The sequence below is a fragment of the Xanthobacter autotrophicus genome (genome assembly GCF_030015065.1).
Lineage (GTDB): Bacteria > Pseudomonadota > Alphaproteobacteria > Rhizobiales > Xanthobacteraceae > Xanthobacter > Xanthobacter autotrophicus_D.
On sequence record NZ_JAIVFN010000013.1, the window covers coordinates 1 to 53,045 of the forward strand.

54 protein-coding genes and 1 tRNA gene are annotated in these 53,045 nt (G+C 65.4%); 27 read left to right on the forward strand and 28 right to left on the reverse strand.

Annotation, left to right across the window (positions count from 1 at the left end):
• Positions 1–488: flagellar biosynthetic protein FliO (locus K9U40_RS04750; protein ID WP_282889065.1), on the reverse strand; the 488-nt coding region annotated here is incomplete at its 3' end.
• A gap of 392 nt (positions 489–880) precedes the next feature.
• Between K9U40_RS04750 and K9U40_RS04755 the strand changes: the two genes are divergently transcribed.
• From K9U40_RS04755 to K9U40_RS04850, 20 genes are all read left to right on the forward strand, one after another.
• Positions 881–3,427, forward strand: a complete 2,547-nt coding sequence (locus K9U40_RS04755; RefSeq protein ID WP_282889066.1) for a hybrid sensor histidine kinase/response regulator — start codon at positions 881–883, stop codon at positions 3,425–3,427.
• 150 nt (positions 3,428–3,577) lie between these two features.
• Positions 3,578–5,236 (forward strand): DUF3300 domain-containing protein, encoded by a 1,659-nt coding sequence (locus tag K9U40_RS04760; RefSeq protein WP_282889067.1) that lies wholly within the window; start codon positions 3,578–3,580, stop codon positions 5,234–5,236.
• Positions 5,237–5,849: 613 nt separating this feature from the next.
• On the forward strand, positions 5,850–6,215 hold the full coding sequence (locus tag K9U40_RS04765; protein ID WP_282889068.1) for an NADH-quinone oxidoreductase subunit A: 366 nt from the start codon (positions 5,850–5,852) through the stop codon (positions 6,213–6,215).
• Positions 6,206–6,790, forward strand: coding sequence for a NuoB/complex I 20 kDa subunit family protein (locus K9U40_RS04770; RefSeq protein WP_282889069.1), 585 nt, complete (start codon positions 6,206–6,208; stop codon positions 6,788–6,790). Before K9U40_RS04765 ends, K9U40_RS04770 begins: the two co-directional genes overlap by 10 nt.
• 15 nt (positions 6,791–6,805) lie before the next feature.
• The gene (locus K9U40_RS04775; RefSeq protein WP_282889070.1) at positions 6,806–7,435 is read left to right on the forward strand and encodes an NADH-quinone oxidoreductase subunit C; all 630 of its coding nucleotides are present in this window, start codon (positions 6,806–6,808) and stop codon (positions 7,433–7,435) included.
• A gap of 32 nt (positions 7,436–7,467) precedes the next feature.
• Complete coding sequence (locus K9U40_RS04780) at positions 7,468–8,655, forward strand: NADH-quinone oxidoreductase subunit D (protein ID WP_282889114.1); 1,188 nt, start codon at positions 7,468–7,470, stop codon at positions 8,653–8,655.
• A gap of 75 nt (positions 8,656–8,730) precedes the next feature.
• Positions 8,731–9,552, forward strand: a complete 822-nt coding sequence (gene nuoE, locus K9U40_RS04785) for an NADH-quinone oxidoreductase subunit NuoE (RefSeq protein ID WP_349239409.1) — start codon at positions 8,731–8,733, stop codon at positions 9,550–9,552.
• Between the two features lie 5 nt (positions 9,553–9,557).
• Positions 9,558–10,859, forward strand: a complete 1,302-nt coding sequence (gene nuoF / locus K9U40_RS04790) for an NADH-quinone oxidoreductase subunit NuoF (RefSeq protein WP_282889071.1) — start codon at positions 9,558–9,560, stop codon at positions 10,857–10,859.
• Between the two features lie 118 nt (positions 10,860–10,977).
• Positions 10,978–13,056, forward strand: coding sequence for an NADH-quinone oxidoreductase subunit NuoG (gene nuoG, locus K9U40_RS04795; protein ID WP_282889115.1), 2,079 nt, complete (start codon positions 10,978–10,980; stop codon positions 13,054–13,056).
• Between the two features lie 55 nt (positions 13,057–13,111).
• On the forward strand, positions 13,112–14,131 hold the full coding sequence (nuoH, locus tag K9U40_RS04800) for an NADH-quinone oxidoreductase subunit NuoH (protein WP_282889072.1): 1,020 nt from the start codon (positions 13,112–13,114) through the stop codon (positions 14,129–14,131).
• A gap of 43 nt (positions 14,132–14,174) precedes the next feature.
• Complete coding sequence (nuoI, locus tag K9U40_RS04805) at positions 14,175–14,663, forward strand: NADH-quinone oxidoreductase subunit NuoI (protein ID WP_282889073.1); 489 nt, start codon at positions 14,175–14,177, stop codon at positions 14,661–14,663.
• 196 nt (positions 14,664–14,859) lie between these two features.
• Entirely contained in the window at positions 14,860–15,474 is a 615-nt protein-coding gene (locus K9U40_RS04810; protein WP_282889074.1) for an NADH-quinone oxidoreductase subunit J, read from the forward strand.
• An 11-nt stretch (positions 15,475–15,485) separates the two neighbouring features.
• A complete protein-coding gene (gene nuoK, locus K9U40_RS04815; RefSeq protein WP_282889075.1) occupies positions 15,486–15,794 on the forward strand; it encodes an NADH-quinone oxidoreductase subunit NuoK in 309 nt (102 codons plus the stop codon).
• Positions 15,795–15,798: 4 nt separating this feature from the next.
• A complete protein-coding gene (gene nuoL, locus K9U40_RS04820) occupies positions 15,799–17,724 on the forward strand; it encodes an NADH-quinone oxidoreductase subunit L (protein WP_282889076.1) in 1,926 nt (641 codons plus the stop codon).
• Between the two features lie 2 nt (positions 17,725–17,726).
• A complete protein-coding gene (locus K9U40_RS04825) occupies positions 17,727–19,238 on the forward strand; it encodes an NADH-quinone oxidoreductase subunit M (protein WP_282889077.1) in 1,512 nt (503 codons plus the stop codon).
• Between the two features lie 17 nt (positions 19,239–19,255).
• Entirely contained in the window at positions 19,256–20,686 is a 1,431-nt protein-coding gene (gene nuoN, locus K9U40_RS04830) for an NADH-quinone oxidoreductase subunit NuoN (RefSeq protein WP_282889078.1), read from the forward strand.
• Between the two features lie 3 nt (positions 20,687–20,689).
• Positions 20,690–21,457 (forward strand): biotin--[acetyl-CoA-carboxylase] ligase, encoded by a 768-nt coding sequence (locus tag K9U40_RS04835; protein WP_282889079.1) that lies wholly within the window; start codon positions 20,690–20,692, stop codon positions 21,455–21,457.
• 212 nt (positions 21,458–21,669) lie between these two features.
• Positions 21,670–23,340, forward strand: a complete 1,671-nt coding sequence (locus K9U40_RS04840) for a ribonuclease J (protein ID WP_282889080.1) — start codon at positions 21,670–21,672, stop codon at positions 23,338–23,340.
• Between the two features lie 90 nt (positions 23,341–23,430).
• The gene (gene mce / locus K9U40_RS04845) at positions 23,431–23,835 is read left to right on the forward strand and encodes a methylmalonyl-CoA epimerase (RefSeq protein ID WP_282889081.1); all 405 of its coding nucleotides are present in this window, start codon (positions 23,431–23,433) and stop codon (positions 23,833–23,835) included.
• Between the two features lie 187 nt (positions 23,836–24,022).
• On the forward strand, positions 24,023–24,295 hold the full coding sequence (locus K9U40_RS04850; RefSeq protein WP_282889082.1) for a DUF1467 family protein: 273 nt from the start codon (positions 24,023–24,025) through the stop codon (positions 24,293–24,295).
• 338 nt (positions 24,296–24,633) lie between these two features.
• Here the strand turns inward: K9U40_RS04850 and K9U40_RS04855 are convergent, their stop codons facing one another.
• Positions 24,634–26,970 carry a putative bifunctional diguanylate cyclase/phosphodiesterase gene (locus K9U40_RS04855; RefSeq protein ID WP_282889083.1) on the reverse strand — a complete coding sequence of 779 codons (2,337 nt, stop codon included), beginning with the start codon at positions 26,968–26,970 and terminating at the stop codon, positions 24,634–24,636.
• A gap of 326 nt (positions 26,971–27,296) precedes the next feature.
• On the opposite strand from K9U40_RS04855, the gene K9U40_RS04860 reads away from it, so the two are divergent.
• From K9U40_RS04860 to K9U40_RS04870, 3 genes are all read left to right on the forward strand, one after another.
• Positions 27,297–27,722 (forward strand): HesB/IscA family protein, encoded by a 426-nt coding sequence (locus K9U40_RS04860; RefSeq protein WP_282889084.1) that lies wholly within the window; start codon positions 27,297–27,299, stop codon positions 27,720–27,722.
• A gap of 126 nt (positions 27,723–27,848) precedes the next feature.
• Positions 27,849–28,310 (forward strand): DoxX family protein, encoded by a 462-nt coding sequence (locus tag K9U40_RS04865; protein ID WP_282889085.1) that lies wholly within the window; start codon positions 27,849–27,851, stop codon positions 28,308–28,310.
• Positions 28,311–28,389: 79 nt separating this feature from the next.
• Positions 28,390–28,474: transfer RNA gene (locus K9U40_RS04870), tRNA-Leu, on the forward strand.
• 772 nt (positions 28,475–29,246) lie between these two features.
• On the opposite strand, the gene K9U40_RS04875 is transcribed toward K9U40_RS04870, so the two are convergent.
• The 23 genes from K9U40_RS04875 to K9U40_RS04985 form a co-directional block, all read right to left on the reverse strand.
• Positions 29,247–29,807: a hypothetical protein gene (locus tag K9U40_RS04875; RefSeq protein ID WP_282889086.1), complete on the reverse strand. Its 561-nt coding sequence runs from the start codon at positions 29,805–29,807 to the stop codon at positions 29,247–29,249.
• Between the two features lie 63 nt (positions 29,808–29,870).
• A complete protein-coding gene (locus tag K9U40_RS04880; RefSeq protein ID WP_282889087.1) occupies positions 29,871–30,251 on the reverse strand; it encodes a hypothetical protein in 381 nt (126 codons plus the stop codon).
• A gap of 112 nt (positions 30,252–30,363) precedes the next feature.
• On the reverse strand, positions 30,364–30,861 hold the full coding sequence (locus K9U40_RS04885) for a hypothetical protein (RefSeq protein WP_282889088.1): 498 nt from the start codon (positions 30,859–30,861) through the stop codon (positions 30,364–30,366).
• 72 nt (positions 30,862–30,933) lie between these two features.
• Complete coding sequence (locus tag K9U40_RS04890; RefSeq protein ID WP_282889089.1) at positions 30,934–31,275, reverse strand: hypothetical protein; 342 nt, start codon at positions 31,273–31,275, stop codon at positions 30,934–30,936.
• A gap of 134 nt (positions 31,276–31,409) precedes the next feature.
• Positions 31,410–31,628 (reverse strand): hypothetical protein, encoded by a 219-nt coding sequence (locus K9U40_RS04895; RefSeq protein WP_282889090.1) that lies wholly within the window; start codon positions 31,626–31,628, stop codon positions 31,410–31,412.
• 330 nt (positions 31,629–31,958) lie between these two features.
• On the reverse strand, positions 31,959–32,528 hold the full coding sequence (locus K9U40_RS04900; protein WP_282889091.1) for a hypothetical protein: 570 nt from the start codon (positions 32,526–32,528) through the stop codon (positions 31,959–31,961).
• 212 nt (positions 32,529–32,740) lie between these two features.
• On the reverse strand, positions 32,741–34,600 hold the full coding sequence (locus K9U40_RS04905) for a hypothetical protein (protein WP_282889092.1): 1,860 nt from the start codon (positions 34,598–34,600) through the stop codon (positions 32,741–32,743).
• A gap of 7 nt (positions 34,601–34,607) precedes the next feature.
• Positions 34,608–36,203 carry a terminase large subunit gene (locus K9U40_RS04910; protein WP_282889093.1) on the reverse strand — a complete coding sequence of 532 codons (1,596 nt, stop codon included), beginning with the start codon at positions 36,201–36,203 and terminating at the stop codon, positions 34,608–34,610.
• The gene (locus K9U40_RS04915) at positions 36,169–36,540 is read right to left on the reverse strand and encodes a P27 family phage terminase small subunit (RefSeq protein ID WP_282889094.1); all 372 of its coding nucleotides are present in this window, start codon (positions 36,538–36,540) and stop codon (positions 36,169–36,171) included. The genes K9U40_RS04910 and K9U40_RS04915 overlap by 35 nt, the downstream gene beginning before the upstream one ends.
• Positions 36,537–36,869 (reverse strand): head-tail adaptor protein, encoded by a 333-nt coding sequence (locus K9U40_RS04920; RefSeq protein WP_282889095.1) that lies wholly within the window; start codon positions 36,867–36,869, stop codon positions 36,537–36,539. The genes K9U40_RS04915 and K9U40_RS04920 overlap by 4 nt, the downstream gene beginning before the upstream one ends.
• The gene (gene gp17, locus K9U40_RS04925; RefSeq protein ID WP_282889096.1) at positions 36,866–37,294 is read right to left on the reverse strand and encodes a tail completion protein gp17; all 429 of its coding nucleotides are present in this window, start codon (positions 37,292–37,294) and stop codon (positions 36,866–36,868) included. The genes K9U40_RS04920 and gp17 overlap by 4 nt, the downstream gene beginning before the upstream one ends.
• Complete coding sequence (locus K9U40_RS04930) at positions 37,291–37,683, reverse strand: HK97 gp10 family phage protein (protein WP_282889097.1); 393 nt, start codon at positions 37,681–37,683, stop codon at positions 37,291–37,293. Before K9U40_RS04930 ends, gp17 begins: the two co-directional genes overlap by 4 nt.
• Position 37,684: 1 nt before the next feature.
• Positions 37,685–37,975 carry a head-tail connector protein gene (locus tag K9U40_RS04935; protein ID WP_170218708.1) on the reverse strand — a complete coding sequence of 97 codons (291 nt, stop codon included), beginning with the start codon at positions 37,973–37,975 and terminating at the stop codon, positions 37,685–37,687.
• Between the two features lie 135 nt (positions 37,976–38,110).
• Entirely contained in the window at positions 38,111–39,145 is a 1,035-nt protein-coding gene (locus K9U40_RS24680) for an HNH endonuclease (protein WP_349239410.1), read from the reverse strand.
• A gap of 124 nt (positions 39,146–39,269) precedes the next feature.
• Positions 39,270–39,839: a phage tail assembly chaperone gene (locus K9U40_RS04945; protein WP_282889098.1), complete on the reverse strand. Its 570-nt coding sequence runs from the start codon at positions 39,837–39,839 to the stop codon at positions 39,270–39,272.
• Entirely contained in the window at positions 39,839–40,225 is a 387-nt protein-coding gene (locus K9U40_RS04950) for a hypothetical protein (protein WP_282889099.1), read from the reverse strand. The genes K9U40_RS04945 and K9U40_RS04950 overlap by 1 nt, the downstream gene beginning before the upstream one ends.
• A gap of 13 nt (positions 40,226–40,238) precedes the next feature.
• Entirely contained in the window at positions 40,239–41,825 is a 1,587-nt protein-coding gene (locus K9U40_RS04955) for a phage major capsid protein (protein WP_282889100.1), read from the reverse strand.
• Positions 41,822–42,136 (reverse strand): hypothetical protein, encoded by a 315-nt coding sequence (locus K9U40_RS04960; RefSeq protein ID WP_282889101.1) that lies wholly within the window; start codon positions 42,134–42,136, stop codon positions 41,822–41,824. The genes K9U40_RS04955 and K9U40_RS04960 overlap by 4 nt, the downstream gene beginning before the upstream one ends.
• 5 nt (positions 42,137–42,141) lie before the next feature.
• Complete coding sequence (locus K9U40_RS04965; RefSeq protein WP_282889102.1) at positions 42,142–42,489, reverse strand: gene transfer agent family protein; 348 nt, start codon at positions 42,487–42,489, stop codon at positions 42,142–42,144.
• Positions 42,486–42,698: a hypothetical protein gene (locus tag K9U40_RS04970; RefSeq protein ID WP_282889103.1), complete on the reverse strand. Its 213-nt coding sequence runs from the start codon at positions 42,696–42,698 to the stop codon at positions 42,486–42,488. The genes K9U40_RS04965 and K9U40_RS04970 overlap by 4 nt, the downstream gene beginning before the upstream one ends.
• Entirely contained in the window at positions 42,679–43,944 is a 1,266-nt protein-coding gene (locus K9U40_RS04975) for a phage portal protein (RefSeq protein WP_282889104.1), read from the reverse strand. The genes K9U40_RS04970 and K9U40_RS04975 overlap by 20 nt, the downstream gene beginning before the upstream one ends.
• Positions 43,945–44,124: 180 nt before the next feature.
• On the reverse strand, positions 44,125–46,005 hold the full coding sequence (locus K9U40_RS04980) for a site-specific integrase (protein WP_282889105.1): 1,881 nt from the start codon (positions 46,003–46,005) through the stop codon (positions 44,125–44,127).
• Between the two features lie 73 nt (positions 46,006–46,078).
• On the reverse strand, positions 46,079–46,438 hold the full coding sequence (locus K9U40_RS04985) for a hypothetical protein (RefSeq protein ID WP_282889106.1): 360 nt from the start codon (positions 46,436–46,438) through the stop codon (positions 46,079–46,081).
• 325 nt (positions 46,439–46,763) lie between these two features.
• Between K9U40_RS04985 and K9U40_RS04990 the strand changes: the two genes are divergently transcribed.
• Complete coding sequence (locus K9U40_RS04990; protein ID WP_282889107.1) at positions 46,764–47,144, forward strand: hypothetical protein; 381 nt, start codon at positions 46,764–46,766, stop codon at positions 47,142–47,144.
• Positions 47,145–47,288: 144 nt separating this feature from the next.
• On the opposite strand, the gene eutC is transcribed toward K9U40_RS04990, so the two are convergent.
• From eutC to K9U40_RS05005, 3 genes are all read right to left on the reverse strand, one after another.
• Positions 47,289–48,065, reverse strand: coding sequence for an ethanolamine ammonia-lyase subunit EutC (gene eutC / locus K9U40_RS04995; protein ID WP_282889108.1), 777 nt, complete (start codon positions 48,063–48,065; stop codon positions 47,289–47,291).
• Entirely contained in the window at positions 48,062–49,450 is a 1,389-nt protein-coding gene (locus K9U40_RS05000) for an ethanolamine ammonia-lyase subunit EutB (RefSeq protein ID WP_282889109.1), read from the reverse strand. Before K9U40_RS05000 ends, eutC begins: the two co-directional genes overlap by 4 nt.
• Before the next feature lie 84 nt (positions 49,451–49,534).
• Positions 49,535–50,419 carry an amino acid ABC transporter substrate-binding protein gene (locus K9U40_RS05005; RefSeq protein ID WP_282889110.1) on the reverse strand — a complete coding sequence of 295 codons (885 nt, stop codon included), beginning with the start codon at positions 50,417–50,419 and terminating at the stop codon, positions 49,535–49,537.
• Positions 50,420–50,671: 252 nt separating this feature from the next.
• Here K9U40_RS05005 and K9U40_RS05010 point away from each other — a divergent pair, with 252 nt between their 5' ends.
• The 3 genes from K9U40_RS05010 to K9U40_RS05020 all read left to right on the forward strand — a co-directional run.
• On the forward strand, positions 50,672–51,667 hold the full coding sequence (locus K9U40_RS05010) for an ABC transporter substrate-binding protein (RefSeq protein ID WP_282889111.1): 996 nt from the start codon (positions 50,672–50,674) through the stop codon (positions 51,665–51,667).
• A gap of 7 nt (positions 51,668–51,674) precedes the next feature.
• On the forward strand, positions 51,675–52,523 hold the full coding sequence (locus K9U40_RS05015; protein WP_282889112.1) for an ABC transporter permease: 849 nt from the start codon (positions 51,675–51,677) through the stop codon (positions 52,521–52,523).
• A gap of 2 nt (positions 52,524–52,525) precedes the next feature.
• Positions 52,526–53,045: ABC transporter ATP-binding protein (locus tag K9U40_RS05020; protein ID WP_282889113.1), on the forward strand; the 520-nt coding region annotated here is incomplete at its 3' end.

Genomic DNA, 53,045 nt, shown 5'->3' on the forward strand with positions numbered 1-53,045 from the left:
GCGGGGGCGGGCTCGGGCGCCGGCAGGGGTGCGGCGGCTTCCGCAGCGAGAGCCGCGGCAACCGGAGTTGTGGGCGCAAGGGCGGCCGGTGCCGCGGGGGCCTGAAGGCCCCGCCGTCCGGCGGGCCGCTGGAGACCGGGCGCCTCGCGGGTGGCCGCAAGCGCCGGCGCTGCTGCAACGGCAGCTTCTTCCGCCTCGGCGGCGATTTGGTGCTCCACCACGATGTCGCTGTTGCCGCCCACGAGAAGCAGGTGCTCCACCTCGTCGCGGCGCACCAGCACGAGCCTGCGGCGCTGGTCCACCGCGACGCTGTCGAGGACCGCGAGCCGGGGGCCGGACCTGCCGTTTCTGAGCGGTGAACGCGACCGGCCGGTGAGGCGCCGCATCACCAGCACTGTCACGGCCAACAGCGCCCCGATCACAATGACGGCGATCGCGACGCGGATCGGAAGCGCGAGCTGGGAACCGAACAATTGCTGTAGCATCATGCCTCCGCTCTGCTGTAGGGCGTTTCGTGTGCCTGTGGACCACGAGACTTTGCCAGGGGGAAATCCCCATGCCGACGACGACGGCCTCCGGCCCTTTGTCGTCCGCCCGATATGTTCGCCAGCCTCGGTACCCGCACGCGCAGATCGGCGCGCAGGCAGTGATCCTGAGGCTCAAGGCCTAAGGTTTTGTTGATAATCATGGCAGGAATGAAGTCGCCGGCGATTTTGGCGGCACAATGCCGGTCCGGCCCGGCGGGTCGGGCAGGTGGGACGGCCCGGACGCCAGGTGGATAACGCATTATTTCGTCATGCCTTTAGGGACGGATTCACCAAAAGAGCCGAATCAACCGGCTTGGGTCGGTTTTGAGGGCGCGCGGAGCAGGATGGCTGCAATGAGCGGTGAGCGACGGACCGAAAAGGGCGCCGGAGGGCAGGCCGGGCGCGGCCGCGGCGGCCGCGGCGGCGTGCAGGCCGCCGGCCGCATCACGCCTCTGGCGCTGGCCCTCCTGGCCGCGCTGGCCGGGGGCTTCGCCGCCGGGGTGGTGCTCGGCGAGGGGACGAATGCCCTGCTTTCGGCGCTCGTGGCGGCGCTCGCCGTGGTGGGCGCCTTCGAGCTGGTGCTCGCCGTGCGGCGGGCCCTGGCCGGCGGCGCACCGGAGGATCCCCTCGCCAGGGCGGCGCTGGCGGCGTCCGGCGACGCCATGGCGGTGGTGGAGGACGGCGAGCGGGTGGTGGAGTCGAACCCCGCTTATCTGCGCATGTGCCGCAGCGGCATCGACGCCCCGCCGGTGCCCGAGCGTTTCCTGGCCCGCATTCCCGGCAGCCAGCCCATGGTGGGCGAGCTCCTGAACGCCGTCGCCGGCGCCACGGCGGCCACCAGCGCCGTCGCCTTCGCTACCGGGCCGGGCGGACGCAGGCTGGAAGTGTCGGTGCATCCGCTCGGGTCCCCGCGCCGGGTATTGTGGACGCTGCGCATGGCCGAGGACCTGGCCGCCGCCGGGGCCGCGCCGGCCGTCGTCCCGACGATCGACAGCGCGCCCGCGCCGGCGGCCGGGCCGGTGCCGGGGGCGGACCTTGTCGCGGTGTGGGAGCGGGTTCCCGCCGGCCTGCTGCAGTTCTGCGGCGGGCGGGTGCTGGCGCCCAACCTCACCTTCTGCCGCATGCTCGGCTATGCGCTGGCCGATTGGGGGCCGGAGGGCCGCGACATCCGCGAGGTGGTCGCGCCGGCCGATCTGGCCCGGCTGGATCTTGCGCTGGCCTCGGGTGCGGAAGCGACCCTCAGCATCGCGCTCACCCGAAAGGATGGTGGGCACCTGCCGGCGCTGGTGCGCCTCGCACCGGCGCAGCCGCCCGCCGAGGGCATGGTGGCGGCGGCCCTGCCGCTCGATGCACTCGCTGCTTTCATGCCCGCGCGCGAGGGCGGCTCCGGGCCGACGGCGGCGACCGGGGCCATGGCGGCCTCCCCGGACCTGTTCTTCCTCAACGCGCCGCTGGCGCTGGCGCTGGTGGACCCGGCGGGGCGCATCCGCGCCGCCAATGCCGCTTTCGACCGCCTGTTCGGCCGCGATGCGGCGGGCCGGCCCCTGGCGTCCCTGGTGGCGGACGCGGCCGGGGCGGAAGTCCTCCTCGCCGGGGCGCTGCAGCCGGGCGAGCCGCCGGCGCCGTGCGAGGTGACCCTCGCCGGGCCGGCCGGCCGCTCGGCGCGGCTCTATGCGGCGGCGCTCGGGGCCGGCGGCGCGGGCGACATCGCCCTCGCCGCCATCGACACCACCGAGCAGAAGCAGCTGGAGGTGCAGTTCGCCGAATCGCAGAAGCTGCAGGCGGTGGGCCATCTCGCCGGTGGGGTGGCGCACGATTTCAACAACATGCTCACCGCCATCATCGGCTATTGCGACCTGCTGCTGGTGAAGCACCGCCAGAGCGACCCGTCCTTCCCGGACATCATGCAGATCAAGCAGAACGCCAACCGCGCCGCCGGCCTGGTGCGGCAGCTGCTGGCCTTCTCGCGCCGGCAGACCCTGCGCCCGCAGGTGATCGAGCTGGCCGACGTGATCTCGGACGTCTCGGCCCTGCTGCGCCGCCTCATCGGCGAGCGCATCACGCTGGAGGTGCAGCACGCCCGCGAGCTGTGGCCGGTGAAGGTGGACGTCAACCAGTTCGAGCAGGTGATCATCAACCTCGCGGTGAATGCCCGCGACGCCATGCCCGACGGCGGCACGCTGACGGTGCGCACCGCCAACGTCCCGGCGGCGGCCTCCGCCTCCTACGGGCAGCGCCTGCCGGAAGGCGACTATGTGCTGGTGGAGGTGGCGGACACCGGCACCGGCATCCCGCCCGAGATCATGGGCAAGATCTTCGAGCCCTTCTTCTCCACCAAGGAGGTGGGAAAGGGCACCGGCCTCGGCCTTTCCACGGTCTACGGCATCGTCGAGCAGACCGGCGGCACCATCCTCGCGGAGAGCGAGCTGGGCCGCGGCACCACATTCCGCGTGTTCCTGCCGCGCCACACCGGCGCGCCGGAGGAAGAGGCCCCGCGCCCCGCCGAGCCGGAGCCCAAGGTGGCCGACCTCACCGGGCAGGGGCGGGTGCTGCTGGTGGAGGACGAGGACGCGGTGCGCGCCTTCGCCAGCCGCGCGCTGGCCAATCGCGGCTATGAGGTGCTGTCGGCGGCGAGCGGCGTCGAGGCCCTCGAGGTGATGGAGCAGGCGGGGAGCGTGGATCTCGTCATTTCCGACGTGGTCATGCCGGAGATGGACGGCCCGACCCTGCTGCGGGAGCTGCGCGCGCGCGATCCCGCGCTCAAGGTCATCTTCATCTCGGGCTATGCCGAGGAAGCCTTCGCCCGCAACCTGCCGCCGAGCGAGCGCTTTTCGTTCCTGCCCAAGCCCTTTTCCCTCAAGCAGTTGGTGGCGGCGGTGAGCGAGACCTTACGCGCTTGACCTAAGTAGACGGGCGGTTGGGAATTGCGCATTGTCTTGGCCGTGCGGGCCTGCGCGGCGACCTAACCGGCCGCACCGCGGCTTATGCACCAACCCGCCCCGGCTCCTGACCGTATGGTCTTCAGGTGTCCGGGAACAAGGGAGGTCGTCATGGCACTGTCCGGTCGTCGCCGGGAGCTCGCGGGGTGGTCGCGCCTCGCCGTGGCACTGGCATTCGGGTGGACCACGAGCATCTATCCGGCACTGGCGCAATCACCGCCTCCGGCGGATGCGGGTCCGCCGGCTGTCGTCGCTCCGCCACCGCCGAATACGCCGCCGCCCGTCGCGCCGCCCGTGGTGCCGCCGGACCCCGCGGCCGTCGCCCCGGATGCGGGCGCCGCCGTGCCGCCGCCGCCTCCGGCTGCGGCACAGGACGCGCAGCAGCGCTACACCCTCGCCGAGCTGGAGGCGCTGCTTGCGCCCTATGCGCTCTATCCCGACCCGCTGCTGGCGCAGATGCTGCCGGCGACGGTCTATCCGCTGGAGCTGGTGCAGGCCCAGCGCTGGATCGAGCGCAACAGGAAGGCCGTGGGCAAGGGCGACTTCACCGGTGCCGACGCGCAGAAGTGGGACCCCTCGGTCAAGGCCATGGTCCGGTTTCCCTCGGTGGTCGCCAAGCTGAACGAGGACCTGGAATCGACCCAGGCCATCGGCTTCGCCTTCGTGACCCAGCCCGAGGACGTGGCGGCGGCCATCCAGGCCCTGCGCGCGAAGGCCGAGGCGACCGGCTCGTTGCAAAGCAACGACAAGCAGGTGGTGTCGCGGCGTGAGGAGAACGGGCGCAGCATCGTCTACATCACTCCGGCCGACCCGACCGTGATCTACGTTCCCCAGTACGACTATTCCACCATCTATACCGTCGCGGGGGTGGGGCTGCTGGCTTTCGGCGCGGGCATTCTGGTGGGCAATGCCTGGAACAATTCGTGGAACTGGGGCCGTGGCTGGGTCTATCCGCCGGTTTGGCCCGGCTATCCCGGCTGGCGTCCGCCGCCGCCGCGTCCTCCGGGCGGCTGGCCGGGTGGTCCGGGCGGCTGGCCCGGCGGTCCCGGCGGTCCCGGCGGCTGGCCGGGTGGACCGGGAGGTCCTGGTGGTCCCGGAGGGCCTGGCGGTCCGGGAGGTCCGGGAGGTCCTGGTGGTCCCGGCCACTGGGGCGGGCCTGGTCCCGGCGGCGGGCAGCCGTGGAAGCCGAATCCCGGCAAGCCGCTCCCCGGCAAGCCCGGTGGCCCTGGCGGCCCTGGCGGCCCTGGCAAGCCCGGTGGTCCGGGAGGTCCGGGTGGATTCGGCAAGCCCGGCGGTCCGGGTAGTCCGGGAGGTCCGGGCTTCCTGCCCGGCGGAGCGGGCGGGCCTGGCAAGCCGGGCGGTCCCGGCGGTCCCGGCGGTCCCGGCGGCCCGGGTGGATTGGGAAAACCGGGAGGTCCGGGTGGCCCCGGTGGGCCCGGCAAGCCGGGAGGCCCCGGCGCCAAGCCCGGAGGCCCGAGCGGCAAGCCGGGCGGACCCAGCGGGATGAAGAAGGGCCCGTCGGGCGGCGGTTCGCAGATGAAGAGAGGTGGCGGGGGCGGCAAGCCTTCGGTGCGTTCTCAGCAGGTCCGTCCGGGAGGCTATTCGGGGCGTCCGCAGATGCGTTCCGGCGGTGCCCCGCAGATGCGCGGCGGGCCCCAGATGCGCAGCGCCCCGCAGATGCGCGGCGGCCCCCAGATGCGCAGTGCCCCGCGCGGCGGCGGGCCTCAGATGCGCGGCGGCGGTGGCGGCGGCCGTGGCGGCCGCCGTTGATCGGGTGGGCTGAACCGCCCTTTGGATATCGGCCGGCGCGACTCATCGCGCCGGCCGATGCATGTGGGCGGTATTCCGGCCGATGCATGTGGGCGGTATTCGGGACCGAACCGGGGTGCTGCACGGCATGACCCTTTCCCGAGAATCGCTCCATCACGCCTGACACCGCCCCGGCGCACAGGGAGTGCGGCTTGCCCCGCACAATGATCCAGCGGCCTTGTCCGGCTTTCCTTGGGTGATCGGCAGGAGTTCGCACTGCGCACGGCATTGTGTCGCACGGGCGCGGCTGCCGCTGATGCGGACCGGCCCGCTCTCCTGCACGGCATCCTGTGTTGACGGCGCGTCCCGCGACCTTTGCCGGCTGTCCGCGAGCAAACGGAAGCGGCACCGCAGAAGGCATCCCGCTCCCGTCCGCGCCCATGGCGGGGAGGCAAGCGCACCTTCGCCTAAGCGCGCACTTGCCTCCCATCTGGCGCTGCGATAAGGCTGCGGCGTCGTTTCGAATTCCTCTAGCCGAACGGCGCGGTAACGCTTCAGGCGCATCGCCCGATTGTCTTGCTTGGACAATTTGCGCGCTTACAGCCCCGATCCTGCGCCCCGAGGTGCGAGCAAAATGAACGCGTTGCTCATGGATTATCTGCCGGTGGTGATTTTCATCGGCGTGTCGCTGGTGATCGGGCTTGCCCTGCTCGTATCGCCGTTCCTCGTGGCCTATCAGAATCCGGATCCGGAGAAACTGTCGGCCTACGAATGCGGCTTCAATGCGTTCGACGATGCGCGCATGACCTTCGATGCGCGATTCTACCTCGTCGCCATCCTCTTCATCATCTTCGACCTGGAAGTGGCCTTCCTGTTCCCGTGGGCCGTCACGTTCGGCGGCCTCGGCGACCTCGGCTTCTGGTCGATGATGGTGTTCCTCGGTGTGCTCACCGTCGGCTTCATCTACGAATGGCGCAAGGGAGCTCTGGAATGGGACTGACCCCTTCGGCCACCAAGCCCGAGATCGCACCCGCCCCCACGGGCATCGTCGATCCCTCCACCGGCCGCCCCGTGGGCGCGGATGATCCCTTCTTCAAGGAGATCAATTCCGAGCTGGCGGACAAGGGCTTTATCCTCACCACCGCCGACGACCTCATCACCTGGGCGCGTACCGGCTCGCTCATGTGGATGACCTTCGGCCTTGCGTGCTGCGCCGTGGAGATGATGCAGGTCTCCATGCCGCGCTACGACGTGGAGCGCTTCGGCTTCGCCCCGCGCGCCTCGCCGCGCCAGTCGGACGTGATGATCGTCGCCGGCACGCTCACCAACAAGATGGCCCCGGCCCTGCGCAAGGTCTACGACCAGATGCCGGAGCCGCGCTACGTCATCTCCATGGGCTCCTGCGCCAATGGCGGCGGCTATTACCACTTCTCCTATGCGGTGGTGCGCGGCTGCGACCGCATCGTGCCGGTGGACATCTATGTGCCGGGCTGCCCGCCCACGGCGGAGGCGCTGCTCTACGGCGTGCTGCTGCTGCAGAAGAAAATCCGCCGCATCGGCACCATCGAGCGCTGAGCCGGGAGCATTTCGATGGACGAGACCCTGAACGACCTCGCGGCGCATGTCACGGCGGCCCTTCCCGGCACCGTGCTCGGCTCCACGGTGGCCCATGGCGAGCTGACGCTCTGGATCGAGCCGGCCCAGATCGTCAAGGCGGCGACCTTCCTGCGGGACGACCCCGCCTGCCTGTTCCACTGCATCGTGGATGTGTGCGGCGTGGACTATCCGGCCCGCGAGAAGCGCTTCGACGTGGTCTACCACCTGCTGTCGCTGAAGCAGAACGTGCGCATCCGCCTGAAGGTGGAGACCGACGAGGACACCCCGGTGCCCTCCATCTGCTCCGTCTTCATGGGCGCCAACTGGTTCGAGCGGGAGGCCTACGACATGTACGGCATCCTGTTCACCGGACATCCGGAACTGCGCCGCCTTTTGACCGACTACGGCTTTGACGGCCATCCCCTGCGCAAGGACTTCCCGACCACGGGCTTCGTGGAGGTGCGCTACGACGACGAGCAGAAGCGCGTGGTCTACGAGCCGGTGCGCCTGCCGCAGGAATTCCGCAACTTCGACTTCCTCTCCCCGTGGGAGGGCGTGGACTACGTCCTTCCCGGTGACGAGAAGGCCTCGGGCCAGCCGCCCGTTCCCCCCAAGGCCGGCTGAGGGAGCGCCTTATGGTTGACATCGCCGACGAGATGAAGCCGGCCGACAAGGTCCGCAACTTCCAGATCAATTTCGGCCCGCAGCACCCGGCTGCGCATGGCGTGCTGCGCCTCGTGCTGGAGCTGGATGGCGAGGTGGTCGAGCGGGTGGACCCGCATATCGGCCTCCTGCACCGCGGCACCGAGAAGCTGATCGAGGCCAAGACCTATCTGCAGGCCGTGCCCTATTTCGACCGGCTCGACTATTGCGCGCCCATGAACCAGGAGCACGCCTTCTGCCTCGCGGCGGAAAAGCTGCTCGGCATCGAGGTGCCCAAGCGCGGCCAGCTGATCCGCGTGCTGTATTCCGAGATCGGGCGCCTGCTCTCCCACCTCCTCAACGTGACCACGTTCGCCATGGACGTGGGCGCGCTGACCCCGCCGCTGTGGGGCTTCGAGGAGCGCGAGAAGCTCATGATCTTCTATGAGCGCGCCTCGGGCAGCCGCATGCATGCGGCCTATTTCCGGCCCGGCGGCGTGCACCAGGACCTGCCGCGCGCGCTGGTGGAGGACATCGGCGCCTTCTGCGACCCGTTCCTGAAGCTGCTGGACGATCTCGACGGCCTCGTCACCGAGAACCGCATCTTCAAGCAGCGCACCGTGGACATCGGCGTGGTGTCGCTTGAGGACGCGCTGGCCTGGGGCTTTTCCGGCGTGATGGTGCGCGGCTCCGGCGCCGCCTGGGACCTGCGCCGCGCCCAGCCCTACGAGTGCTATTCCGAGCTCGACTTCGACATCCCCATCGGCAAGCACGGCGACTGCTACGACCGCTACGTGGTGCGCATGGAAGAGATGCGCCAGTCCACGAAGATCATGAAGCAGTGCGTCGAACGCCTGCTGAAGGAGGCGGGGCCGGTCTCCACCGCCGACAACAAGATCGTGCCGCCCAAGCGGGGCGAGATGAAGCGCTCCATGGAAGCGCTCATCCACCACTTCAAGCTCTATACCGAGGGCTTCCACGTGCCGGAAGGCGACGTCTATGCCGCGGTCGAGGCGCCCAAGGGCGAGTTCGGCGTCTATCTGGTCTCCGACGGCACCAACAAGCCCTATCGCTGCAAGATCCGCGCGCCGGGTTTCGCCCACCTCCAGGCGATGGATTTCCTGTGCCGCGGCCACATGCTCGCCGACGTGTCGGCGGTGCTGGGCTCGCTCGATATCGTGTTCGGCGAGGTGGACCGCTGATGGCCCGCCTTTCCGCCTCCCTCTGCCCGATGCCGGCGTGCGCTCCGCGCGCGGCTCGTTCCGGGATCTGACCCCATGTCCGTCCGCCGCCTCGCCGCAGAGCAGCCCGAGAGCTTCGACTTCACGCCGGAGCTCGAGGCCATCGCCCAGAAGCTGATCGCGAAATATCCCGAGGGCCGCCAGGCCAGCGCCGTGGTGCCGCTGCTCTGGGAGACCCAGAAGGCAGCCGGCGGCTGGCTTCCCGAGCCCGCGATCCGCGCCGTGGCCGACCGCCTCGGCATGGCGCATATCCGCGTGCTGGAGGTCGCCACCTTCTACACCATGTTCAACCTGGAGCCGGTGGGGAAGTATTTCGTGCAGCTGTGCGGCACGACCCCCTGCATGCTGCGTGGCGCCGAAGCCATCCGGGATGTGTGCGAGAAGAAGATCGGCCACGAGCGGCACGTTTCCGCCGACGGCGTCTTCTCGTGGCTTGAGGTGGAGTGCCTCGGGGCCTGCACCAATGCGCCCATGGTGCAGATCAACGACGATTACTACGAGGACCTGACGCCCGAGAGCTTCGAGAAGCTCCTCGACGACCTTGCCGCCGGCCGTCCGGTGAAGGTGGGTCCGCAGAATGCGCGCCGCGGCTCCGAGCCCGAGGGCGGGCCGCGGGTGCTCACCGATCCCGCGCTCTACGCCTTCAAGACGACAGTGCCGGGCTTTGCCGGCGCCCCCGCCACCGAGACCCCGGACCTCCTCGCCGCCGGCCTCCCGCGCGCGGCGGCCGAGAGCCCGGTCGATCCCACCGCTGCCGTGTCGGCGGCTCAGGAGAAGGCGGCGGACGGCGCGGACACCCGCGAGAAGCGCGAGGCCGTCGCGGCCGAAGCCACCAAGCCGTCCGGCGCAGGGGAGTGACCGCCATGCTCGCCGACAAGGACCGTATCTTTACGAACCTCTACGGTTTCCACGACTTCGGCCTCAAGGGCGCGCTCGCCCGCGGCAACTGGGACGGCACCAAGGCCATCCTGGAAAAGGGCCGGGACTGGATCATCAACGAGATGAAGGTCTCCGGCCTGCGCGGTCGCGGCGGCGCCGGCTTCTCCACGGGCATGAAGTGGTCCTTCATGCCCAAGCAGTCCGACGGGCGCCCGCATTATCTCGTGGTGAACGCCGACGAATCCGAGCCCGGGACCTGCAAGGACCGGGAGATCATGCGCAACGATCCGCACACGCTGATCGAAGGCTGCCTGATCGCCTCCTTCGCCATGGGCGCCCACGCCGCCTACATCTATGTGCGCGGCGAGTACATCTACGAGCGCGAACGCCTGCAGGCGGCCATCGACGAGGCCTATGAGGCCCGCCTGATCGGCAAGGACAATATCTACGATTACCCCTTCGACCTTTACGTGCACCATGGTGCCGGCGCCTATATCTGCGGCGAGGAGACGGCGCTGCTGGAGAGCCTCGAGGGCAAGAAGGGCATGCCGCGGCTGAAGCCGCCGTTCCCGGCCAATATGGGCCTTTATGGCTGCCCGACCACCGTGAACAACGTGGAGAGCATCGCGGTGGCCCCCACCATCCTGCGGCGCGGGGCGGCCTGGTTCTCCTCCATCGGCCGGCCGAACAACGTGGGCACCAAGCTGTTCAGCCTGGCCGGCCACGTGAACACGCCCTGCGTGGTGGAAGATGCCATGAGCATCCCGTTCCGGGAGCTGGTGGAAAAGCACGGCGGCGGCGTGCGCGGCGGCTGGGACAATCTGCTCGGCATCATCCCCGGTGGCGCCTCCTGCCCGGTGATCCCGGCGGAGCAGTGCGAAGACCTGATCATGGACTTCGACGGCACCCGCGCGGTGAAATCCTCCTTCGGCACGGCGGGCGTGCTGGTGATGGACAAGTCCACGGACATCATCAAGGCGATTGCCCGCATCTCCGCCTTCTTCAAGCACGAGAGCTGCGGCCAGTGCACGCCCTGCCGCGAGGGCACGGGCTGGATGTGGCGCGTGGTGAACCGCATGGCCGAAGGCCGCGCCCAGAAGCGCGAGATCGACATGCTGCTGGAAGTGACGACCCAGATCGAGGGCCACACCATCTGCGCGCTCGGCGATGCCGCCGCGTGGCCGGTGCAGGGCCTCATCCGCCACTATCGTCACGTGATCGAGGCGCGCATCGACCAGTATGCCGCCAACCCGCATCCGGACCCGGTTCCGGTGGCGGCGGAGTGAGAGCGTCCCGCGTGGCGCGCGCGTCGCGACAGGCGGGAAGGGGACTGACACGGGAGGCCAGGCGCGCTGCGTCGTGTCTCCCGCCGTGCACGGCGCGGCACAAGGCGAGGTGGAAGTGATGGCGAAGATCGTCGTCGACGGCACAGAAGTCGATGTTCCGGCCGAATACACGCTGCTCCAGGCGTGCGAGGCGGCGGGCGTCGAGATTCCGCGCTTCTGCTTCCATGAGCGGCTGTCCATCGCCGGCAATTGCCGCATGTGCCTGGTGGAAGTGAAGGGCGGGCCGCCCAAGCCCACCGCGTCCTGCGCCATGGCGGTGAAGGACCTGCGCCCCGGCCCCAATGGCGAGCCGCCGGTGGTGCTCACCAAGAGCCCCATGGTGAAGAAGGCGCGCGAAGGGGTGATGGAGTTCCTGCTCATCAACCACCCGCTGGACTGCCCGATCTGCGACCAGGGCGGCGAGTGCGACCTGCAGGATCAGGCCATGGCCTATGGCGCGGACACCTCGCGCTTCGCCGAGAACAAGCGCGCGGTCGAGGACAAATATATCGGCCCGCTGGTGCGCACCTCCATGAACCGGTGCATCCAGTGCACCCGCTGCGTGCGCTTCTCCACGGAAGTCGCCGGCGTGCCGGACCTCGGCGCCATCGGCCGCGGCGAGGACATGGAGATCACCACCTATCTCGAGCACGCCATGCGCTCGGAGATGCAGGGCAACGTGGCGGACCTGTGCCCGGTGGGCGCGCTCACCCACAAGCCCTACCAGTTCCACGCCCGGCCGTGGGAGCTGATCAAGACCGAGTCCATCGACGTGATGGACGCGGTCGGCTCCAATATCCGCATCGACACCCGCGGCCGTGAGGTGATGCGCATCCTGCCGCGCATCAACGACCTCGTGAACGAGGAGTGGATCTCCGACAAGTCCCGCTATGTGTGGGACGGCCTGAAGGTGCAGCGCCTCGACCGGCCCTATGTGCGCAAGGATGGCCGGCTGGTGGCCGCGTCCTGGTCCGAGGCGTTCGGCGCCATCGCCGCCAAGGTGAAGGCCGCGCCGGCGGCGAAGGTGGGCGCCATCGTCGGCGACCTCGCCAGCGTGGAGGAGGTGTTTGCCCTCAAGGCGCTCATGGGCAAGCTGGGTTCTGCCAACATCGACTGCCGCCAGGACGGGGCGGCGCTCGATCCGGCGCTCGGCCGCGCCACCTATGTGTTCAATCCCACCATCGCCGGCATCGACGAGGCGGATGCCATCCTGCTGGTGGGCACGGATCCGCGCCACGAAGCCTCCGTCATCAATGCGCGCATCCGCAAGCGCTGGCGGCAGGGCGGGCTCAAGGTGGGCTTGGTCGGCGCCAAGGTGGACCTGACCTATCCCTATGAGTATCTCGGCGCCGGCCCGGACAGCCTCTCCGACCTCGCCGGCACCGGCGCCTTCGGCGACGTGCTGCGCAAGGCGGAGCGCCCGCTGGTCATCGTCGGTCAGGGCGCGCTGGCGCGGCCGGACGGCGCCGCGGTGCTGGCGCTGGCGGCCCGCGTGGCGGTGGCCTGCGGCGCGGTGAAGGACGGCTGGAACGGCTTCGCGGTGCTCCACACCGCCGCGGCCCGTGTCGGCGCCCTCGACGTGGGCGCGGTGCCCGGCGCGGGCGGGCTCGACGTGGCGGCCATGACCGCTCCCGGCGGCCTCGACGTCGCCTTCCTGATGGGCGCCGACGAGGTGGAGGTCGCCCCTGGCGCCTTCGTCGTCTATCTCGGCACCCATGGCGACAAGGGTGCCCACCGGGCCGATGTCATCCTGCCCGGCGCGGCCTATCCGGAAAAGTCCGGCCTCTACGTGAACACGGAAGGCCGGGTGCAGTTCGCCAACCGCGCCGCCTTCCCGCCCGGCGAGGCCCGCGAGGACTGGGCCATCCTGCGCGCCTTGTCGGAGGTGCTGGGCCGGACCCTGCCGTTCGACAACGTGCCGGCGCTCAGGGCGCAGCTCGTTGCTGCCTATCCCCATCTCGGCCATATCGACGAGGCGGCGGCGGCGGATCCGGCGGCGGTGGTGACGCTGGCCCAGGCGGGCGGCACTGTGGACAAGGCGGCGTTCGCGCTGCCCATCGAGGATTTCTTCCTCACCAACCCCATCGCCCGCGCCTCCGCGGTGATGGCCGAATGCTCCGCGCTTCGCCTCGGGGCGACGGCGCAGGCGGCGGAGTGACGGGGATGGCGGCGTTGGTGATCGGGACGGCTGAAAGCGGCACGGGATCGAGGACATGAACTGGCAGGATACCCTTATCCAGGTGCTGATCATCCTCGGGCAGAGTCTCGCTCTGCTCGTGGCGCTCCTGATTTTCATCGCCTTCATCCTGCTCGCCGACCGCAAGATCTGGGCGGCGGTGCAGCTGCGGCGCGGGCCGAACGTGGTGGGGCCCTTCGGCCTCCTGCAGTCCTTCGCCGACCTGCTCAAGTTCGTGCTGAAGGAGCCGACCATTCCGGCGGGCTCCAACAAGGCCATTTTCCTGCTCGCCCCGCTGGTGACCTGCGTGCTCGCGCTCGCCGCCTGGGCGGTGGTGCCCATCGCGGACGGCTGGGTAATCGCCGACCTGAACGTGGGCGTGCTCTACATCTTCGCCATCTCGTCGCTGGGCGTGTACGGCATCATCATGGGCGGCTGGGCCTCGAACTCGAAGTACCCGTTCCTGGCGTCCCTGCGGTCGGCGGCGCAGATGGTGTCCTACGAGGTCTCCATCGGCTTCGTGATCATCACCGTGCTGATGTGCGCAGGTTCGCTGAACCTGACCGCCATCGTCGAGGCGCAGAACGGCCGGTTCGGGTTCCTGAACTGGTATTTCCTGCCGCTCCTGCCCATGTTCGTCATCTTCTTCGTCTCGGCGCTGGCCGAGACGAACCGCCCGCCCTTCGACCTCGTGGAAGCGGAATCGGAGCTGGTGGCGGGCTTCATGACCGAATACGGCTCGACGCCCTACCTGCTGTTCATGCTCGGCGAGTACGTGGCCATCATGACCATGTGCGCCATGGCCACCATCCTGTTCCTCGGCGGCTGGCTCTCGCCGCTGCCGTTCCCGCCCTTCACCTGGGTGCCGGGGCTGGTGTGGTTCGTCATCAAGCTGTGCTTCATGTTCTTCCTCTTCGCCATGGCGAAGGCCATGGTGCCGCGCTATCGCTACGACCAGCTCATGCGGCTCGGCTGGAAGGTGTTCCTGCCGATCTCGCTCATTGCTGTGGTGGTGGTCGCGAGCGTCCTGCACTTCACCGGGATGGCGCCGCGATGAGCCAGCCCCGTCCCAATCCGCACCGCCTTCCGGGAGAGCGTCCATGAAGCTCGATCAGGCCGCGCGCGGCCTCTTCATGACGGAGCTGGTTTCCGGCTTCTTCCTCGCCATGCGCTATTTCTTCAAGCCCAAGGCGACCTTGAACTATCCCTTCGAGAAGGGGCCGCTGTCGCCACGCTTCCGCGGCGAGCACGCGCTGCGCCGCTATCCCAACGGGGAAGAGCGCTGCATCGCCTGCAAGCTGTGCGAGGCCATCTGCCCGGCGCAGGCCATCACCATCGAGGCCGGCCCGCGCCGGAACGACGGCACGCGCCGCACCACCCGCTACGACATCGACATGGTGAAGTGCATCTATTGCGGCTTCTGCCAGGAAGCCTGCCCGGTGGATGCCATCGTCGAGGGACCGAACTTCGAGTTCGCCACCGAGACGCGTGAGGAACTCTATTACGACAAGGAAAAGCTGCTCGCCAACGGCGACCGGTGGGAGCGCGAGATCGCGCGCTCCATCGCGCTCGACGCGCCGTACCGCTGAGCACGCCTGCCGCCGCAGGCAAGGGACCGATGGTGCCGGCTTCCGGCCGGCAGTGGGGGACAGCCGAGCGTCGCGCGTCCTGCGCGACGACACGACAGTGGACTTTTGGGATGCGTCAAGGCAATCGACAGGCCGGCCGCCATAAGGGGCCGGACATGACCGGCGCGGGCGCGCCGCGGGGAGGGGGGCTTCGCGCATGAGCGTCGCGGCAGCGTTTTTCTATCTCTTCGCCTTCGTGCTGGTGGCGTCCGCCTTCATGGTGATCTCCTCCCGCAACCCGGTGCAGTCCGTGCTGTTCCTCATCCTCGCCTTCGTGAACGCGGCGGGGCTGTTCATCCTGATCGGGGCCGAGTTCCTCGCCCTGATCCTGGTGGTGGTCTATGTGGGCGCGGTGGCGGTGCTCTTCCTCTTCGTCGTGATGATGCTCGACGTGGACTTCGTGGAGCTGCGCCAGGGCTTTCTGCAGTATCTGCCGGTGGGCGTGGTCGTGGGCCTCGTCTTCCTGGCCGAGCTGGTGCTGGTCGTGGGGGCGTGGGCGACCGGGCCCGGCGTCGCGTCGGCGGTCAAGTCGGCGCCGCCGTCGGTGGGCGACGTGGGCAATGTCCAGGCCATCGGGCATGTGCTCTACACGGACTACATCTACTTCTTTCAGGCGGCGGGCTTCGTGCTTCTCGTCGCCATGATCGGCGCCATCGTGCTCACGCTCCGCCACAAGGCGAACGTGAAGCGCCAGGACATCTCGGCGCAGGTCGCGCGCACCGCCAAGACCGCCATGGACGTGGTCAAGGTGCGCCCCGGCCAGGGCCTTTGAGGGGGATGGGCATGGACATCGGTCTCTCCCACTATCTCACCGTCGCGGCGATCCTGTTCACGCTGGGGACGCTGGGCATCTTCCTCAACCGGAAGAACGTGATCGTCATCCTCATGTCGGTGGAGCTGATCCTGCTCGCCGTGAACATCAACCTGGTCTCGTTCTCCGCCTTTCTCGGGAACCTGACGGGCCAGATCTTCGCGCTGCTCGTCCTCACCGTCGCGGCGGCCGAGGCGGCCATCGGCCTCGCCATCCTCGTGGTGTTCTACCGCAACCGCGGTTCGATCGCCGTCGAGGACATCAACGCCATGAAGGGCTGAGGCCATGTATCAGGCGATCGTCTTCTTCCCCCTCCTCGGCTTCCTCATCGCGGGCCTGTTCGGCCGCGCCATCGGCGCGCGGGCGAGCGAGGTGGTGACCACCTCGCTGCTCTTCATCGCGTGCCTCCTGGCCTGGATCGCCTTCTTCAGCGTCGGCTTTGGTGACCACGACACGCGCGTGCAGGTGATGAAGTGGATCTATGTGGGCGACCTCAAGATCGACTGGGCCTTCCGCATCGACACCATGACCGTGATCATGCTGATCGTGGTCACCTCGGTGTCCTCGCTGGTGCACCTCTACTCCATCGGCTACATGCACGAGGATCCGAGCCGGCCGCGCTTCTTCGCCTATCTGTCCCTGTTCACCTTCGCCATGCTCATGCTGGTGACCGCGGACAACCTGCTGCAGCTGTTCTTCGGCTGGGAAGGCGTGGGCCTCGCCTCCTATCTGCTCATCGGCTTCTGGTACGAGAAGCCATCGGCCAACGCCGCGGCCATGAAAGCCTTCGTGGTCAACCGCGTGGGTGACTTCGGCTTCATGCTCGGCATCTTCGCCGTGTTCGTGATGACCGGCTCGGTGACATTCGAGCAGGTGTTCGCCGCGGCCCCGTCGCTCGCCGGCAAGACCATCGACTTCCTCGGCCATCAGTGGGATGCGCCCACGGTCATCGCCCTGCTGCTGTTCGTCGGCGCCATGGGCAAGTCGGCCCAGTTCCTGCTGCACACCTGGCTGCCCGACGCCATGGAGGGCCCGACCCCGGTGTCCGCCCTCATCCACGCCGCCACCATGGTGACGGCCGGCGTGTTCATGGTGGCGCGCATGTCGCCCATCTTCGAACTGTCGCAGACCGCGCTCAACGTGGTGATGCTGGTGGGGGCGACCACCGCCTTCTTCGCCGCCACGGTCGGCCTGGTGCAGAACGACATCAAGAAGGTGATCGCCTATTCCACCTGCTCCCAGCTCGGCTACATGTTCGTGGCCATGGGGGCAGGGGCCTATTCCATCGGCATGTTTCACCTGGTGACGCACGCCTGTTTCAAGGCGCTCCTGTTCCTCGGCGCCGGCTCGGTCATCAACGCGATGCACCATGAGCAGGACATGCGGCACATGGGCGGGCTCGCCAAGAAGATCCCCTTCACCTACGGCATGATGCTGATCGGGACCCTGGCCATCACCGGCTTCCCTTTCCTTGCGGGCTACTACTCCAAGGACGCCATCATCGAATCCGCGTGGGCCTCGCACAATTATTTCGCCCTCTACGGCTGGGTCATGACCGTGGCGGCGGCGGCGCTGACCTCCTTCTATTCCTGGCGTCTGATCTTCCTCACCTTCCATGGCCACCCGCACGATCTCCACCACTATGAGGCGGCGCATGAATCGCCGCGGGTGATGACCATTCCGCTCGGCGTGCTGGCGGTGGGCTCGGTGATCGCGGGCTTTGCGCTCTACAACGTGTTCGTGGGCGAGGGCGTGCACCACTTCTTCCGCCACTCCATCTTCATGGGCGCGGAAAACCACATCCTCCACGCAATCCACGACATCCCGCTGTTGGCGAAATACCTGCCGACGCTCATGATGGTGCTCGGCTTCGTGATCGCCTACTGGTTCTACGTGGTCGATCGCACGGTCCCGGTGGCGCTGGCGAAGTCGCAGGACGCGCTCTACCAGTTCCTGCTCAACAAGTGGTACTTCGACGAGCTGTACGACCGCATCTTCGTGAAGCCTGCCTTGTGGATCGGCCGGCTGCTGTGGAAGCGCGGCGACGGCACCATCATCGACGGTTTCGGTCCGGACGGCGTCTCCGCCCGCGTGCTCGACGTGACCGGCCGGGTGGTGCGGCTCCAGACCGGCTACCTCTACCATTACGCCTTCGTGATGCTCATCGGCGTCGCGGCTTTCATCACCTGGTTCATGTTCGCCGGAGTGTGACGATGACCGACTGGCCCATCCTCTCCGTCGTAACGTTCCTGCCGCTGGTCGGCGCGCTCTTCATCCTGGTGGTGCGGGGCGACGACGAGGTGTCCGCGCGCAACGCCCGCTGGGTGGCGCTGTGGACCACGCTCGTCACCTTCGTGGTGTCGCTGCTGCTGCTGCCGGGCTTCGATCCGGCCGCGTCCGGCTTCCAGTTCGTGGAAAAGAAGGCCTGGCTCGGCGAGCTCGCCGCCTACCACATGGGCGTGGACGGCATCTCGCTGCCCTTCGTCCTGCTCACGACCTTCCTCATGCCCTTCTGCATCCTCGCCTCCTGGGAGAGCGTGCACAAGCGGGTGAAGGAATACATGATCGCGTTCCTGGTGCTCGAGACCTTGATGATCGGCACCTTCTGCGCCCTCGACCTCGTCCTCTTCTACTTCTTCTTCGAGGGCGGCCTGATCCCGATGTTCCTCATCATCGGCATCTGGGGCGGTCAGCGGCGCATCTACGCGGCCTTCAAGTTCTTCCTCTACACGCTGGCCGGTTCCGTGCTGATGATGCTCGCCATCATGGCCATGTACTGGCAGTCTGGTACCACCGACGTGCCGACGCTGCTGACCCACGGCTTCCCGTCCGGGATGCAGACCTGGCTGTGGCTGGCCTTCTTCGCCTCCTTCGCGGTGAAGATGCCCATGTGGCCGGTGCATACCTGGCTGCCCGACGCCCATGTGGAGGCGCCCACCGCGGGCTCCGTCATCCTGGCCGGCGTTCTGCTGAAGATGGGCGGCTACGGCTTCCTGCGCTATTCGCTGCCCATGTTCCCGGAAGCGAGCCATTATTTCGCGCCGCTGGTGTTCACCCTCTCGGTGGTCGCCATCATCTACACGTCGCTGGTGGCCCTCGTTCAGGAGGACATCAAGAAGCTGATCGCCTATTCGTCCATCGCCCACATGGGCTTCGTGACCATGGGCATCTTCGCCATGAACGAGCAGGGCCTGCAGGGGGCCATGTTCCTCATGATCTCCCACGGCTTCGTCTCCGGCGCGCTGTTCCTGTGCGTGGGCGTCATCTATGACCGCCTGCACACCCGCGAGATCGCGGCCTACGGCGGCCTCGTGCACCGCATGCCGCTCTACGCCACGGTGCTGATGATCTTCACCATGGCCAACGTGGGCCTGCCGGGCACCTCTGGCTTCATCGGCGAATTCCTGACCATGCTGGCGGCGTTCGAGCGCAACACCTGGATCGCCTTCTTCGCAGCGACCGGCGTGATCCTCTCGGCGGGCTATGCCCTGTGGCTCTATCTCAGGGTGGTCTTCGGGCCGCTTGAAAAGGAGAAGCTGAAAACCATGCTGGACCTCTCCCCCCGGGAGCAGGCGATCATGGTGCCGCTGGTGGTCATCACCATCCTCTTTGGCGTGTGGCCCGCGCCCATCCTCAACATGACATCCCATGCGGTGAACGCGGTCGTCGCGCGCACCGACCAAGTGGCCGGCGCGGTGAAGACCGCCCTGCTGCTGAGCTTTTAGATCTCGAGGTCGCCTCAATGACGCAGCTCCTGCCTCCCATCGGCGCGATCCTGCCCGAACTGGTGCTCGCCATCTCGGCGATCGTGCTGATCCTGATCGGCGCGGTCCGCGGGGAGGGGTCGGCGAACCTCGTCACCGGCCTCGCCATCGCCGTGCTCGCGGCGGTCGGCGTGCTGGTGCTGCTTCAGCCCGCGGGCGAAGTCACGGCCTTCCACGGCTCGCTCGTGGTGGATGCCTATGGCCGCTTCATGAAGCTGCTCGCGGTGCTCGGCGCCGTGGTGTCGCTGATCATGGCGGTGGACTGGCAGGCGCGGGAGAAGCAGGCGAAGTTCGAGTATGCGGTGCTCATCCTCATCGCGACCCTCGGCATGTGCATGCTGATTTCCGCGGGTGACCTGATCGCGCTCTATCTCGGCCTCGAGCTTATGAGCCTGCCGCTCTATGTGGTGGCGGCCATCAACCGGGATTCGGTCCGTTCCACCGAGGCGGGTCTGAAATATTTCGTCCTCGGCTCCCTGTCCTCGGGCATGCTGCTCTACGGCGCCTCGCTCATCTATGGCTTCACCGGCTCGGTGAACTTCCTCGAGATCGCGGCGGTGGCGAAGGAGCCCACCCTCGGGCTGATCTTCGGCCTCGTGTTCCTCATTGCGGGCATGTGCTTCAAGGTCTCGGCGGTGCCGTTCCACATGTGGACGCCGGACGTCTATGAGGGCGCGCCCACCCCCGTCACCGCCTTCTTCGCCTCCGCGCCGAAGGCGGCGGCCATGGCCATCTTCGTGCGCGTCGTCATCGAGGCGTTCCCCCATGTGACCCACCAGTGGCAGCAGATCGTCGCCTTCGTCTCGCTGGCCTCCATGGTGCTCGGCGCCTTCGCCGCCATCGGCCAGCGCAACATCAAGCGACTGCTGGCCTATTCGTCCATCGGCCACATGGGCTTCGCCCTCGTGGGCCTCGCCGCCGGCACGGCGGAGGGCGTGCGCGGCGTGCTCCTGTACATGGCCATCTATGTGGTGATGACGCTGGGCACGTTTGCCTGCGTGCTCACCATGCGCCGCAAGGGCCAGGCGGTGGAGACCATCGAGGACCTCGCCGGCCTCGCCCGCCGCAGCCCGCTGATGGCGCTCATGCTCGGCGCGCTCATGTTCTCGCTCGCCGGCATCCCGCCGCTCGCGGGTTTCCTCGCCAAGTATTACGTGTTCGTGGCGGCGATCCAGGCCGGGCTCTACGGCCTCGCCGTGGTGGGCGTCCTCGCCTCGGTGGTGGGTGCGTTCTATTATCTGCGCGTCGTCAAGATCATCTATTTCGACGAGCCGGTGGACGCCTTCGATCCCATGCCGACGGAGCTGAAGGCGGTGCTGGCGGTGAGCGGGCTTTTCACCATCTTCTATTTCGTCTATCCCGCTCCTCTCATCGAGGCTGCGGGTGCCGCTGCCCGTTCGCTCTTCTGAACGATGGCTCATTACGAATTCCAGGGTTCCACGGTTCCCATCGTCCGCTTCACCCAGATCGGCTCCACCAACGCCGAGGGGATGGCTCGCCTTGCCCGGAACGAGACGTTCCCGGTCTGGCTGGTGGCGGATATCCAGACGGCCGGCCGCGGCCGGCGGGGCCGCCCCTGGACGTCGGAGCTGGGCAACCTGTTTGCCACCCTGGTGCTGCCCAATCCGGCGCCGGTCGCGAACCTCGCCCAGCTCTGTTTCGTGGCGGGCCTCGCGCTGCGCGACGCCGTGCTCGCGGCGGCGCCGCAGATCCGGCCCGACGCGCTGAAGCTCAAATGGCCCAACGACCTGCTGCTGGACGGCGGCAAGGTGGCGGGCATCCTGGTGGAAGGGGGGACCGATCCCTCCGGCCGGCCGGCGGCGGTGATCGGTTTCGGCGTCAACTGCCTGCACCATCCCGAGGACCTGCCCTATCGGGCGACCAGCCTTGAGGAATCCGGCGCGCCCACGGCGCCCGACCGGCTGCTGGAAGCGCTCGACCTTGCCATGGCGGTGCGGCTCAACCAGTGGAATGCGGGCGCCGGCTTTCCGGTCATCCGGACCGACTGGATGCGCCATGCCCTCGGCATGGGCGATCAGGTGAGCGTCCGGATCGGCGAGCGCGAGGTGGTGGGGCGGTTCGAGAATATAGATACGCGCGGCGCCATGATGCTGCGCCGCAAGGACGGCATCGCCGAGATCATCACCGCGGGCGATGTCTCCCTCGGCAAGTCGGATTGAGGGGCCGGGACACCCGGCGGGGGACGCCCGGCCGAGACGGCCCTTGCATTGCGGCGCGCGGGCCGCTTCATTGGGGTCGATCCTGATTGCCCGCCCCCGGCCGTAGCGGACCCTGCTCCGCCGGCCTCCTGATTTTCGGCCCGCCCGCCCGCGAGCCCGGCATCCGCCGGGCGCTTCCCGGCGCGGGCGCCGCGTTTGGAAGCGACCCTTTGATGGCACCAACCGACGAACTGGTCTTCGCACCCCTCGGCGGGGTTGGCGAGATCGGAATGAATCTCGGCCTGTACGGCTTCGGTCCCCGCAAGGCACGCACCTGGCTCATCGTCGATCTCGGCATGAGCTTCGCCGGCGAGGAGGCGCCCGGCGTCGATCTCGTCCTGCCCGACATCCGCTTCCTGGAGACCGAGCGGAAGAACATTGCGGGCCTCGTGCTCACCCATGGCCACGAGGACCATATCGGCGCCGTGCTGGACCTGTGGCCGCGCCTGAAATGCCCCATCTACACCACGGGCTTCACCGCCGGCCTGCTGGAGGCGAAGCGCGCCGGCGAGCCGGGGGCGCCATCCCAGCTGCCGATCACCGTGGTGCGGCGGGGCGCGCCGGTGGAGCTCGGACCGTTCTCGGTGGAGTTCATCCCCGTCGCCCATTCGATTCCGGACAGCCACGCCCTCGCCATCCGAACCAAGGCGGGGCTGGTGGTGCATACCGGCGATTGGAAGCTCGATCCCACCCCCGTCGTCGGCCTTCCCACCGACGTGGCCCGCCTCGCGGCGCTGGGCGACGAGGGCGTGCGCGCCATCATCTGCGATTCCACCAACGCCATCCGCGACGGCGTATCCCCCTCCGAGGCGGAGGTGGCAGCCTCGCTGCGGCAGATCGTCGGCAAGGCCAGGCACCGGGTGGCGTTCACCACCTTCTCGTCGAACGTGGCGCGCATCCGCGGCATCGCCGAGGCGGCGTACGCCAACGGGCGCGAGGTGGTGGTGGTGGGACGGGCACTGGAGCGCGTCATCGGCGTCGCCCGCGAGCAGGGCCTTCTGGACGGCGTGCCGGCCTTTCGTTCGGCGGAGGCCTATGGCTACCTGCCGCGCGAGAAGGTGGTGGCCATCCTCACCGGAAGCCAGGGCGAGCCGCGCGCCGCGTTGCGCCGCATCGCCGACGACGATCATCCGGAGATCGCCCTGTCGCCCGGCGACCTCGTGGTGTTCTCCTCGCGCACCATTCCCGGCAACGAGAAGGTGGTGAACCACATCGTCAACGCCCTCATCAAAAGGGGCGTCGAGGTGCTGACCGACCGCCAGGCGCTGGTCCATGTGTCGGGCCACCCGCGCCGGGGCGAGCTCACGGAAATGTACCGGCTGGTGCGCCCCCAGGTGGCGGTGCCGGTCCATGGCGAGGCGCTGCACCTCCACGAGCACGCGTTGCTCGCCAAGAGCCTCGGCGTGCCGGAGGTGGTCAATTGCTATGACGGGCACGTCATCCGCCTCGCCCCCGGCCCGGCCGAGCGGGTGGACGATGTGCCGTTCGGCCGCCTCTACAAGGATGGCCGCCTGCTGATCGCCGACGGTGCCCGCTCCATCCCCGAGCGGCGCAAGCTCTCTTATGTGGGCGCGGTGTCGGTGGCCGTGGCGGTGGACCGGCAGGGCGGCCTTGCTGGCGACCCTTCGGTGGAGATCACCGGCATTCCCGAGCGCGGGGAGGGGGGCATCGACATGCTCGACCACGTGCTCGACACGGTGGTGGCGACGCTGGACGGCCTGCCCAAGGCCCGCCGCCGCGATCCCGACGCCCTGGCGGAGACGCTGGAGCGCGCGGTGCGCAGCGCGGTGAACGCGGTGTGGGGCAAGAAGCCGGTCTGCCACGTCCATATCCTGGAGGTGTGAGCCGGCGTGCCGGCCTCGCCTTCGACCTCCGGCGTGTTCCGCGCCGGCCGTGCTTGCGGTATGGATCGGTAGACCTGAGCGGAGGGAACCATGATCGGACGTCTGAACCATGTGGCCATTGCGGTGCGCGACATCGCCGCCGCCTCTGCGCTTTATCGCGACACGCTGGGCGCGGACGTCTCCGCCGCCGTGCCGCAGGAGGAGCACGGCGTGACCACGGTGTTCGTCACCCTGCCCAACACCAAGATCGAGTTCCTGGAGCCGCTGGGCGAGAACTCGCCCATCGCCAAGTTCCTGGAGCGTAATCCGGACGGCGGCATCCACCACATCTGCTACGAGGTGGACGACATCATCACCGCGCGCGACCAGCTCAAGGAAAAGGGCGCCCGGGTGCTGGGCTCCGGCGATCCCAAGATCGGCGCCCATGGCAAGCCGGTGCTGTTCCTGCATCCCAAGGATTTCAACGGCACCCTGGTGGAGCTGGAACAGGCCTGACCGGGCGGCGCGCTGCCGCCGGGCCGGCTGCCCGGGCGGCAGACCCGTTCCTCCGGATGATCCGGCCGTGCGTCCATTTCGCTCGAAAGCGCTTTAACTTAAGGAAAGAGAACGCGTTATCCGATCAGATCGTGGAGCGATCCGATCGGCGCGCGTACTTGCGGGAAACGCCAGCGAGGAACGTCTCGTGTCGATCGGTGCCGTTGTCGCCATCTATTTCATCGTCTGGTGGACCACCCTGTTCGCGGTGCTGCCCTGGGGCGTGCGCTCGCAGGCGGAGAGCCGGGACATCGTCCCCGGCACGGATCCGGGCGCTCCCGTTCGCCCTGCGCTGGTCAAGAAGGCGATCGCGACCACGCTGGTCGCCGCCGTGGTCACGGCGGGCATCGTGTGGCTCATGACCAGCGGCATCGTCTCGCTCGAAGACCTGCCGATGCCGTTCGACATCAAGGAAAATTGAACGCTGTCCGATGCCGCCGGCCTAGAGCACGCGCCGATCTGCTTGCATCGCAAGCTGATCGGACAACGCGTTCTCTTTCTTGCGTTTAGAGGGCGATTCACCGAGCAAATTGGTTCAATTTGCTCGGATCGCGCTCTAAGGCGCCCGATGTCAGCACTTGCGGCAACGCGCGGGTCCTTGCGCGCGCCGATGGCCGCTCCGCCTGAAGGCGCGTTCGAGCACGCGGACCGGATATCGCGGCGGCGTTCCGGATGACCCGCGCGCAAAGCCTTTCGAGCAAGATCCGCCGCGTGAGACTTCTGCCGTCCTGGCCGGGCGCGCCGCCGCCTGCGGGGCTCTCAATGCAGCCGGATGCTGCCGGAAGGAGACGGGGCGGTGACGTTCGGCCCCTGCAGGGCGAGACGCAGGAAGCGTTCACTGGTGACCGCTCGGCCGAACAGGTAGCCCTGCCCGTAGCCGCATCCGCGCGCCTTCAGGAAGGTGCATTGCTCCGGGGCCTCGATGCCCTCGGCCACCACATCGAGGCCGAGCGCGCGGGCGATGGAGATGATGGCGGTGGCGATCTCCGCATCGGCGGCGCGGGGCAGATCGTGCACGAAGCTGCGGTCGATCTTCAGCTTCGAGATGGGAAAGCGCTTGAGATAGGCGAGGGACGAGTATCCGGTGCCGAAATCGTCGAGGGCGATGCGCACGCCGCTGTCGCGCATGTCATGCAGCTTGCGCTCGGCCGCTGCGGCCGCCCCGAACAGCACATTCTCGGTGATCTCGACCTCCAGCCGCGCCGGGGCAAGTCCGGTGCGCCGAAGCACATCCTCCATATGCTCGCAAAGGCTGCCGCGCTGGAACTGACGCGGCGAGAGGTTCACGGCCATGAAGTCGAGGCTGGCGCCAGCCGCGATCCAGGACGCCATCTGCTGGCACGCCTCCTCAAGCACCCAGTCGCCCAGGGGTTCGATGAGGCCGGTTTCCTCGGCGAGGGGAATGAAGCGATTGGGCGGGACGAGGCCGTGGGCCGGGCTCTGCCAGCGCACCAGAGCCTCGGCCCCGACGATGCGCCCGCTGGCGAGGTCCACCACCGGTTGGAAGTTGAGGCGGAATTCCTCGCGGGCGAGGCCGCGCCTGAGGTCGGCTTCCATTTCCATGCGGACGCGGGCGCTGCGGGTCAGGGCCTGGGTGTAGAAAGCATAGCTGCCACGCCCCTGGGCCTTCGCCTCGGCCAGCGCGGTATTGGCATGTTGCAGCAGCTGGGCGGCATCGTCGGCATCCTGCGGGTAGAGGCTGATGCCGACGCTCGCCCCCAGATAGATCTCGCCGTCGCCGACGGGGAAGGGGCGCGCCAGCTCGTCCATCAGGCGGGTGGCGGCCATCGCCGCATCCTGGGGGTCGTCGATCTCCTCCAGGAGGACGACGAACTCGTCGGCGCCGAAGTGCCCGATGGTGGCGTCGCCGACCAGCGCCGCCCGCACGCGCGCCGCGGCCAGTTTGAGCACCGTGTCGCCGGCCATATGGCCGAGGCTGTCATTCACCGTCTTGAAGCGGTCGATGTCGACAAAGAGCACCGCGCAGGTCTTGCCGGCCTGGCTCACCGCCAGATCGAGCACCGAGGCGAGCAGGGTTCGATTGGGCAGCTGGGTCAGGGGATCGTAATGGGCGATCCGGTCGAGCTCGAATTCCGAATGCTTGATCCGGGTGATGTCCTGGAAGGCGCCCACATAGTTCTGCGGGGTGCCCTTCTCGTCATAGACGGTGCTGATGTGGAGTTTCTGGAGAAAGATCTCGCCGTTCTTCCGGCGGTTCCAGATTTCGCCCTGCCAGCTTCCCGTGGCGATGAGCGTCGTCCACATGCTGCGGTAGAACTCCCGATCGTGCCGGCCCGAATGCATGATGCGCATGCTTTCGCCCTGGATCTCGTCTTCAGCATAGCCGGTGATCTGCGAGAAGGCCGGGTTCACCGCGGAGATCACCGCATCGAGGTCGGTCACCACGAGGCCGTCGTGGGAGCTTGCGAACACGGCCGCGGCGAGGCGCAGGTGGCGCTCGCTCTGCTTTTCGGCCGTGACATCGGTGATCATGCCCACCACGCGGGTCGCCACGCCCTTGCTGTTCCGGGAGGCGAGGCCATACCACCGGAAGTCGCGGAAGGCTCCGTCCGGACGGCGCAGCCGGATGTCGAGATCGACGCTGCGCCCGCCCCCCCGGATGAGGTCCCTGCGGGCGGCGGCTACCTTGCGCCGGTCGCCGCCATGCCGCACCTGGCGCAAGGCCTGTCGCACCTCCATGGGGGTATCTGATCCGACGCCGAGCATGTCCCGCGCCCGGGGGGAGAGATAGAGCCCGCCGCTGCGCACATCAATGTCGAACACGCCCTGATCCGAGCCCGTGACCGCAAGATGGAAGCGTTCCTCGCTCGCCCGCAGCGCCGCATTCTCGACCGGGCTGCCCTGCGCCGCGCGGCCGGGCTGGGTCGCGGCGCGTGCGCTGCGGATACGTCCCAGTGCGAGCGCCACCGCCAGCAGCGCGAGGAGGCCGAGACCGAGAATCGCGGGCAGGGACCAGGTGCCGGCGCGCTCCATCGCCTGCCGCCATGGCTCGGTCGCTGCCGGGGCGGACTGCATGGCTGAAACCGCCAGACCCCCTGCGGCGATGGCGAGGAGCAGGACACCGCGCGCCTTCATGGTTCCATCGGTCTCGCGCTCCGCCCTGCGCTGGCCGCAGGAAGAACGGCCAAAGCAAGATCATGGCACTTTAATACCTCTATAGATTTGTCTATAGAGTTGTTCGACATGGAAAACAACGGCTAAGCTTGAATTCCGGCCATGCAGGCCTGCGGCACTTTTTCAACCGGGTTGCCGGGTCGAAGGCGATCAAGATCGTCTCCGGTGCGGGATTTACGGTCTCATTTTACCAACGTGGCATATGGAACCTTGTGAGGGCGCCCATCATCCTCCATTTATGGGTCGTGCCCGCCGTCCTTGAAACGGCGCGGCTCGGAGATGTCCCCATGAGCGTTACTTCCGATACGTCTGCTGCTGCCCCCGCAAATGCACCGGCCAGGCGGAGCCTGCCGGCGGTCATCCGCATCACCGACACGGCCGCCGAGCGGCTGCGCGAGATCCTCGCCTCGGCGGAGCCGGGCACCGCGCTGCGTGTGAGCGTTGAAAACGGCGGCTGTGCCGGCATGTCCTACCGGATGGACTTCACCACCGAGGTCGCCCCCTTCGACACGGTCGTGGAGGACAAGGGCGTGAAGGTGGTGGTGGACGCAAAGGCCGTCCTGTTCCTGCTCGGCACCGAGATGGACTTCAAGACCGACAAGGTTTCCTCGCAGTTCGTCTTCAACAATCCCAACCAGACCTCGTCTTGCGGCTGCGGTGAATCCGTCGCCATCACGCCGGTGGCCGCGGCCGCGGTGGCGGGGCAGGGCTGAACGCCGGCTTCATTCCCGGTTCAGCCGCCGTTCATCGACGTGGGGCCAAGGGAAGCGGGCGGCGAGCCGCCGGCGTGAGCGCGGGCGGTGATCGCCGCACCGGCTTCACAGCACAAAGGTGCCATCTTGACCCCACGTCCTCTCGCCGCCCTGCTGGCGAGCCCCATCTTCGGCGTTTTTGCCCGCCTGCTGCTCACCTTCATCTTCTGGGGCGCAGGCCTCGACAAGCTGATGAACTATCAGGCCACCCTGGAGGAAATGTCCTTCTTCGGCGTCGAGCCCGCCCGGCTGTTCGCGCCGGCAGTGATCGCGCTGCTTCTCGTCGGCTCGATCCTGGTGGTGGCTAACCGCGCGGCATGGCTGGGGTTCGGCATGCTGGGCGTGTTCACGGCGCTGACGATCCCCATCGCGCATCCCTTCTGGGCCATGGACGGCGAGCGGCGGCTGTTTGAATTCCACGTGGTGGTGGAACATGTCAGCCTCATCGGCGGACTTGTCGTGGGCGCGATCCTGTGCCGAAAGCTGGAACTGGAGCGCCTTGCACAGGGCTCGGCCCGCGCGCCGGCGGAAGGTGTGAAAGCCGTGTGATGGCGAAAGGCGGCCGCGTTGCCCGCGGCTGCCTTCTTCCCTAAAGTCCCGCCCGGTCGGCATCACGCGCCCGGCCCGGGCGGACGTGGCGAAACCGGTAGACGCACGAGACTTAAAATCTTGCGCCGTAAGGCGTGCGGGTTCGAATCCCGCCGTCCGCACCATTTCAAAAAATTGTTTAAAATCAGATACTTAATCGTGGGTTTCGATTGAATTCTGGGAAGAATTCGGGGAGAAATTCTGGGAAATTACGACATATTTTTGTAATTATTGCGTCGCACAATTTTGATTGTTCTCTGTAACTGTGGTGTTGCGATTTGTGATGTTTCGCGCGAAACACCGCGCTTGGGATTAACGATTCCCCGGTATACGATTTTTGCAATGGTCGGCTGCTAAAAGCGCCGACAAAGAGAAAGGGCGCCGAACTAATCGGCGCCCCTTCAGGGGGCATGTTAGGGCCTAGATTCCCGTCGCGGACCTAACCTTGCCGTCGCTCACGCGGGCTGCTTCCGTCAGCGACGGGGCAGTCCGCGGCAGTGCTCGCACACGCTCTCCCACCGACCAAAGCGCCGTCGCGTATAGTGCCGAACGCGAACGGACTTGGGAAAGGTGCACTTCATACCGGACATGGAAAACCGCCTTTCGACGCTAACTCCGGCATCCGGAGTCCTTCAGCACCCGGCCGAAGATCGTAGGCAACTGTTAGACCGTTGGGTCTGCCGGGTGCCTCAAAGGAGGAAAGAGGTGATTCGCCTGTCCGAGAATGAAAATACCGCGAGATAGTTGCCGGGAAAAGTCCGCCGCTCTTTGCCGTGGGATAACCGGGGGAATGACGGGGATGATGAGGAATGTGATAAGAACAAATAGCGAACATATTCAAGCTGAAAAAAGGCGACACCGGGTGAGGGTGTCGCCTTGGCTCGGTAGACTCGTCAGTTACAACAATTCCGGATACGTTGAGTATATGTTTTCCATGATTCTGTCTTTTAGAAGAAAATAAGCATCTTGCCGTCCGACCTGTCCACGAAGTGCGTGGCATATCATATCGTAATCAATGAGTTCATGTCTGATGTAGTTGCAGGTTATCCGCTTTAGAAATGACGATTCCGAATCTTGGTCGGCGACTTTTTCTATATTTCTCCGATTATAGTGCTGGATTGCAGTATCAATTAGTTCACTAAGATTGGTGCTCGGTATTTCAATCGGAATAGACGCCACAGCCTGAAGCAGGCTTTGGCGGTTGCGATTATGGCGCTCCAATGCGGACGATGAACGTTTGCTCCTTGAAGCGCGCGCTTTGGATAGCGCTTCGCGAACAAGCTCGGTTGCTTCGGCCTCTTCGATCCGGTCAAGTCTATAAAGGCGCATCTTCGGACCGGAGCGGTAATTTGGATTCGGCTTTAGCTGATCAGGGTCGCCAAGGAATTTTTGAACCATGGTGTCTGTCCAGCCACGCTCCTGCTTGAGCACGGACACTGGAATCAAAGGGATGCTCATTGTACGACTCCCGTATTGTCAAGAAGGCGGCACCGGTGAGGGTGCCGCCTTTCTCAAGTCAGACTAGGCAGTCGGCGGGATCGGCCGCGAAGACGCCTTTACCCTGACCACGGGGCCGCCATCTTCGATGAACCGAACGTTGTTGACGGCATCGAAAACTTCCATGAGGCCCTCATGGAACCCGGCTGCGAATTCGTCGGATGGCTCGTAGTCGCAGGAAAACGGGGTGCCTCTGAAGTCCGCTTCGTCGTAGTGAGCCTCGACAAACGCCGCCTTCAGGGCGGCAGAGTCGATAGGACCGTGGAGCTTGGACATGACCAGAAGGTCGCGCCAGTCTTCCACCTTATTTGCCCACATGCGTCCGGCCTCAAGGCCGTCTGCGTGCTCTTGCTGTTCGTGCTTGGCCTTCAGATTGCGGAGACGGGCGATATTTTCAGAAGTCATGATATAAACTCTTGTGCTTGTCGGCGGCTGTAGGAGGCGGCCGATGGGTTGAACTTCGCGGTTCCGGACGGCGCGGCCTTGGTCGCGCCGTTTCGCTTTGTGGTGTCGGCGGTTATTCTCCTTTCACGGTTGTGGGCGCGAAGGCGTGGCGCGTTTCCTTGCTCAAGCGGGCTTCGATGCCCCGCAAGCGCACGATGTCGCGCAATGCTTGTTTCTTGGCCTGGGGATCGCTCAGGTCTGCCTCTTCAAGGCGCGCGATCTCCTTTGCGATCTCTTGCAACTTGAACTGGTTGATCAGCCCTGCCAGCGCCTTGGCGCTGTCGATCAGGGCGTCAACCATGCGCTCGGCACGTCCGAGGGAGCCGCGATACTCGGTGCCCCAATCCTCGCGCCATTCCGGGTCTTCGTCGCGTGAGAGGTCGGGCATGTTGATGCCGACGCTATCGAGCGTTTCGGTGATGAATGACGTTTCACCGGCAAGGGGCTGCTCATCATAGAAGGTCGAAAACGCTCCGGGCTTGTAGCTCGTAGCCTGATCGGGGGCAGTTTTTGCCTCTTTGCGAAGTCGGGCGCGGTACGCCTTTTGGATTTCAGCTCGGGTGCGTGCCATGACGGTTCTCAATGTGGCGTCGAGTGAGGTAACGTCTACATGTAGACGTTCAATGCGTCAATCCCTCGCCGCTTAGATGCCGAAGGCATCACGCCATCCTTCCATGTCGGCGCACATGCGTTCCCGCTCGCTTCTGCCGTCGAGGTCGTCGAGCGTGACACTGCGCTGTTCGGCGACGGCTTCGTCGATGGCGCCTTGCAGGTCGGCGACGAAATCGTCGTCCGGCTCCGATGCATCGTCGGGAGGTGACTCGGACACCTGGGGAGTAAGAGCTTTCGCGGCCTTCTGCCGCTGATAGTAACGGGCCGCTCGCTCGCGCCAGCGGCGCCGCCGTTCCTCTTCAGGAAGTGCGGCATTGCGCTTGCGGTCGTGCCTTTTCCAGCGTTCGCGCTGTTTCGTCGGATCAAGTGCCATTCTGCGCCTCTTCGTCGTGTTGGGCGCACCCCAATATAGCGTCGAGTGAGGCGGAGCGTTTCGGGAAAACGACAGGGGAGTGATTTTCTCACTCCCTTGTCTCACTCCACCTCACTCGACGTTCTCACTCCTCTTCACTCCGCCTCACTCATTGGCGGGGAGTGAGGATTGCAGGCGTGCCACCACGCGCGCGCCACGTCCGGAATGATGCCCCTGGGCCAAATATCGGCGCGTTCGCCAAGCGCCAGAATGATCTCGTCCCGGTCAATCCGGCCGGTGCGGGGGTCTGGTTTCAGAAGAGAGAGAAATTCGACAAGGTTGTTATAAGAAACATCGTCGATATACGCAGCCATATCGGCACCTCCATTGGATGCCGGAACATGACATGGAAACAAAACAAAGAACATAGAAAAGATGTAAGTCAGTTTTGACTGATCTTTACCGGGCGTGGATTCCTAATAGCCGGAAGAGTATTCATTCTCCGGAGAGTGAGAACGAAAAATATCCAGCGCGAAGCGCTGGCGGGGATGCGAAGGGGGCGCAGCCCCCTTCTTTCGTCCCTACGGTTTTCATCCCCCAAAAACGTGGCCGGTCCAGCATAAGAATCTTACTTAGAGAATCAGAATCTATACACGTATATATAAGGGGCCAGCGGCCACGTTTTTGGGGGATGAAAATGCCGCCTAGAACGTTCCCCATGCTTCCGGTCTGTCATTCTCACTCTCCGGATGTTCTCCAAACCAAGGCCCGCCTTCGGTTTCGAGAAGCCTCATCCAATCAAGCGCGGTTCGCCCTTCCTGTCGTGTCCAAGTCCGGCGTGTGCGCACGCCCATGGCTGAAGCCATCTTCGCCTGGGATGGCGCCTTGCCGGTACGCGCGATGAAATCGAGATAGACGAACCGCGCCAGGGCGATCTCTTTCACGCGGGGCCGCAGGCGTGCGCGAAGGTGGTTTGTGCTTCCGGTCGGTGCTGGTGCCAGAAGCCAAACCTTTAGGGCGTCGATATCTCGCCGATAGCGGCTAGGATCGAATGACGTGACCGCTGGCAGGCGTTCGGCCTTCAGTCGGCTCCGTCTGGCCTGTTCATTTCGAGCCTTTCTGGCGCGCTCCTGAACGATATTTTCGGCGCGGTTCGCAGCAATATGAGCGTCGCGCAGGCAACTGCGTCCGTAACGTCCAGAGCGGATGGCGTCGAAGAGAATTTTTTTAAGAAATTCGCGCGCTGCGGCGCGATCTCCGCTATAATCATCCATGCAAGGCGGCCTCATCTCCGCGTTTGTTTCTGACTGACTGTGACTGACTTCAGCCCTCTGGTGTTTAGCGGCACCAGAGGGCCTTTATTTTTGCGGGCTAGCCTATGCGCCTACATGCGACTAGTCCGCGCATACTATAGCGGGCGCCGCGCCCTAGCGCGTCGGCAATCGTAAGAATGTGGGCGACGGCGGAACGAAGGTATCGAGTGCCATCAGGCGAGTGCTCCGTTGGGGCGACGCTGCCGGCGCATTTCCTCGATGATGGTGTCACGCACCATGCGTTGCATGCCGGTTGTCACCTGCTTGGCGAGGTCCGCGTTCTGCGCGTGCGAACCGCCGTTCGCGTTCACATGCACCGTAGGCGCGAAGTTGATCGAGGGTGCGGGCTGGGCAGGGGCGATGTTGATAGAGGGCGCGCGGATACTCTTCAACACGTCATTCGGCACGATGCTGCCGGACCTGCCGGGCGAGAACAATTCCGGTCCCTTCTCTCCGACGAGATAGGACTTCCCGGAGGCAACGTCGCCACCACCAGCACGGGCGCCGCCGAAGCCGGAGAAGAGCGCGCCGACAAGGCCGGTCCCGGTGCTGCCTCCGAAGAGTCCAGCCAACGGCCCGCTACCCAAAAGCGCGGCCTGCAAGCTCGCCTCGATCAAGCGTTGAATGAGATTGTCCAGGGCGTCATTCACGGTCTGAGTCCCGGTGAGAAGTCCGGAAAGCGAAGACGTAAGCTCCTGCCCTGCGAAGTCTTGAAGCTCACGGGCCTGATTCATCTTCACGCGTGCGTTTTCAAGATTTGATGCCGCCGTGGCATAGGCGCGGCTTTCCTCATCGATCCGCGCTTTAATCTCCGGAGAGACTTCAACACCGTCCCGTCGAGCCTGCGCCAGAAGGTCGGTTTCCTTCCGCAAGCGGGCGGCCTCAAAGGCGGACTTGCCGAGGGCGGCCTGTTCCGCCTCAAGCGCGGCGATCTCGTCGCGGACCTTCAGCACGTCCGCATCAAAGCGCACGCCCCCGGTGATGCCGATCTTTTTCGTCGTCACCGGGGGCGTGTATTTCGGGGGCGTCCAAAGCTCCTGCCCATCGGTCTTGAACCGCTCACCAGCGTTCAAGCGCTTCGCCAGTTCGGCGCGGGCGCGGTCCATCTCGTTTTCGATGGGCTTTACATCCGGATTGCTGCCCCCAAGCCGGAAGTTTTTCCAGAAATCGAAACCGCCAACGCTGTTCATGAACTCCTGCACCTTCGTTGCGAAATCATCGAATGCGATTGCAGTCGAGACGATGCCGCCCTTCAGGCGCGTGCCAATGGTGTCTGAGAGCTTTTGAAAAGCTTTGTCGATCTCGGCACCCTTGGCGATAATATCCCGGTCCAGCACCACGCCAGCACCACGGGCGTCGGCCTGAAGCTGCTGAAGGCTCTTTGCGCTCGAGTCCAGGAACCGAACGAATTGCTCGCCACCAGTCCCGCCGAACACCTCGTCTGCAATGCGGATGGCCGGCGCAGTCTCGAATTTCTTCAGACGTGCGATGATCTCGTCAAAGAGTGCGACGGGGTTTTTCAGCTTCTCTTTCAGTTCATCGGCGCTGTATCCGAGGCGCTGAAAAGCCTCCGCAGAACTGCCCTTCCCGGTGAGAACGAATTCGTCAGCACGAAGCTGCATTTCCTTCAGGCCGTCCGTCAGGGCGTCGATGCTCACGCCGCTTTGCTTCGCGGCGTAGTCGAGGGCCTGAAACTGTTCAACATCGATACCGGCGCGCTGCGCTTCACCCTTCAGTTCTGCGAGCGAGCGCGTCACGTCGCGGATGACGTTGGGGATCTCCGAGGCGCCACCAATGGCAAAACCGCCAAGCAAACCGCCTGCGAACGCGGCGCCGATGCCCTTGATGCTGCCTGAAACTTTCTCCGCAGCGGCGCCCATGCTGGTCTCTAGGCGTTGTTTGGCACGTTCCGCACGCTTTTCCAGCGTCCCAAGGTGCTGGTCGCCGGACTGGGCAGCACGGCGGAAGCCGCGCTCAAGTGTCGAAGTATCGACACCAAATCCAAGTTCGAGTTTAGCGTCGTTTTCAGCCATGGAAGCCTCACATATTCATGAATTTTGAGAAGTCGAAATTTGGATCATCGATCGCACGTCCCGGATTGTCCGAATCGAACGCGAGTTTTACCGCCATAGCTGCTGCGATGGCGCCGTCGATCTTGTCTTTTGATTTGCCCTTGTGGAACCGCTTGTAGCCGTCCATTGTCGGTACGGTCCGGATGTTCTCAAAATTCCAGCGTAGGACAGGATTGCCGCCGTGTTGGAATTGTCCCGCAACAATGGCGCGTTCCAGTTCGTGAATAGCGGGGCACATGCTGCCATTCGCCTGCGAAAACTGGAATACGGGAAGCCCCTTATTCATCAAAGCATTCAGCGTCGGATTGGCGCCCTTGGGATCAACGCCAATCTGTTGAACGTTCAGTTCGCCGCAAATCTCTTCCAGGCGCCGATGGAACACGGCATAGTCAATTGCCGAGCCGGGTGTGGTTTCTAGAAATCCAGCGTCTTTCCACTTCGTATAGCCTGCGGCCTCACGTTTGCTTAGCTGTTGTTCGGGGAGGAAAAACCAGGGCCGGACGATGTAGCCGCCCTCGCCGTCTTTCCAGCAAGCGACAATGCACGTCATATCATAGACCTGCGATAGGTCGATGCCCAGCCAACAGGGTTCGCTCTTCAGCCTATCGAAGTCGATTTCATCTGAGCCTAGGTCATAAACGCCCATGTCAACGAATGGCGTCTCGCTATATTGCTGCCAATTGTTCAGCCTGAATTGCAGGAAGCTGCGGCGAGAGCCGGGTGCGGTTTCAGCCTCCTTCGCATGTCGGCGCATGGCGTCGAGGGGCGGATAACCATAGGCAAGGCCGGGATTGACCGCGTGCCAAAGGGCTTCATCCCGCCAATCGTCGCCCTCTTCCATGGCGAAGATGATGGGCAGAAAGGCGGGGTCCTCGATCTCGCCACGCTGAACGGCGCAGGCATACTGCCAACGCTCAAAGCAGATGTTCTCAGTGCCAGCGCCGGCCGTGGTGGCGACCACCAGAAGGCTGTTGTGCACCTTGTCCACGCCTGTTCGGATAGCCTCCCAAAGGTGCGGGCTTCGGTGCGCGTGCAACTCGTCCACCAGGGCGAACGACAAAGTCATACCGTGGGCGCCGCCGGCATCGCTGGAAACGGCCTCGTAGCGGCTGCGGCGCCTCGGGAACCTGATAGCGTTCTTATGGTCCGCAATGCGCAGGTGCTTGCGCCACTTGCGTTCTGCAGCAACGATCATCGCCGCTTCTTCAAATGCCTCGCGGGCCTGCTTTCGCGTAGAGGCGGCGGATACCAAGTGAGAGCCGGGGACTTCCTCGGGGCCACACAAATGCAGGAGCGCCAGGGCTGCGGAAATCGAGGTCTTCCGGTTGCCACGGGGCAAGCCAAGGAACACCTCTTTCACGATCCGGGATCTGTCCGGGTGCCTCGGTCCTTCAATCGCCCGAACCATCCGTTCGGTAACTGGATTGAGGTCGAACCGGCCGGATGCTGCCTTGGGGTGCTTCCTGCGCCGCAGCCACTCCACCGCGCGCTCGCCATAGCCGAACGGGTCCGGGATGGGCGAGCCGTCGTCAATCCAGGTAGGGCGAAGCATCGTCGTCTTCATCGCCGGCAAGTACCGGCCGGCTGCGGCTCACAGGCGTAAGGCCAAGCTCCGCAGCGATCTGGCGCGCGCTCGCCAATGCCTTGTCCTGGGCACGGCACAAGGCGAGGTCGAAGCTGATCTGCAACATGCCCTCGATCTCACGGGCACGGCCTTGCGCGATGCAATAATTTTCAAGCTGTCCGAGGTCGCTTTGAGTGAGAATGCGGCGCTCGATCAGCGGGCGAATGCAGCGCTTCCATTCTTTCTTGGCCTCCGGAGAGAGCCACACGGGCGGGGCAGGGGCTTTCACCAGGGCGCCGGCCGTGCTGTTGATCGTGCTCGGCTTCCGTCCCTTCACGGTCCGATCCTCCGCACGTCAATCTGAAGCGCCTGCTTTCGACCGAGAACCTTGAGGCCGATAATGTCGAAGATCTCGCCGCCCCAAATGACTCGATCCGTCATCTTCAGGCTGGGCGTGTATCGAATGCTGAAGCTGGCCTTGATCGTGATGCGGCTTCCGGTGTCGGCAGGCTCTTCCTCTTGCGTGTGCTCGATCAGTTCGGTGCGCACGTCAAAAATGGGCGTCCAGAGCGTGACGGTGTTGCCGAAATCGCCCACGGCAGTAGCGGCGCGCTCCACCGTCAATTTCTCCAAAAGCGAGCCGGCGCGAACAGGCGCGTTCTTCACTGGGCAACCTCCTGCATGATCGCGTCGAGGGACACGACACCGTGCGCGAGGTCCGCCTCTGTCGTGTCCCTGTCGCTGGTGACGCTCATGGAAAGGCCGTGCACGATCCAGCCGTCGCCCTTCCACGGCGCCCATGCGACACCGGAAAGAACCTTCGTAATGGTGTGCGTGATGCGGCGACACAGCACGGCGCTGCCCTCGCCGCGCGTCCACACGTCGAGGTCGATATATGCGCGGTGGTGCCACACCTCGTAATGATCGGGCGGCACCGCGTCGCCGTTGCCGATAGCGACAAGGGGGCCGGCGCCGGTCTCGGTAAACGAGTCCAGCACCCTTTCGGCTGGGCAAAGCGCGATGAAATCGGGGCTGGAAATGAGGCGCTGCCGGACCTTTTTCGTCAAACAAAGCACCGGATCGAGGCTCATTTCACAGCCCTCCGAAGCGCGGCCTTGTGGCGACGGCGGAACTTCGCCCTAAGCGTCCGGTAAGTGTTCCACCAGAACGGGCGCGCCCTCATCTTTTTGCTGCCGTGCTCGACGATGTGGCCGTAACGAGTCTTCGTGTCGCCGGCCGTGACGACATAAGTGTTCGCCGGGACAGTCTTCGCGCCACCGCGGGAATAGGCTGGCGTGCGCTGTCCTGGGCCGGTAACAACGATGCTTTTCCGCAGATCTCCAGAACGCCTGGGCACCTTTCGGCGCGCCTCACGGGCGAATTCCTTGGCGTTCGCCTCCTGTGACTTCAGCGCGCCTTCAAGAATAACGGGCTCTTTCGCCTCAAGGAACGCCCGAAACTGATCACTCATGCTCGCCATGTCAGTAGGTCCACCCGTCGCGGTAGGTCGAGATAAGATCCTCGACACCAAGCGGCAGCATGAACACCTGTCCGCCGAAAATCGTGGCTTCACGGTGCTGGTATAGGTGCGCGGCGTACATGAGAATTGCTTCCTCGATAGGGGCCGGAACACTGCCATCAAACTTGTCGAAACCGCCGACCTTTTGCTTGATCATGTCGGTTGCGACGGCCAACTTCCGAGTCAAAATGGCGTCGTCTTCATCGCCAAGGTCGCGGATGTGTGCCTTAAGATCTTCCAGCGTCACGGCCATTCCTAAAACTCCAATTCCACTGAGACTCGCGCAAGCCTGCCCGCGCCGGTCCCTAGTCAATAGTGAGAAGTTTTTCACCACCCCCGGGGTTACACTATTGTACAATAAGTCAATATTGACTGACATAATTCATCGTCACTCATCTTCACTTGGGATCACGTCTGATTCGTCGAGCGTGATGGTGTCGAGGTCCATGAGGGCGCGACTGATCGTTCGTGAGCGGATACGTTCGCCGGGATCAGAGAAGAGACCTTCAACGTCTTCGGTGTGGTGCATGTCCATCGGCTGGGCACGCTTGCGTATTGGTTTACGATCAATGTCCGAGCTTTGGTTCGCCTTGCGCCAGTCGAGGAACGATTGTGCTTTTCCCTTCACAGCCTCGGCATTCTTTGCGAACCACTCGCGTGCAAGCTCGATATGCTTGTCTCGACAGTGTGCGCGTCGAGGATCATTGGTGACGTTGGTGATGCACTCATCAAGAGTTGCCGGCATGACGATCATGCGGGCGTTCAGCTTACGGCACCATGTGGCGCGTGCGGCTGGATCAGGGTCCGCAGTGATGAACCATGCACGCTTGTAGCTGTTGCGCTCACCAAGCATTCGCAAGGCTCTGTTCCTGATTTCCAGGGCCTCACGGGCGAAGCTGCCAGGGGCTTCATAGAGGGCCGTGCCTGCGAGCTTTGTCATGATGGTGGGCGTATCGATGACGATATCGTCGGGGCCGGCGCGTTCGGCCACATATGTGGATTTGCCGGAACCTGGGGCACCAGCAACGATGGTGACGGCGCAGGTGGGCGGACGGTCAATAAAGGGGTGTGCAAGCGGGTTACTACCGCTGCGGTGCTCTTCAGACTGCTTTCGGCTGGAATGGCACCGGACACAAAGCGGTTGCCAGTTCTCACGCTGCCAGAACAGGTTGCTGTCGCCGCGATGGGGGCGAATGTGATCCACCACAACGGCCTTGGCGCCGCAGGAGCACATGGGATGCTTCAGGAGGAAACCGGCGCGTGCTCGATCCCATTTCGTCGAATATCCACGCTGGCGAGCATTCGGGCGGTTCTGATCAGACTTAGCCTTACGGGCGCGGTCGCGAACGATCTGACATTCGCACTTCATCCCGTAAGGAACGATCTTGCCACATGAACAACGCCTGGGTGCCGCGAATGCCATAGTATTCCTGTTGAAATGAAAAGATGTGGCCTTGTCACCTTGACCCTTTGACAAACGTCATTCCGGGGGCAGGGAGGTGACTTTCCGCTATTCGACTAGCCACGTCGCCGTCATGGAGTGCCCCCTAAAGGTTTTTCAGCGCCTGAAGTCCGGCGCGGTCGAAAGTGGCGCTCAATGCCTCTTCGGCGCGCTCATCGTCTGTCGGTTCGTATCCGGGCTGGGTGCGACGCCAGACCTGCATTGCGTGTGCGATCTCGCGCGGCGTGGCGTTCCAGGTGGATTCGGGCGCCCAATGGAGCACACCAGTCGCAAAGCCGAAGAGTTCGGCGAGCGTCCGGTTGAATTTCATGGAAGGGCCGGACGCATTGGACGTGTTCGGCTTCTCATCCGGATCAATGCCGGTGAGGTGCAGCCCGAAAATGTAGAGGTCGAGGGCGACGTGTTCGACACGCTTGCGAAGGGGCTGGGGGCCGAAGGCAAACCACGCCAGGGCGTCCCTGCGCTCGTCCTCATCCTCGATCCCGTGGGTGAGCATGTCGGTGATGACGCTGACGTTGGATTTCAGCACCTTGCCGCAGAAATCCACGGGCTCGCCGTGGGCCTCGGAAATCTTCAGCGCGCATCGCAGCGTCGGTCGAAGCCGGACGGTGGTGCCGTCCAGCTTCAGAGTCGTGGTTTCGTCGAGAAAGCGCATCAGGCAACCGGCCGGGCGACTGCATCGCCCTTCACCAGCACGGCGCCGGCTGCAATGCTGGTGCCGCTGTTCTTCGTGATGACGGCGCGCAGGTAGCGCTTGAAGCCGCGATAGCCGACCTTCACCACGCTGTCGGCCGCGAGGCTGGTCGGATAGGCGCCGTGAAGGTCCGCAGCGGCCACGTCCGTGAAGTCGCCGGGAACGTCCGTGTCACTTTCCTGAAGCTTCACGGTGAAGGCGCCAGCGCCGACGATGGCGCCGGTGTTCACCACCAGCACGGCGCTGTTGAAGCCGCGAAGGTCGAGGGCCGCGCCGGTCACGGTCGCGGCGAGCACGGCGGGGCTGATCGCCAGCACCGTGCCGATATTGTTCACGAGGTCACGCATGTTCTGAATCTCCTCAAACGTTCGGCTTGATGCGCAGCTTCTTGATGGCGGCAGGCTGGATCACGCCAGCGCCGACGCGGACGGTTGCGTGAATGCGCGTCTCGCCGAATTCGGCCCGGACGTAGGGATTCACGAGCGTCGAAAGCGAGCCGCGATCAATGATCCGATAGGCCGTCGCGATGTCGCCGAAGAGAATCGGGAAAGCGTCGGCTTCCGGGTCCTGCATGTCGGGGACTTCCACCACACGCTGACCAAGGATGGTTTCCGGCTGGCCTTCCTGAAAGGACGGTTGCCACAGCGACAGGCCGTCCGCCGTCTGCCAGCTTCGGATTGTCGCCAGCGTGGTGCTGTTCATCAGCCAGATGCCACGCTGGCGATATGCGGCCGGAAGAGCGTATTTCAGCGCGACGAAATCATTCGGATCGAGAGCGTTCAGCCGTATGGAATCGAGCGCGGTCACGTTCGGGTCGGAGAGCAGCCCCATGGGCTGAAGCACGCCGTCACCATTGAGGAACGCGGCGCCTTCCTTCTTGCCGAAGTCCTCGGAGAGAGCGAGATTGACTTCGGCGAGCGCGGCGCCGGCCGAATCCGCGAGAAGCTGGTTGCTGATATCGACGTGCGTGGTTAGTTCGCGCACGGGGATTTCAAGCTGGCCGAAGCTGGGCTCGGAACCCTCGGAAGCCTGAAGCTCGCCCTTCCACTTGGCGTTGGTGATGCCGGTTCGCTTCGGATAGATGACGCTCGGCGAACTGGTGGGTCGCACGCTGGCGTACGCACGGATCGGCGAGAATTCCACGAGGTTGCGGACGAACTCGGCGGACACCTCGGCGGGGGCGAAATAGCCGCCCATGGTGTCGGTCGAAACCTGAAGGGTCTTCAGTTCGTCGGCCGGCGCCGCATTGCCGAAGCGCAGATAGGTCGCGAACGCCTTCTGTTCGGCGGCCTTGGTCCCGTCGGCGCCCTTGCTGGTGATGATGCCAGGGCGGCTCAGGCGGTTCTGAATCTGTGCATTGGTGGCCGCGATCTTGGCGAGGTCCGCCTTGATGCCGGAAATCTCGGTATCGTAACCGGCCATCTTGGTTTCCAGGGCGGACAGGTCCACCGTGTTGGTATCGTCGTGTTCGGTATTCAAATCGTCCACTTCAGTTCCCTTTGCAGATTTCGTTTCGAGGATGCGAGCGCTCCCGTGCGACGGCACGGGGACAACCGAGATTTCAACGAGGTGAATCTTGGAGAAGACGCGGCCACCTTCAGGTCGGGCCTTCATTTCGTGCGGGGCAGGGCGGTTGAAACCCATGCTCAAGCCGGTGAGCTTGCCGGCCTTTACGGCGGCATGAACGCGCCGGGCAATCGAGTTGCTGGCAATATCCAGCACGCCTTTCACGATCAGTCCGAGGTCGGTTTCCTCGGCTGAAACCCAAGTGCCGATGCGCTGCGCTGTGTCGTGCTGGTAGAGGATCGGAAGGCCGGTGAAGTCGCCGATAGCGCCCTTCTCGATCACGTCGCCTGCGCCATCGGGAAGGCCAAACACCCACGCGATGCCGGAGATTTCGCCCGTGGGCTGCGCCGAAAACGCGGCTTTGGTTTCAAGCCGGTTCAAGCAGCCGCCCAGCGAATCTTGTCGCCCTTGTTCGCGAGAATCACGCGATCGGCGCCCGCATAGACGCGGTACATCGGGGTGTCTGCGGCGGCGGGATTCAGCCCGACATAGACCTTGGCATCCACAGCCGCCTGAATCAGAAATGCGGACTGCGAGCGAAGCCGTTCATTGACGTCAGGGACGGTCGCAACGTTGACGGTCGTGGCTGGGGCCGGAAGGTCTTCAGACCAAACCGCATGGCCGAAAAGGTCGGTGTTTCCGCCGATGGTGGTAATCGAGCCGTGAAGCACGGCAATACCTGAAAAAGCCATTCACATTACTCCTGAGTATTGGTGTTCGTGGTGTCTTCGTCGGGTTCCGGCGTGCCGTCCCAAGCGGCCGCAAGGATCTCGACTGCGAGGGTGTGAACCGACCTCAACGATGCGCCGTCCAGGTAGACGGCAATGAGGTTTGCGGCTTGTTCGTGCGACGTGCCCGCGCCGATCAGACCGTGGCGCACGGTCTCGATAAGCTCGACGTGATGGAAACGGCCGCTGACGACACGCTGCGACAACTCGCCGATGCCGATATTCAAAAGCTTTTCGAGCCGCACAATTTGCGCACTTGAAAGATTGAATTCATATTCGCCGTCGCCAAGGAAGCGTTTAATCTTGGTCGATGTCACGCGCCGACTCCGATCTTGTCCAGATCGAGGACGATCCGGCCATCATGCTGGCGCTCAGCGTGGGGGCCGAAATCGAAAATGCATTTCCGATTTGCGGGCGGCAGGGGCGCGCCAGAGGTCGCGACGCTCTTGAGCATGGCCATGGCCTGGGAGAATGGACCGTGTGCGGCGGCAAATGCCGCCGCAATCTCAGGCAGGTTTGTCAGCATTGTTCTGGTCCGGAATGGTGGAAGACGTTGTGTTGGGATTGATGAATTCGTCGCCACCTTCGTAGGGCGGAAGGTTTTCCTTGGCGCGGGCCTCATTGGGCGACAGGACGCGCGAAGAAATGAGCTTGCTGTAAGCGTCGGCACGCGCCGCGATATCCATGCGGGTGAGGTCATCCGACAGGAATTCGGCGAAGTAGGTGTCGCGCTCATCCTCGCGGAAGAGCTTCATTGCCACCTCGTTTTCCCAACGTGCAAGCCACGGACGAAGGGAATACGTCAGAAACTCCGCACCCATCTCGCCAACGTTCGCCCACGTCCCGCGCTCAAGGTCGAAGAGCATATGGGGCGGGACACGAAAGAGGCGTGCGATCTCAGTGACCGCGAACCGGCGCAGTTCCAGATATTGCGCGTCGGTCGAGGTAAAGTTGAACGGGGTGAAGCCGGAGCCGCCGGGCACCATGGCAATGTCGCCGTTCTTCCGTCCGCCGACTGCCGCCTTCCACGCTTCCTTGAGGGCCTTAAGCTGATCGGCCTTCAATCCGGGATCAACAGTGACAACACCACTTGGCGCAGCGCGGTTGCGGAAGAGTGCAAGCCCGTGCTCTTCCAGGATCAGCGCCAATTCGATGGCGTGTTTGCCCTGCTGGATCGGCGAGGCGCCGATCAGACCGTCAAGCGACGGTCCCATGAGGTGAAAGATCTCATGGGGCTGATAGATGACTTCGCGATTGTCGCCGTGGCGGACCTTGTAGAGCGGCGCATAAGTGATTTCGTCGAGTTCAACGGTGACGGCGGTAGGCGGGATGCGCCACAACTCGACGAAGTCGCCGGAACGATTGATCAGCGCGAAGCCGTTTCCGTAGAGCAACGCGTCGCGCGTAAGCTGTTCCTTGAAATTCTGTGCTGAATAAACGTCCGAGGAACGATTGCGCAGGACATTGAAGAGCGGGTGTTCTGTTGCTCGATCCTTGGAGCCATCTTTGCCGCGCTTGTAAGTGATCAGTGGAAGCTGCCCAACGGCCTCCGCAATCGACTGAACGGCGCACCGGACGGCGGTGCAGTTCATTGCGGTGGCTTCGTTGACCGTAACCTGAAGCGTCCCATTGTCCGGAAGCGTGGCGCCGATCAACTGCGAAAGCCACGCGGCATCGGTGCTGGTGGCCGGTGTCGGCGCCGGAAGAGACGGCGCGGCCTTTATTTCGGTCACCTGCTGGCGGGGGAAGCGCCAGAAATCGAGAATGCCCATTCAGAAAGAACACGTCCTATTCGCTATACCCAATACGATAACACGAATCTCGCGTGGAATAGACCGTTTCGTCGAATTAATTGAGAAAAAATCGCAGATAGCGGAGTGAGATTGACGGAAGCCTAGAAAGCGCCGCCGTCAATCTGTGCTGATCTTGAATATTCTGCCAAGCGTTCCTATCTAGGCGACGGCCGATAGTCCGAGCGACTTGCGCAATGCGTCGAGGTCCAGCCCGTCGAAGTGCAGGCTTTCCACGGCTGCTTTCATCGCCTCGATAGAGACACCATGCACATAGACCGCGCCGGCCGATTGATCGGTGTGGCCGCAGATATAATCCGCCGTCCCCTTATCCACGCCTGATTTTCTAAGTCCCGTCTTGAACGTGTGGCGGAAGCTATAGAAGTCCTTCGTCGGATCGTTGATGTTCGCGTTCTTCAGATACGTCACATTGAACCGGCGCGGGATGAACCTGGGGAAATACTGGTTCAGCGTGGCGCTACCGTTTTTCTCCGCTTCGGCCTTCGCCTTCATCCCCTGCGCATACCAAATGGGGAAAAGGTGCGTCTCGCCGGCCTTCCGGAGCGCAGCCACACGGCGCTCTAGACCAAGCTCGATCAGGGTCGAATGCACCGGGACAAGGCGCCTCGATCCTCGGTTTTTCGTCTCTTCCTCGACGCTGAAGCACAACACGCCACGCTCATGGCGAACGCTATCGAGCTTCATTTGCGCGGCCTCGGACGGGCGCAGGCCGGAAAACAGGCCGATCAGCATCGCCCATTGAGATTCGTCGAGGGTGCCGGCCGGCGCGAAGAGGGCAGGGGCGAAGAGCTTCGTGAGGTCACCAGGGGTGAAATCCTCGCGCGGCGCCTTGCCGGCCTTCTCTGCCGTCTCGACACGGATGCCAGTCGCCGGATTGTCCGGGATCAGGTCATTGCTCGCGCACCAGCCTAGAAGCGTCTTCAACCGCGACAGGTTCTTATCGTTCAGGGTCTTTGCGTCGAGGCAGGGAAAGGGTTCCTTGCGCGCCTTGTTCGCTGCGATAGCATCTAGGAGCGTCATTCCGGGAAAGCGCTTCGTGGCGCTGCTAGGCGTTTCTAGCAGGGTGTCTTTGAACCGCACCGCATGCCGGCGCGTAATGGTGTGCACCGGCATCGGCTCGCCCATGGCTTCCTCAAACTGCCGCACAACGGTTTCGTATTCGCGTGCCGTGGGGCCGCTTGGCCGGCGCTCAGCGAGGAAGCGGGGCAGGATTTCCGACAAGGGTAGGAGGCTATCGGGTCCTAGGATGCGTGCGGAGGTCGCCGGCTGGGCTTCAGCGGCGGGGTTCACCGGTGTGAGGTCGGCAGGAATAGGCGGGTCCGGCTCGCCTTCGTCGCGCAACATCTCAGTCTCGATGGCGACAAGCTCAGCGCGTGCCAGGACGCGGACAGTCGCATTCCATCCGGAGGTGCCAGGAGCGTCCTGAAGATTGCCGCTCTTGCTCGCCCATTCCAGTGCCAGGGCGATGGGTGACGGTAGGGGATCGAAGATGCGGCCTGCCGCTAGGTCACGAAGCTGTGAGACGTAATCTTCGTCCGGGAAGCCAAGGCCGATGGCCGGTGAACCTGAGTCGCGAATTTCGGTGTCGAGGGCGAGCCGGCTTTGAAGATGACGGGTGCCGATCTCGGTGGGTGACAGGAGCCGCTTGGGGGAAGGTCGAGGCGCAGGGGCGGGCTTGCCGGTGAGCTTGGCCTTAGCAGCGTCGATGTCTTGATAGAAGCCATCCAGAACACTGGGCAGTCGTCTAACGGCCTGGGCATGATCCGCGCCTAGCGCCTGTGAAAACTCCTTCTTACCGAGGATCGGCTGTAGCTCTTTTGGCACGGCCAAGCGGGCGAAGTACCTGCCGCCCTTAGACTGTAAATTGCTACCGTGCCGAGCCATGCCGTTTCCTCGATTCCGGGAAGGAATTCCGGGAAGAGATACGGGAAAGAGTGAGCAATAGCAACGTTTCTGAAGGATTTCAGGGGCTTCTCGGGCGATCGATTTTCCTCCCGCCGTCCGCACCAGATCGAAATCCAATCAGGCCGACGACCGACGGCGCCGCAGCGCCATCGGGATGCGTGTCTGGCCGGTTGCAGGTCCCGTTCGAGGCTCAGGCGGCGCGGGCGAAGGGCGACTGGTCCTGGGGCTGGTCGGTCTGCGTCGCGTTCAGGAGCCGGCTCTGCACCAGTCCGGCCACTTCCACCATCTCGTTGCTCCACGCGAGCGCCGACTGCTGCAGGAAAGCCGCCTCGCGGCTGAACGCGACCGAGGGGTTCTGCTCCTTGGCGAGGTCGTTCATCAGCTGGACCTGTTCCTGCATCTGCCGGCCCACGAACTGCTGCACGTGGGCGGAGGCGGCCAGCGGGCAATCGAAGAACAGGTTCTTCCATACTGCAAAAGGCCAGGCCACAGGCGGCGTGCCGGTGCTGAAGGCGCGCGCCAAGCCTTGAAAGACTGCGGAATCGTTCATGGTCAGGTCTCCCGTCGGGCGTTGGCCCCCCGATCCCGCTGCACCCCTTCGGGAGGCAGCAATCGTGGCCACTATCAATGATCCTGCGCCAGCCAAGCCTTGCGCGAGGTCAAATGCCTTGCGAACGCGATGCGCGAAAATCACATTCCATAAGGCGCCCTCTTTGCGGGGCGTGATTCTATTGTCGCATTCCTTCGCCCCCATGCAAGCGGGACCGTTGGGTTCATCCGAATCGGGTGGCGAAAGGTGCGGTCGTCAACGCATCGTGACGGCCCTTCCGGGTCGGGCGATGCTCGAGACCTCAAGGGTCCGGGGAGAGAGACGCATGTCCCAGTTGCCGCACGGCTTCCGTCAGATCCGCATGGAGCTTGCCCGCGAGAAGGGCCATCCGGAAGGCTCGCGCAATTTCGGCTACAGCTTCGTCGCGCCGCTGAACGAGGCGGGGCGCATCGACCCGGCCTTGTGGGCGAAGCATCGCGATGTGTGCCGCGTGGTCCGGTTCCGCCCCGACGAGGCGGACGAGGTGGGCCATCTGGTGCGCCGTCCCGGCGGAAGCTGGGCGTTCCGCTATGACATCCATGGCTCGGACGACGACGAGGCGGGCTACCGCTTCGGCGACGAGAGCTTCGCCGTGGGCGAATACATTTCCGTGCGGGAGGATGACGAGATGCACACCTTCCGCGTGGTGTCCGCCGAGCCGGTCTGAGCCCAGGGTGCCCCCCGCCCGGAGGGGGGCGCCAGCCGCGCGCTGGAAGCCGCGTTCCAGGGGTCCCTCCCGGGACGTGCCACACGGGACGTGCCAAGCGGGACGTGCCACGCAGCCGCGGGATCTGCCCGCCATAATCCAGGCTCAGGCCGCGCCCAGCCGGAGCGGCGGACGGCCCTCTTCGAGCAGGCGGTCGCTTTCGTCCTTCAGCTCCACGCCGGTCACGGCGCGCCGTAGCGCCTCCCGGATATGCCAGGCGAGCTTGAAGGCGGCGGCCTCGAAGCTCAGGCCGTCGGGGCGCACGTTGGAGATGCAGTTGCGCTCGGCGTCGGTGCGGCCGGCCTTGGGATCGAAGGTGAGGTAGAGGCCCAGGCTGTCCGGGGAAGACAGGCCCGGCCTCTCGCCCACCAGCAGCACGCAGGCCCGCGCTTTCAGGAGGGCGCCCACCTCGTCGCCCAGCGCCACCCGCGCGCCGGAGGCGATGACCACCGGCGCGAGGCTCCAGCCCTGCTCGGCGATGAAGGGCCTGAAGGCGGCGAGAAACGGGCGCGCCTGGGCGTGGATGGCGGCCGAGGACAGGCCGTCCGCCACCACGATCACGAGATCCACCGTCTCTCCCGCCGCCATGGCGAGCCGCGTGCGGCTCTCCTCCGAGAGGCGGCGGCCGAGGTCCGGACGGCGCAGATAGATATCCCGCGCCGGTGCCGCGCTGGACGCGCGCAGGGTGGCAAAGCCGAGGCCCCGCACCTGCGCCTCGACGGCATCCGCATCGAACGGCATATGGACCGCGTCGCGGGCCTGGGCATGGGCCAGGGCGAAGCGCAGCACTTCCCCGGTGGGCAGGCTCGCCCCGGTGCGGCCCAGCGCAATGCGCGCGGGAGTGTGGCGGGCGAGGCGGAGCCAGGGGTCGCGCTCGATCATGCGGCGCGCCCCGCCACGTAGCCGAGCAGCGGGTGGCGGGCATCCGCCGGCAGCAGGCGCCCGTCGGCGCCGGTGATGTCCATGCGTTCCAGCCAGGCCTCGAACTCCGGCGCGCGCTTCAGCCCCAGCGCCTCGCGGATGTAGAGGGCATCGTGGAACGATGTGGACTGATAGTTGAGCATCACGTCGTCGGCGCCTGGAATACCCATCACATAGGTCACGCCCGCCACGCCAAGAAGCGTGAGCAGGGTATCCATGTCGTCCTGGTCTGCCTCGGCGTGGTTGGTGTAGCAGACATCCACCCCCAGCGGCACGCCGAGCAGCTTGCCGCAGAAATGGTCTTCCAGACCGGCGCGGATGATCTGCTTGCCGTCATAGAGATATTCCGGCCCGATGAAGCCGACCACGGTATTGACCAGCAAAGGATTGTAGGCGCGGGCCACGCCATAGGCGCGCGCCTCCAGCGTCTGCTGGTCCACGCCGTGGTGGGCGCCGGCGGACAGGGACGAACCCTGGCCGGTCTCGAAATACATGGCGTTCTGCCCCACCGTGCCGCGCTTCAGCGCGCGGGCGGCGTCTGTGCCCTCGGCCAGCACCTTCAGGTCGATGCCGAAGGAGCGGTTCGCCCCTTCCGTCCCGGCGATGGACTGGAAGACGAGGTCCACCGGCGCGCCGCGCTCCATCAGGCCGATGGAGGTGGTGACATGGGTCAGCACGCAGCTCTGGGTGGGGATCTCGAAGCGGGTGATGACCTCGTCCGTGAGCTTCAGCAGGCGCTCGATCACGGCCAGGCTGTCGGAGGCGGGATTGATGCCGATCACGGCGTCGCCGCAGCCGTAGAGCAGGCCGTCGAGGATGACGGCGGAGACGCCGGCCGCGTCGTCGGTGGGGTGGTTGGGCTGGAGGCGCACGGCCATGGTGCCGGGAAGGCCGATGGTGTTGCGGAAGCGTGTGACCACCCGGCATTTCTTCGCCGCGAGGATGAGGTCCTGGTTGCGCATGATCTTGGAGACGGCGGCGGCCATCTCCGGGGTCAGGCCCGGCGCCAGGGCGGCGAGGATCTCCGGCGTTGCCTCATGGGAGAGCAGGAAGTCGCGGAAATCGCCCACCGTCATGGCAGAGACCGGCGCAAAGGCCGCGGCGTCGTGGCTGTCGAGGATGAGGCGGGTCACCTCGTCCGTCTCGTAGGGCACCAGGGCCTCGCTCAGGAACGCCTTCAGCGGCACCTCGGCAAGGCACATCCTGGCGGCCACGTTCTCCTCGGCGGTGGCGGCGGCGATGCCGGCCAGCATGTCCCCGGAGCGCGGCGGCGTCGCCTTGGCCATCAGGTCCTTCAGGTCCGCGAAGACGAAGGATTTGGCGCCAATGCGGTGCAGATAGGCCATGCCGGGCTCCACGGTGGAGTGGGAGGGGATCTCTTCTCGTGCAACATATGTGCCCGCAGGGAAACCCGCCGGTGGCGGCGCGCCCTATTTCGGCACGCCGTTGATGACGAAGAGCGCGTTGAGGAACTGGTCCGGCGGGAACTTGCCGAAGCTCTTCGCATAGATGTCGCGGATGCGTTCGGTGCGGTAGAGGTCGGCCAGCGTCCCATCCACCATGAGGCGGAAGGCCTGGTCGCCGCGCGGCAGGGCGAGGGCGTAGGTCTCGAAGGTGAAATACTGGTCGGACAGGTTCAGGCGGTTGCCGAAGGGGCTGTTGGAGATCAGGTAGTTGAGGATACCGCGATCGCCGAAATAGGCGTCGAGTTTGCCGTCGGCGAGCTGCTTGAGCCCTTCGGGATGATCGGTCACCGTCACGATATCGGCCGCGATGCGCATCTGGCCGAGGGTGGAGCGCAAATTCTCCTCGGTGGTGGTGCCGCGCAGCACTCCGACCTTTTTGCCCTTGAGGTCCTCCAGGCCCTTCACCGGCGTGCCGCGGGTGACGACGCCCGCGCCGTCTAGGAAGGTGGGCAGGGAGAAATCCACCAGCGCGCGCCGCGACATGGTCATGGAGGTGGGCTCGCACAGGATGTCGATGCGCCCGTCGCGCACCGCCTCGAACCGGTCCTCGGCGGTGACCTTCACGTATTCCACCTTGAGGGTCGCGACCTTCAGCGTCCGTTTCAGGCCCTCGGCGACCTCCCGGCAGAGATCGACGATGTAGCCCGCGGGCTGGCCGTTGGATGCGGCGTAGGAATAAGGCGGGGCGAAATGGCGGTAGCCGATGCGGAACGGCTCGCCGTTCGCCACCCGGTCGAGGGTCTGTGCGCCGGCGGGGGCCGCCAGCGCAAATGCCAAGGCGGCGGCGACGGCCGACAGGCCCCCGGCGCGAAAGACTGCACCTGCTGATTTACCGGTTCCTGCCGCCATGTCCGTTTCCCCCAAGCGTCCCACCCGCGGGCGCGATCTTGCCGCGCCCCGCGCCCGGCGCCAAGAGCCGCGTGGACGTTCGCCCCCGCTGCAGCCGTTGCCGGGCCGTGGTGCCGCATGCCGATGCGGCACCACGGCCCGGGGCCAGGAGCGAAAGTCGGCTTGGTCCGCCGCTCGATTCATTATATCTCAGTGAATATAGGTTGAGCGCCGTCCGTTCAGGCGGCGCACGCATGCTCCGGGGGATTTTCGATGAACGGATTGCTCAGCCGGCGCCGGCTTCTCGGCGCGCTCGCGGGATCGGCCGGAGCGCTGGCCTTGCCGGACCTGACCGCGTTGGCCGCGCCGGCGCAGGGGCTCGAGATTCTCGGCGCCCCGAACGGATCGACCATCGTGCTCCTGCGCCTTCTCCAGTCCGGCGCCCTCGATTCCGTCGCCCCCGGCGCCTCCTTCCGGCTCTGGCGCGACACCGACGAACTGCGCGCCGCCATCGTCTCCGGCCGCACCAGCCTGTTCACCACCCCCACCCATGTGCCAGCGAACCTCGCCAATCGCGGCCTGCCGCTGAAACTGTTCGCGATCCTGTCCATGGGCCACCTGTTCGTGGTCTCGGCGGACGAGAGCATCAAGTCGTTCAAGGACCTCGCGGGCAAGCCTCTGGTCGGCTTCTTCAAGAACGACATGCCGGATCTCGTCTTCCGCTCCATCGCCCGGGGCCATGGCATGGATCCGGACAAGGACATGACCATCACCTATGTGCGCACCCCCATGGAGGCGGCGCAGATGCTCGCCGCCGGGCGCGCCACCACCGCCATCCTCTCCGAGCCGCCGGCCACCGCCGCCATAATGATGGCGAAGAGGGAGGGCCGCACGCTCTATCGCGCCATCAGCCTGCAGGAGGACTGGAAGGCGCAGCACAGCGGCCTCGGCCTGCCCATGGCGGGCATCGCCGTGCACGAGCGGCTGATCGAGCAGAGCCCGGAGCTGATCGCTGCGCTGGCCGCCGGGCTGCCCGGCGCCCGCGACTGGGTGATGGCCAACAAGCCGGAAGCCGGGCAGCTCGCGGAGCAGAAGATGGACGTGAAGGCTCATATGTTCGCCAGCGCCCTCGACCACTTCAACGTGGTGGCCGAGCCTGCGGCGAGGCAGAAAGCGGGCCTCATCGCCTTCTACGAGACGCTGCTGTCCTTCGAGCCCGATGCCCTGGCCGGAAAGCTGCCACCCGACAGCTTCTATATGAGCTTCTGAGGCGGGCATGGCCTGGGCCGACCGCAGCCGCCCCGTCGCGCGCCTTCGGGCGGGGATGCCGCCGCGCGCGGGCATGGCGCGCGGCAATGCCGTCGCGGTGGCGCTCTGGACTGCAGCGGGCCTCGGCCTTCTCGCCGGCGCGTGGCAGTGGGGTGCCACGGTTCTCGGCCCCTTCGTGCTGCCGAGCCTTCAGGAAACGGGGCAGGCCATGGTACGCCTCGCGGTGAGCGGGGCCGCGGGCCCGGCTCTGCTGGCCACCCTCGTCCATGCCCTCGGCGGATGCCTCGCGGGCGGGGCGGTGGGGCTGGTGCTGGGCATTGCCGGCGGGCTGGCGCTGCCGGTGGGGGCCATGTCCCGGCCGGTGTTCACGGCGCTGCTCGGCACCCCGCCCATCGCCTGGGTGGTGCTGGCGTTGCTGTGGTTCGGCCCCGGCGGCGCCGCGGCCAGCTTCACGGTGGCGATCACCGCCGCGCCCATCCTCTTCCTCGCCGCGCTCGAGGGCGTCGGCAGCCGGGATCCGGCGCTTGCCGAGATGGCCCTTCTTTATCGCGCGCCCCCGCTCCAGCGCCTGACCGACCTCGTGTTGCCGGCGCTTGCCGACTTCCTGTTGCCGGCGCTGGCCACGGCGCTCGCCTTCTCTTTCAAGGTGGCGGTGATGGCGGAGGTGCTGAGCGGCGCCGACGGGGTCGGGGGCGGCCTCGCCACCGCACGCGCCCATTTCGACCTCGCGGCGACCATGGCGTGGATCGTGCTCGCGGTGGCGGTGCTGCTCATCGCCGACGCGCTGCTGCTGGCGCCCCTGCGCGGCTGGCGGGCCGCGCGCGAAGGCCGGGCCGGCGTGCCCCCGCAGGCCTGAGCATGCTGGCGCTGGAAGGGCTTCATCTCGCCTTCGGCCCCGCGCCGGTGCTGGCGGGGATCGACTTGGTGGTCAAAGCGGGCGAGCTGGTGGTGCTGCTCGGCCCGTCCGGCTGCGGCAAAACCAGCCTCCTGCGCCTCGCCGCCGGCATCGAGGCAGTCCAGGGCGGGCATGTCGCCAACCGGTTCCGGCGCACCGCCATGGTGTTCCAGGAGCCGCGCCTGATGCCGTGGGCCGACGCGCGGGACAATGCCGCCTTCGGCCTCAAGGCGCTGGGCGCCGCGAAGGCGGAGCGCCGGGCGGCGGCAGAGGCGATCCTGCGGCGCCTCGGCTTTGCGGAGGCGGACCTCGCCAAGCGGCCGGCGCAGCTGTCCGGCGGCATGCAGCAGCGGGTCTCCATCGCCCGCGCCTTCGCGCTGAAGCCCGACCTCGTGCTCATGGACGAGCCCTTCTCCGCCCTCGATGTGGGCCTGCGCGGCGATCTCCAGGCGCTGCTGCGGGCCGAGGTGGAGGGGGCGGGGG

What these genes read in the sequence shown, in the direction of transcription:
- K9U40_RS04755 (WP_282889066.1), top strand. Translation starts at nt 881, where the DNA reads ATGAGCGGTGAGCGACGGACCGAAAAGGGCGCCGGAGGGCAGGCCGGG.
- K9U40_RS04760 (WP_282889067.1), top strand. Translation starts at nt 3,578, where the DNA reads ATGGCACTGTCCGGTCGTCGCCGGGAGCTCGCGGGGTGGTCGCGCCTC.
- K9U40_RS04765 (WP_282889068.1), top strand. Translation starts at nt 5,850, where the DNA reads ATGAACGCGTTGCTCATGGATTATCTGCCGGTGGTGATTTTCATCGGC.
- K9U40_RS04770 (WP_282889069.1), top strand. Translation starts at nt 6,206, where the DNA reads ATGGGACTGACCCCTTCGGCCACCAAGCCCGAGATCGCACCCGCCCCC.
- K9U40_RS04775 (WP_282889070.1), top strand. Translation starts at nt 6,806, where the DNA reads ATGGACGAGACCCTGAACGACCTCGCGGCGCATGTCACGGCGGCCCTT.
- K9U40_RS04780 (WP_282889114.1), top strand. Translation starts at nt 7,468, where the DNA reads ATGAAGCCGGCCGACAAGGTCCGCAACTTCCAGATCAATTTCGGCCCG.
- nuoE (WP_349239409.1), top strand. Translation starts at nt 8,731, where the DNA reads ATGTCCGTCCGCCGCCTCGCCGCAGAGCAGCCCGAGAGCTTCGACTTC.
- nuoF (WP_282889071.1), top strand. Translation starts at nt 9,558, where the DNA reads ATGCTCGCCGACAAGGACCGTATCTTTACGAACCTCTACGGTTTCCAC.
- nuoG (WP_282889115.1), top strand. Translation starts at nt 10,978, where the DNA reads ATGGCGAAGATCGTCGTCGACGGCACAGAAGTCGATGTTCCGGCCGAA.
- nuoH (WP_282889072.1), top strand. Translation starts at nt 13,112, where the DNA reads ATGAACTGGCAGGATACCCTTATCCAGGTGCTGATCATCCTCGGGCAG.
- nuoI (WP_282889073.1), top strand. Translation starts at nt 14,175, where the DNA reads ATGAAGCTCGATCAGGCCGCGCGCGGCCTCTTCATGACGGAGCTGGTT.
- K9U40_RS04810 (WP_282889074.1), top strand. Translation starts at nt 14,860, where the DNA reads ATGAGCGTCGCGGCAGCGTTTTTCTATCTCTTCGCCTTCGTGCTGGTG.
- nuoK (WP_282889075.1), top strand. Translation starts at nt 15,486, where the DNA reads ATGGACATCGGTCTCTCCCACTATCTCACCGTCGCGGCGATCCTGTTC.
- nuoL (WP_282889076.1), top strand. Translation starts at nt 15,799, where the DNA reads ATGTATCAGGCGATCGTCTTCTTCCCCCTCCTCGGCTTCCTCATCGCG.
- K9U40_RS04825 (WP_282889077.1), top strand. Translation starts at nt 17,727, where the DNA reads ATGACCGACTGGCCCATCCTCTCCGTCGTAACGTTCCTGCCGCTGGTC.
- nuoN (WP_282889078.1), top strand. Translation starts at nt 19,256, where the DNA reads ATGACGCAGCTCCTGCCTCCCATCGGCGCGATCCTGCCCGAACTGGTG.
- K9U40_RS04835 (WP_282889079.1), top strand. Translation starts at nt 20,690, where the DNA reads ATGGCTCATTACGAATTCCAGGGTTCCACGGTTCCCATCGTCCGCTTC.
- K9U40_RS04840 (WP_282889080.1), top strand. Translation starts at nt 21,670, where the DNA reads ATGGCACCAACCGACGAACTGGTCTTCGCACCCCTCGGCGGGGTTGGC.
- mce (WP_282889081.1), top strand. Translation starts at nt 23,431, where the DNA reads ATGATCGGACGTCTGAACCATGTGGCCATTGCGGTGCGCGACATCGCC.
- K9U40_RS04855 (WP_282889083.1), bottom strand. Translation starts at nt 26,970, where the DNA reads ATGAAGGCGCGCGGTGTCCTGCTCCTCGCCATCGCCGCAGGGGGTCTG.
- K9U40_RS04860 (WP_282889084.1), top strand. Translation starts at nt 27,297, where the DNA reads ATGAGCGTTACTTCCGATACGTCTGCTGCTGCCCCCGCAAATGCACCG.
- K9U40_RS04875 (WP_282889086.1), bottom strand. Translation starts at nt 29,807, where the DNA reads ATGAGCATCCCTTTGATTCCAGTGTCCGTGCTCAAGCAGGAGCGTGGC.
- K9U40_RS04880 (WP_282889087.1), bottom strand. Translation starts at nt 30,251, where the DNA reads ATGACTTCTGAAAATATCGCCCGTCTCCGCAATCTGAAGGCCAAGCAC.
- K9U40_RS04885 (WP_282889088.1), bottom strand. Translation starts at nt 30,861, where the DNA reads ATGGCACGCACCCGAGCTGAAATCCAAAAGGCGTACCGCGCCCGACTT.
- K9U40_RS04890 (WP_282889089.1), bottom strand. Translation starts at nt 31,275, where the DNA reads ATGGCACTTGATCCGACGAAACAGCGCGAACGCTGGAAAAGGCACGAC.
- K9U40_RS04895 (WP_282889090.1), bottom strand. Translation starts at nt 31,628, where the DNA reads ATGGCTGCGTATATCGACGATGTTTCTTATAACAACCTTGTCGAATTT.
- K9U40_RS04900 (WP_282889091.1), bottom strand. Translation starts at nt 32,528, where the DNA reads ATGGATGATTATAGCGGAGATCGCGCCGCAGCGCGCGAATTTCTTAAA.
- K9U40_RS04905 (WP_282889092.1), bottom strand. Translation starts at nt 34,600, where the DNA reads ATGGCTGAAAACGACGCTAAACTCGAACTTGGATTTGGTGTCGATACT.
- K9U40_RS04910 (WP_282889093.1), bottom strand. Translation starts at nt 36,203, where the DNA reads ATGAAGACGACGATGCTTCGCCCTACCTGGATTGACGACGGCTCGCCC.
- gp17 (WP_282889096.1), bottom strand. Translation starts at nt 37,294, where the DNA reads ATGAGCCTCGATCCGGTGCTTTGTTTGACGAAAAAGGTCCGGCAGCGC.
- K9U40_RS04930 (WP_282889097.1), bottom strand. Translation starts at nt 37,683, where the DNA reads ATGGCGAGCATGAGTGATCAGTTTCGGGCGTTCCTTGAGGCGAAAGAG.
- K9U40_RS04935 (WP_170218708.1), bottom strand. Translation starts at nt 37,975, where the DNA reads ATGGCCGTGACGCTGGAAGATCTTAAGGCACACATCCGCGACCTTGGC.
- K9U40_RS24680 (WP_349239410.1), bottom strand. Translation starts at nt 39,145, where the DNA reads ATGGCATTCGCGGCACCCAGGCGTTGTTCATGTGGCAAGATCGTTCCT.
- K9U40_RS04945 (WP_282889098.1), bottom strand. Translation starts at nt 39,839, where the DNA reads ATGCGCTTTCTCGACGAAACCACGACTCTGAAGCTGGACGGCACCACC.
- K9U40_RS04950 (WP_282889099.1), bottom strand. Translation starts at nt 40,225, where the DNA reads ATGCGTGACCTCGTGAACAATATCGGCACGGTGCTGGCGATCAGCCCC.
- K9U40_RS04960 (WP_282889101.1), bottom strand. Translation starts at nt 42,136, where the DNA reads ATGGCTTTTTCAGGTATTGCCGTGCTTCACGGCTCGATTACCACCATC.
- K9U40_RS04970 (WP_282889103.1), bottom strand. Translation starts at nt 42,698, where the DNA reads ATGCTGACAAACCTGCCTGAGATTGCGGCGGCATTTGCCGCCGCACAC.
- K9U40_RS04975 (WP_282889104.1), bottom strand. Translation starts at nt 43,944, where the DNA reads ATGGGCATTCTCGATTTCTGGCGCTTCCCCCGCCAGCAGGTGACCGAA.
- K9U40_RS04985 (WP_282889106.1), bottom strand. Translation starts at nt 46,438, where the DNA reads ATGAACGATTCCGCAGTCTTTCAAGGCTTGGCGCGCGCCTTCAGCACC.
- K9U40_RS04990 (WP_282889107.1), top strand. Translation starts at nt 46,764, where the DNA reads ATGTCCCAGTTGCCGCACGGCTTCCGTCAGATCCGCATGGAGCTTGCC.
- eutC (WP_282889108.1), bottom strand. Translation starts at nt 48,065, where the DNA reads ATGATCGAGCGCGACCCCTGGCTCCGCCTCGCCCGCCACACTCCCGCG.
- K9U40_RS05000 (WP_282889109.1), bottom strand. Translation starts at nt 49,450, where the DNA reads ATGGCCTATCTGCACCGCATTGGCGCCAAATCCTTCGTCTTCGCGGAC.
- K9U40_RS05005 (WP_282889110.1), bottom strand. Translation starts at nt 50,419, where the DNA reads ATGGCGGCAGGAACCGGTAAATCAGCAGGTGCAGTCTTTCGCGCCGGG.
- K9U40_RS05010 (WP_282889111.1), top strand. Translation starts at nt 50,672, where the DNA reads ATGAACGGATTGCTCAGCCGGCGCCGGCTTCTCGGCGCGCTCGCGGGA.
- K9U40_RS05015 (WP_282889112.1), top strand. Translation starts at nt 51,675, where the DNA reads ATGGCCTGGGCCGACCGCAGCCGCCCCGTCGCGCGCCTTCGGGCGGGG.